Source organism: Rhodococcus sp. Q, from assembly GCF_005503035.1.
Taxonomy (GTDB): Bacteria; Actinomycetota; Actinomycetes; order Mycobacteriales; family Mycobacteriaceae; genus Rhodococcus_G.
In genome coordinates, this window is the sequence record NZ_SCOY01000032.1 from 1 (window position 1) to 55,641 (window position 55,641).

42 protein-coding genes are annotated in these 55,641 nt (G+C 68.6%); 25 read left to right on the forward strand and 17 right to left on the reverse strand.

Translation table 11 applies throughout. The features are described from left to right. Nucleotides 1–31 precede the first annotated feature (31 nt). The 7 genes from FFS72_RS21660 to FFS72_RS21690 form a co-directional block, all read right to left on the reverse strand. Entirely contained in the window at nt 32–601 is a 570-nt protein-coding gene (locus tag FFS72_RS21660; RefSeq protein WP_137875876.1) for a DUF6630 family protein, read from the reverse strand. A gap of 143 nt (nt 602–744) precedes the next feature. Further along, nucleotides 745–1,371, reverse strand: coding sequence for a TetR/AcrR family transcriptional regulator (locus FFS72_RS21665; protein WP_137875877.1), 627 nt, complete (start codon nt 1,369–1,371; stop codon nt 745–747). Nucleotides 1,372–1,441: 70 nt separating this feature from the next. Then, nucleotides 1,442–2,236, reverse strand: a complete 795-nt coding sequence (locus FFS72_RS21670) for an ESX secretion-associated protein EspG (protein ID WP_171018779.1) — start codon at nt 2,234–2,236, stop codon at nt 1,442–1,444. Further along, nucleotides 2,233–3,402 carry a PPE domain-containing protein gene (locus FFS72_RS21675; RefSeq protein WP_137875879.1) on the reverse strand — a complete coding sequence of 390 codons (1,170 nt, stop codon included), beginning with the start codon at nt 3,400–3,402 and terminating at the stop codon, nt 2,233–2,235. Before FFS72_RS21675 ends, FFS72_RS21670 begins: the two co-directional genes overlap by 4 nt. Nucleotides 3,403–3,432: 30 nt before the next feature. Beyond that, a complete protein-coding gene (locus FFS72_RS21680) occupies nt 3,433–3,741 on the reverse strand; it encodes a PE domain-containing protein (protein WP_137875880.1) in 309 nt (102 codons plus the stop codon). A 102-nt stretch (nt 3,742–3,843) separates the two neighbouring features. Next, a complete protein-coding gene (locus tag FFS72_RS21685) occupies nt 3,844–4,194 on the reverse strand; it encodes a metallopeptidase family protein (RefSeq protein WP_050067268.1) in 351 nt (116 codons plus the stop codon). Further along, entirely contained in the window at nt 4,194–5,438 is a 1,245-nt protein-coding gene (locus tag FFS72_RS21690) for a septum formation family protein (RefSeq protein WP_249353446.1), read from the reverse strand. The genes FFS72_RS21685 and FFS72_RS21690 overlap by 1 nt, the downstream gene beginning before the upstream one ends. A gap of 24 nt (nt 5,439–5,462) precedes the next feature. Between FFS72_RS21690 and serS the strand changes: the two genes are divergently transcribed. Further along, complete coding sequence (gene serS / locus FFS72_RS21695) at nt 5,463–6,722, forward strand: serine--tRNA ligase (protein ID WP_137875881.1); 1,260 nt, start codon at nt 5,463–5,465, stop codon at nt 6,720–6,722. Nucleotides 6,723–6,809: 87 nt separating this feature from the next. Here the strand turns inward: serS and FFS72_RS21700 are convergent, their stop codons facing one another. Both FFS72_RS21700 and FFS72_RS21705 read right to left on the reverse strand, forming a co-directional pair. Beyond that, nucleotides 6,810–7,250, reverse strand: a complete 441-nt coding sequence (locus tag FFS72_RS21700) for a DUF6841 family protein (RefSeq protein WP_137875882.1) — start codon at nt 7,248–7,250, stop codon at nt 6,810–6,812. Nucleotides 7,251–7,365: 115 nt separating this feature from the next. Next, the gene (locus FFS72_RS21705; protein ID WP_137875883.1) at nt 7,366–8,913 is read right to left on the reverse strand and encodes a Rieske 2Fe-2S domain-containing protein; all 1,548 of its coding nucleotides are present in this window, start codon (nt 8,911–8,913) and stop codon (nt 7,366–7,368) included. Between the two features lie 153 nt (nt 8,914–9,066). On the opposite strand from FFS72_RS21705, the gene FFS72_RS21710 reads away from it, so the two are divergent. The 4 genes from FFS72_RS21710 (at nt 9,067) to FFS72_RS21725 (ending at nt 12,903) form a co-directional block, all read left to right on the forward strand. Further along, nucleotides 9,067–9,819: a lysophospholipid acyltransferase family protein gene (locus FFS72_RS21710; RefSeq protein ID WP_137875884.1), complete on the forward strand. Its 753-nt coding sequence runs from the start codon at nt 9,067–9,069 to the stop codon at nt 9,817–9,819. 1 nt (nt 9,820) lies between these two features. Continuing rightward, entirely contained in the window at nt 9,821–10,489 is a 669-nt protein-coding gene (locus FFS72_RS21715) for a SanA/YdcF family protein (protein ID WP_171018780.1), read from the forward strand. Between the two features lie 50 nt (nt 10,490–10,539). Further along, nucleotides 10,540–11,373 carry an HAD family hydrolase gene (locus tag FFS72_RS21720; protein WP_249353447.1) on the forward strand — a complete coding sequence of 278 codons (834 nt, stop codon included), beginning with the start codon at nt 10,540–10,542 and terminating at the stop codon, nt 11,371–11,373. Between the two features lie 132 nt (nt 11,374–11,505). After that, entirely contained in the window at nt 11,506–12,903 is a 1,398-nt protein-coding gene (locus tag FFS72_RS21725; RefSeq protein ID WP_137875887.1) for a cytochrome P450, read from the forward strand. Between the two features lie 60 nt (nt 12,904–12,963). Here the strand turns inward: FFS72_RS21725 and FFS72_RS21730 are convergent, their stop codons facing one another. After that, on the reverse strand, nt 12,964–15,129 hold the full coding sequence (locus tag FFS72_RS21730; protein ID WP_137875888.1) for an N-acetylmuramoyl-L-alanine amidase: 2,166 nt from the start codon (nt 15,127–15,129) through the stop codon (nt 12,964–12,966). 202 nt (nt 15,130–15,331) lie between these two features. Here FFS72_RS21730 and FFS72_RS21735 point away from each other — a divergent pair, with 202 nt between their 5' ends. From FFS72_RS21735 to FFS72_RS21750, 4 genes are all read left to right on the forward strand, one after another. After that, the gene (locus FFS72_RS21735) at nt 15,332–16,855 is read left to right on the forward strand and encodes a SpoIID/LytB domain-containing protein (RefSeq protein WP_137875889.1); all 1,524 of its coding nucleotides are present in this window, start codon (nt 15,332–15,334) and stop codon (nt 16,853–16,855) included. Between the two features lie 68 nt (nt 16,856–16,923). Further along, a complete protein-coding gene (locus tag FFS72_RS21740) occupies nt 16,924–17,907 on the forward strand; it encodes an AraC family transcriptional regulator (RefSeq protein WP_137875890.1) in 984 nt (327 codons plus the stop codon). A 147-nt stretch (nt 17,908–18,054) separates the two neighbouring features. Beyond that, nucleotides 18,055–19,251 (forward strand): methyl acetate hydrolase AcmB, encoded by a 1,197-nt coding sequence (gene acmB, locus FFS72_RS21745; protein ID WP_137875891.1) that lies wholly within the window; start codon nt 18,055–18,057, stop codon nt 19,249–19,251. A gap of 32 nt (nt 19,252–19,283) precedes the next feature. Beyond that, complete coding sequence (locus tag FFS72_RS21750) at nt 19,284–19,928, forward strand: TetR/AcrR family transcriptional regulator (protein WP_137875892.1); 645 nt, start codon at nt 19,284–19,286, stop codon at nt 19,926–19,928. Between the two features lie 10 nt (nt 19,929–19,938). Here the strand turns inward: FFS72_RS21750 and FFS72_RS21755 are convergent, their stop codons facing one another. After that, nucleotides 19,939–21,333, reverse strand: a complete 1,395-nt coding sequence (locus FFS72_RS21755; protein WP_502704142.1) for a lipase family protein — start codon at nt 21,331–21,333, stop codon at nt 19,939–19,941. Nucleotides 21,334–21,466: 133 nt separating this feature from the next. Between FFS72_RS21755 and FFS72_RS21760 the strand changes: the two genes are divergently transcribed. Beyond that, the gene (locus tag FFS72_RS21760; RefSeq protein ID WP_137875893.1) at nt 21,467–22,702 is read left to right on the forward strand and encodes a cytochrome P450; all 1,236 of its coding nucleotides are present in this window, start codon (nt 21,467–21,469) and stop codon (nt 22,700–22,702) included. Next, nucleotides 22,699–23,280, forward strand: a complete 582-nt coding sequence (locus FFS72_RS21765; RefSeq protein ID WP_137875894.1) for a TetR/AcrR family transcriptional regulator — start codon at nt 22,699–22,701, stop codon at nt 23,278–23,280. The genes FFS72_RS21760 and FFS72_RS21765 overlap by 4 nt, the downstream gene beginning before the upstream one ends. On the opposite strand, the gene FFS72_RS21770 is transcribed toward FFS72_RS21765, so the two are convergent. Both FFS72_RS21770 and FFS72_RS21775 read right to left on the reverse strand, forming a co-directional pair. Further along, a complete protein-coding gene (locus FFS72_RS21770; protein ID WP_137875895.1) occupies nt 23,256–23,990 on the reverse strand; it encodes a VIT1/CCC1 transporter family protein in 735 nt (244 codons plus the stop codon). The genes FFS72_RS21765 and FFS72_RS21770 overlap by 25 nt on opposite strands. A 57-nt stretch (nt 23,991–24,047) precedes the next feature. Further along, entirely contained in the window at nt 24,048–24,860 is an 813-nt protein-coding gene (locus tag FFS72_RS21775) for an arylamine N-acetyltransferase family protein (protein ID WP_137875896.1), read from the reverse strand. Between the two features lie 119 nt (nt 24,861–24,979). Here FFS72_RS21775 and FFS72_RS21780 point away from each other — a divergent pair, with 119 nt between their 5' ends. The 7 genes from FFS72_RS21780 to FFS72_RS21810 all read left to right on the forward strand — a co-directional run bounded on the left by FFS72_RS21780 (nt 24,980) and on the right by FFS72_RS21810 (nt 33,590). Beyond that, complete coding sequence (locus FFS72_RS21780) at nt 24,980–25,762, forward strand: MerR family transcriptional regulator (RefSeq protein ID WP_137875897.1); 783 nt, start codon at nt 24,980–24,982, stop codon at nt 25,760–25,762. A gap of 112 nt (nt 25,763–25,874) precedes the next feature. Next, nucleotides 25,875–27,095 (forward strand): UDP-galactopyranose mutase, encoded by a 1,221-nt coding sequence (gene glf / locus FFS72_RS21785; protein WP_137875898.1) that lies wholly within the window; start codon nt 25,875–25,877, stop codon nt 27,093–27,095. Next, a complete protein-coding gene (locus tag FFS72_RS21790) occupies nt 27,092–29,011 on the forward strand; it encodes a glycosyltransferase (RefSeq protein ID WP_137875899.1) in 1,920 nt (639 codons plus the stop codon). The genes glf and FFS72_RS21790 overlap by 4 nt, the downstream gene beginning before the upstream one ends. Then, complete coding sequence (locus FFS72_RS21795) at nt 28,995–29,510, forward strand: phosphatase PAP2 family protein (protein WP_050067287.1); 516 nt, start codon at nt 28,995–28,997, stop codon at nt 29,508–29,510. Before FFS72_RS21790 ends, FFS72_RS21795 begins: the two co-directional genes overlap by 17 nt. Further along, nucleotides 29,507–30,412, forward strand: coding sequence for a decaprenyl-phosphate phosphoribosyltransferase (locus tag FFS72_RS21800; RefSeq protein ID WP_137875900.1), 906 nt, complete (start codon nt 29,507–29,509; stop codon nt 30,410–30,412). The genes FFS72_RS21795 and FFS72_RS21800 overlap by 4 nt, the downstream gene beginning before the upstream one ends. Then, on the forward strand, nt 30,390–32,306 hold the full coding sequence (locus tag FFS72_RS21805) for an arabinofuranosyltransferase AftB family protein (protein WP_283235444.1): 1,917 nt from the start codon (nt 30,390–30,392) through the stop codon (nt 32,304–32,306). The genes FFS72_RS21800 and FFS72_RS21805 overlap by 23 nt, the downstream gene beginning before the upstream one ends. A gap of 288 nt (nt 32,307–32,594) precedes the next feature. Further along, complete coding sequence (locus FFS72_RS21810; protein WP_137875901.1) at nt 32,595–33,590, forward strand: alpha/beta hydrolase; 996 nt, start codon at nt 32,595–32,597, stop codon at nt 33,588–33,590. Nucleotides 33,591–33,879: 289 nt separating this feature from the next. On the opposite strand, the gene FFS72_RS26845 is transcribed toward FFS72_RS21810, so the two are convergent. Continuing rightward, nucleotides 33,880–34,212 (reverse strand): hypothetical protein, encoded by a 333-nt coding sequence (locus FFS72_RS26845; RefSeq protein WP_137875902.1) that lies wholly within the window; start codon nt 34,210–34,212, stop codon nt 33,880–33,882. Here FFS72_RS26845 and FFS72_RS21820 point away from each other — a divergent pair. The 7 genes from FFS72_RS21820 (at nt 34,130) to FFS72_RS21850 (ending at nt 47,337) form a co-directional block, all read left to right on the forward strand. Continuing rightward, complete coding sequence (locus FFS72_RS21820; RefSeq protein ID WP_502704143.1) at nt 34,130–35,953, forward strand: alpha/beta hydrolase-fold protein; 1,824 nt, start codon at nt 34,130–34,132, stop codon at nt 35,951–35,953. The two genes, FFS72_RS26845 and FFS72_RS21820, sit on opposite strands and share 83 nt — an antisense overlap. A gap of 125 nt (nt 35,954–36,078) precedes the next feature. Beyond that, nucleotides 36,079–36,624 (forward strand): DUF732 domain-containing protein, encoded by a 546-nt coding sequence (locus FFS72_RS21825; protein ID WP_137875903.1) that lies wholly within the window; start codon nt 36,079–36,081, stop codon nt 36,622–36,624. Nucleotides 36,625–36,627: 3 nt separating this feature from the next. Further along, complete coding sequence (locus tag FFS72_RS21830; RefSeq protein WP_137875904.1) at nt 36,628–37,593, forward strand: cutinase family protein; 966 nt, start codon at nt 36,628–36,630, stop codon at nt 37,591–37,593. A gap of 101 nt (nt 37,594–37,694) precedes the next feature. Continuing rightward, complete coding sequence (locus FFS72_RS21835) at nt 37,695–38,687, forward strand: LLM class F420-dependent oxidoreductase (RefSeq protein WP_137875905.1); 993 nt, start codon at nt 37,695–37,697, stop codon at nt 38,685–38,687. Between the two features lie 171 nt (nt 38,688–38,858). Beyond that, nucleotides 38,859–40,742, forward strand: coding sequence for a long-chain-fatty-acid--AMP ligase FadD32 (gene fadD32, locus FFS72_RS21840; protein WP_137875906.1), 1,884 nt, complete (start codon nt 38,859–38,861; stop codon nt 40,740–40,742). A 67-nt stretch (nt 40,743–40,809) separates the two neighbouring features. Further along, a complete protein-coding gene (gene pks13, locus FFS72_RS21845; protein ID WP_137875913.1) occupies nt 40,810–45,792 on the forward strand; it encodes a polyketide synthase Pks13 in 4,983 nt (1,660 codons plus the stop codon). Next, nucleotides 45,793–47,337, forward strand: coding sequence for an acyl-CoA carboxylase subunit beta (locus FFS72_RS21850; RefSeq protein ID WP_137875907.1), 1,545 nt, complete (start codon nt 45,793–45,795; stop codon nt 47,335–47,337). Nucleotides 47,338–47,424: 87 nt separating this feature from the next. On the opposite strand, the gene FFS72_RS21855 is transcribed toward FFS72_RS21850, so the two are convergent. The 3 genes from FFS72_RS21855 to FFS72_RS21865 all read right to left on the reverse strand — a co-directional run bounded on the left by FFS72_RS21855 (nt 47,425) and on the right by FFS72_RS21865 (nt 55,285). After that, a complete protein-coding gene (locus FFS72_RS21855; RefSeq protein WP_137875914.1) occupies nt 47,425–48,405 on the reverse strand; it encodes a hypothetical protein in 981 nt (326 codons plus the stop codon). A 198-nt stretch (nt 48,406–48,603) separates the two neighbouring features. Then, nucleotides 48,604–51,888 (reverse strand): arabinosyltransferase domain-containing protein, encoded by a 3,285-nt coding sequence (locus tag FFS72_RS21860; RefSeq protein WP_137875908.1) that lies wholly within the window; start codon nt 51,886–51,888, stop codon nt 48,604–48,606. A 121-nt stretch (nt 51,889–52,009) separates the two neighbouring features. Further along, nucleotides 52,010–55,285 (reverse strand): arabinosyltransferase domain-containing protein, encoded by a 3,276-nt coding sequence (locus FFS72_RS21865; RefSeq protein WP_137875915.1) that lies wholly within the window; start codon nt 55,283–55,285, stop codon nt 52,010–52,012. Nucleotides 55,286–55,641: the final 356 nt, after the last annotated feature.

Here is a 55,641-nt window from a genome sequence, read left to right on the forward strand (position 1 = left end):
CAGGGGTCGGGGTGGGCGGCGCACAACACAGCTACCCGGCGTCCTCCTCGACCATGGACACGATCGGGTTACCCGCAGGATCGAACAGGTTCAGACCACACGAGTCACACTCGCCGTCAACAGGCTTCGCTTCCGTCTTGGGTAGCTGCCACACGTTCATGTCTCCACACGGACAGACAATGGTGTAAAGCGACTCGGGAGAAGGCCGATCCAGACCCCACGCCCGACTCGACGCCTTTGTGCGACGCATGACGCCGACACGGTACGTGTCGTCTCCGGAACGCAGTTCGCCGAGCGCCAATCCCGCACTCGCCAAGGCGTCGTCCACTGCGCGCAGGATCGCCGGCACGTGCTCGCCGCGCTCCACGTCCGCCCCGGCTGCTTCCCTGGCCGCGGACTCGACCGCAGCGACGACCGCGTGGTCCTTCCCGAAGGCCGCCACCCGACCCGCCACGAACTGCGCTATCTGCCCGGGCCGGTCCTCGCCGGACCAGTCGACCGGCAAGAGCACACCCTCCCGGATCAAGGAATCCACCACGTCGTCCGCATCGAGCACGAACCCCCGCTCGGCCGCCGCAAGGAAGAACGTCATATCGTTCATGCCGCCAGCCTACGAACGAGCCGCGCCCGGAGCAGGTCGTCGCTGCGATCGCTGGGATGGTCGACGCGCCTGGCACGAGCGGTCGGCGCCACGAACGGCAAAGGTGATCGCGAGGCCCTCGGCGACATTGGCAGTGTCGAACCTTATTTCACGCCAACGATTTTCATCGCTATCGCGACGTACTTGGCCGCGACCTCCTGTGGTGACAGGGTGCCCTCCGCGTGATACCACCGCGGAATCGACTGGCACATACCGAGAATGGCGCGAGTGATCTCGGCGGGATCGTCGACGTCGAACGTACCGCTCTCGGCGCCTGCCTCGACGATCTGCAGCACCACTTCCTCGATGCCCTTGCGGACCGCGCGGTACCGCTGACGGTTCTCCGCGCTCAGATAGCGGACCTCGCCCTCGAGCGACGCCAGCCGCGGCCGCGTCGTCATCCGCAGCACGATCGCCTCGACGACGTTCGCGAGCCGGCGCACCGGATCGTCGCCGCCCTCCTCGTCCGCCGCGTGCGCCCGGGCCAGGACGTCGGCCGTCGACAACTCGAGCAGCGCGATCAGCAGCCCCTCTTTGTTCTCGTGGTGGTAGTACAGGGCGGGCACCGTCACACCGACCCGACGTGCCACCTCACGAACCGTCGTCCCGTGATAGCCGAGCTCGTAGAACGCGTCGAGGGACGCCGACAGGATCGGCGTCAGCTGGACCTCCTCGAGCTGCCGCCAGTCGATGTGCGACTCGTCCTGTGCCGGTCCGACCGGTTCACCCATTGCCCTACCCACGCGTTCTCGATCGCCCGATTGTCACTGGAAGGGTACCGGTCGCCGAACGGTGCCCCCGTCAGGCCGATTCGATTCCCCGCGGGGAGGCGGCCCATTTGAGCAGGTCACGGATCGCCTGACGGACTCGCGTATCGCCACCGGGACCCAGCGTCGACCACACGACACCGTCCGGAGCGATGCTCGACGTGCCCACGACGCGGCCGTGATCGGTGTCGTACACCGACACGGGGGCGCTCGTCCACCGGCGGCCGTCGCTGTGCACGAGAGCGACGATCTCGGCGTGCGCGTGGCAGGCCGACAGGGCCGACGCCAGCCGCTCGGTGTCCCGCGCGCCCAGTTCGGCGAGCCTGCGGACCACGGCAGGAGGGTCGGCGAGGTCGCCGAGCGCGAGCGCCAGACGGTCGGTGGGCGCACTGATCGAGTCGACGTCCAGCGCCGCACCGCGCCCGATCACGTCGAGAACCAGGTCCGGTTCCGCGGCCGCGACCTCGGTCAGGACGTAGGAGTCCGGCCCCCGCAACGCCAGGACGGTCAACGGTCCCGCCTGCGCCAGACACATTCGGAACACCGCGCCGCCGCGGTACCAGCGGACGGCGAGTTCGATGTCGGGGCGGGCGAGGATCGCGAGCCGGTCCACGAGATCGGGGTGCGGATGCCCACCGGGCAGCAGCCCGCGTTTCGCCAGCGACCCGCTCGACGTGGCGAACGCTGCGTCGCGCGCGACCGCGGTGTCGAACCGCGACCTCACGTCCAGTACAACCGGCAGTTCGTCGACACCCGCGAGGTGAGTGAGCAGGTCCAGTTCGTCGACGTCGAGCGTGACGGACTGGAGGCGATGACCGGTCGGGGTCACCGATCGCCCCCGATAACGGACGGAATGACGACGCGGCCGTCGTCGAAATGTTCGAAGTTCTTCAGATAGCCGGGGGTCTGACGCTCCTCCTCGTCGGATGCCTGCCCCTGGCCGGATGTCAGCGGGGCACCGAGGCCTCCCGCCCGGACCGACGCCGCGGACTCGACACGCGCCGACTCGACGACCGGGGTCGTTGTTGCGGCCGTGGCCGTGCCTCGGCTCGCGCTCGACTCGGCGGCGCCGCCCCACCCCTCGGGAAGCGTCACACGCGACGACCCGGCCGACATACCCGGAACACCCGACATGCGAGGGCCTCCGCCCGCCCGCGCCGCATGAACCTCCGCGCCGGACGATCCGCGAGTGCTCGGGCCCGGCTGAGTGATGCCCGCGCCACCGATCGCCGACACCGCCGACGGCGCGAGGGACGCGGTTGCCTGGGCGATCGAGCTCAGCCCCGTGCCGACGACACTGCCCGCCTGCGACGCCGCGCTCACGACCGCGGGACTCTGAACTTGCGCAAGCGCCCCACCGACGGCGTTCTGCACTGCCTGCGCCGGGTTCACGAGGAAGTCGGAGACGACAGTGGGCACCGGCGCCTGCGGTGCAACGGCAGGCCCACCGGAGGAGGCGTTCGACAGCGGGGGCGGCGACGCGAAGCCCGCCGGTGTCGCGGCGATGCTCGACGCCGACTCGTACGCCTCCATCACCAACGCCGCGCGCAGGTCCATCGCCCGATCCGCGGCTTCGGCGGCGGCACCGGCACCGGCGAGCGAGCCACCGACCGTGTGCGCGGCGACCTTCGCGGCCTGGACGGCGGCGATCTCCACCAGGCTCGGCATGGTCGCGCGCGCCACCGTGTGCGCCGTCGCGAGTGCCGCGGCCTTCGTCGCGGTCGCGCCTGCCAGTACCGACGACTGATCGGTCCAGGCGTGAAACGGTGCCAGCTTCGCCAGCGCCGCGTCCGCAGCGATGCCACCCCATCCGACACACAGGTCGGCCATCACTTTCGTGAGGGTCAGTGTCGCGTCGGCGTAGCTCGATGCCAGCGACGCCCACGCGCTGCTCGCCGCAGACAGGGGTGCCGGACCGATGCCGCCGTTGAGGGTGGTCGAGTTGACGGTCGCGCCGCGCGGATACCAGACGACACCGGTGAATCCCAAGGTCATGGCAGTTCTCCTACTGTCGAAGGGTCGCGGTCACATGCCCGCGGCGAGCGCGGTGCCGAACGAGTGGTCCTGGCCCTCGTACTCGGCGGCCTGCTTCCGCAGCGTCGCCGCGGCACCGAGCAGTTCCGCGATGCCGGTCGCGGCCGACGGCAGGAAACTGTCGGCGATCGAATTGAAATGGGACGCGGTCAGGATCGACACCTCCTCCGTGCCCGCGGGAGGCAGGTGGAGGGCGGGCGCGGACGCGTCGAGGGTCGCCTGCATCCGCTGCGCCAGGGCCTCGAGCTGGGCGGCCGCGGCGAGCAGGGCGTCGGGTGAGACGAAGACGTGTCCGGACAAGGGTCGGCCCTCCTGGCTGGATCGAAATGTGATCTGTCAGGAGGTTGGACGCAGCGGCGGCGGGAATGGTTCCCCGGCCCCGTCCGGCGGGTTCCGGTGGGGTCAGCCCCAGCCGAGCTCGTGCAGGCGGTCCTCTTCGATGCCGAAGTAGTGGGCGATCTCGTGGATGACGGTGACCGCGACCTCCTCGACGACCTGCTCCTCGGTGTCGCACATCTCCAGGATCGCGTCCCGGTAGATGGTGATCGTGTCGGGCAGGGAGCCGCCGTAGTGGCTGTCCCGCTCGGTGAGCGCGATGCCGTGGTACAGCCCGAGCAGGCCGGGGTCGTCGGCGTCACGGGCGTCGACGAGGACGACCACGTTGTCGATCGCGGCGGCCAGGCGGGGAGGAATGAGGTCGAGTGCTTCGGAGACCAGGTCGTCGAACCGGGCCTCGGACATGACTACCGCCATCAGTTCTCCAGCGGCGCGGCGCCGGGCAGCGGTACCGGGATGGATCGGCCTTCGGGCAGCGGCGGTGGCGCGACCGGAGGGACACCGTTGATCAGGATGTCGCCCTTGGCGCTGCCGACGATCGGGGCAAAGCCGCCGCCGTCGACCTCCTTGCCGACGGAGCAGTTGACCTTGCGGCTACCCGCGAGCCAGCTGCTCAGCTCGAGGTTGTCCCAGAACAGCGTGAGGGTCTTGTTGCGCAGCGCGTCCGGCGAACCTAGGTATTCGTTCGCCGCCTGGGTGCACGTCTCCTCCAGGTAGGCATCCTGATCGGCGACAGAGGGGAAGCCGCCCGGGAACTTCGCGGCGAGGTCCACCACGGAGATGGCCTCGAACGCGTGCGCCTGCGAGCAGTCCAGTGGATCGCTCGGCACGTTCTGGTTGATGCCGATGCAGGTGCCGGTGTCCCAGACCTTCGACTGGTCCTGACCGGCCACGGAATTCGTCACCGCCAGGATCGTCCCCGTGGTGCTGGACCGCTGCAGGCCGCAGCGGATGGTCCGTTCACCCGCTGCCCAGCCGGCCTCGCCGGGGTTGATCAGACCGACGCTGAACTTGCCGTGCGGGTCGAAGTGCGCACCCAGGTACTCGTTGACGGCAGGGGTGCAGTGCTCGTCGCGGAGCTGGGAGAACCGCAGGACGCTCGGAAACCGCGAACCGGGGCCGAACTCGGCGCCCGGGAACACGCTGAGGTCGATGTCGGATGCCACCTCGAACAGGTGCTCACCGGAACAGTCGACCTTCTCGAGGTCACTGGCGTCGGCTTCGTTCCAGGTCAGACAGTCTCCGGTGGTGGCGGTGGCGAACGCCTCACCCGCAACGGCGCCGGTCGCGCGGGGTCCGGCGCTGCCCGCGTTCGTCGTCAGTTCCTCGCCGCCCTTGAACCCGCCGGAGATCACGATGGTCGCGAGTGCCGCGATGACGGCGCCGAGGGCGACCGCGATCAGAGCTCGCCGGGTGGTCTTCGCGGACAACTGCGTGCCGCCCGTCCAGCGCGAAACCCCGGACCAGGCGTCCCCGGCGGCAGCATCTGACCGACCGGCTGCCGGGGTGTCGCCGCCGTCGGGTGTCGGGTTGTCGCCTGGGGTGTTGTGTTCGTCGGACATCGCTTCCATCATGCCTGCCGAGCGCGTCCCGATCGCCGACACACCGAAACCGGAACGAGCGGTCGGCCAGCTCGACCACTCCACAAGCGTCGCCGTCACGACCGACCAAGTAGGGTTTCATGCGTGATTGACCTGAAGTTCCTGCGGGAAAACCCGGATGTCGTCCGCAAGTCGCAGCGCACGCGGGGTGAAGATCCTGCGCTGGTCGACGCACTCCTCGCGGCAGACGAGTCCCGCCGTGCGGCCGTGCTCGCCGGCGACAACCTGCGGGCCGAGCAGAAGGCGCTCGGCAAGAAGGTCGGGCAGGCGTCCCCGGAGGAACGGCCCGCGTTGCTCGCCGGGGCGAAGGAACTTGCACAGCAGGTCAAGGATGCCGAGGCCACGCAGCACGAAGCGGATGCCGCGCTCGACGCCGCTCAGCGGGCCATCTCGAACATCGTCCAGGACGGCGCTCCCGCGGGCGGCGAGGACGACTTCATCACCCTCGACACCGTCGGTGAGCTGCCGACCTTCGACTTCGAGCCGAAGGATCACCTCGAACTCGGCGAGTCGCTCGGCCTTCTGGACATGGAACGCGGAGCGAAGGTGTCCGGCGCCCGCTTCTACTTCCTCACCGGCTACGGCGCGCTGCTCCAACTCGGTCTGCTGCAGCTCGCTGCGCAGAAGGCCACCGCCAACGGATTCACGATGATGATCCCGCCTGTCCTCGTGCGCCCGGAGATCATGCAGGGCACCGGCTTCCTCGGGCAGCACTCCGAGGAGGTGTACCACCTCGAGCAGGACGACCTGTACCTCGTCGGCACCTCGGAGGTTCCGCTCGCCGGCTACCACTCGGGGGAGATCGTCGACCTGAGTACCGGTCCGAAGCGGTACGCGGGCTGGTCGTCGTGCTTCCGCCGCGAAGCGGGCAGCTACGGCAAGGACACCCGCGGCATCATCCGCGTCCACCAGTTCGACAAGGTGGAGATGTTCACCTACTGCAAGCCCGAAGACGCCGATGCGGAGCACCAGCGACTGCTCGGCTGGGAGCGGGAGATGCTCGCTGCGATCGAGGTCCCGTATCGGGTCATCGACGTCGCAGGTGGCGACCTCGGGTCCTCGGCGGCCCGCAAGTTCGACTGCGAGGCCTGGGTGCCGACGCAGCAGCGCTACCGCGAGCTGTCGTCGACGTCGAACTGCACCACCTTCCAGGCCCGCCGCCTCGGCGTGCGCTACCGCGACGACAACGGCAAGCCGCAGACCGCCGCGACCCTCAACGGCACCCTCGCAACCACCCGCTGGATGGTCGCGATCCTCGAGAACCACCAGCAGGCCGACGGGTCCGTCAAGGTTCCCGCCGCGCTGCAGCCGTTCGTCGGGACGGACGTGCTGCGCGCGCCCTAGCTTCTGCCCCCGATTCCACCGAACGGGCGGTTACCACCCATCACGCGAGAAGATGGAACGGTAACCGCCCGTTCGGCTTCGGTGGCCTCAGCGATCGGGGATGTCGACTCCACGTCGTGCGGCGAGCTCACGCAGCTTCGCGTCGGCGTCGATGTCGACCGCCACGTACACGTGCAGTCCGTCCGGGTCCTCGCGCAGTACGTATTCGTAGTCGCTGTCTGTGAGGAGGTCTCCGGCGTCGTCGGTGAAGTGCCAGCGCACCCGGACCCGGACCACCACGTCCGTCAGTGGAGCGAACTCGAGCAGAGTGTGGCCGATGCCGCCGAGTCCGAGCTGCCGGTACAGCGGATAGCCCTGCGCCAGCCCGGCTGCCATCTCGTCGCGGCTCGACAGCGACCCCGTGAAGACGTCGGTGACCATCGTCCCCGGCATCCCCCACATCGCCGCCGTCGCGGCGGCGTCGTAGGCGACGAGGGTGTCGCCGTAGGCGGCGAAGAACTCGTCCACAGCATCGCGCGTCGGTGCCATGACCCCACCGTAGTCGCGGGGTCAGGCCGGTGAACGCCCCGGACGGGTAGCGCAGCGTCACATCGTGCGCGTCAGACGCACACGATGTGACACTGCGCCCTCAAGGGGAGGGACGTCAGAGCTTCGCGGTGCGGAGCTCGTGACCCTTCGACGTCTTGCAGCGGCCGGACTCGAGGTCCCACTGCCAGCCGTGCAGGTTGCAGGTGAGGGTGGTGCCGTCGACGACGCCGAACTTCGACAGGTCTGCCTTCAGGTGCGGGCAGCGGCGCTGGATCTCGTAGCCCTCCACCTCGATCGACGCGGAGTCGTCGTGCGCCTCCGCGAACCAGCCGTCCGCGTACGCGATTCGTTCGTCGGTGAGGCATTTGAAGAAGGTGTAGAGGAACTCGTTGTAGCCGCCGACGCGCCACGCCTCGAAGCGGGTGGACAGGAAGATGGTGTTCACCCAGTCCGGCTCGTCGTCGCGGAGGACGGTGCGGACCAGTTCGGGTGCGATGCGGAAACCGTAGCGGTACTTGCCTTCTCCCTCGATCGGCTCGCGAACGATGCGCTTCGGGAAGTCGAGGACGACGGTTTCGTCACCCATGACGAGGCCGATGGGGTAGCCGATGCCGTCACAGATCAGATCCGACTGCGCCATGATCGGCTCGAACTTCGCCTTCAGCGGCCCGAGCAGTGGCTCGCCCTCCGCCGGAGCCCACGACGCCTTCTCCGCGGCGATGACGGGCGCCATGCGCTGCGCCATGTCCTCGATGTAGGCGGCCTTGTCCGAGAAGATCTTGTCGACCTCGGCGTCGGGGATCGGGTGCGACAGGGTCGCGTCGGAGCCGTGGATGTCGACGACGGAACCGGGGATCATGAGCAGTCCGCCGTCGTTGCCGTGGATGCGCATCTGCTCGAGGAACACGATCTGGTCGGGGAAGATGTTGCCCTCGTCGCCGTGGTCGTCGTTGAGGTCGCGGAGCGCATCGTCGAGGAACACCGGCGGGCCTGCGGACGGCACGACCCACGTCGCGTCGACCTGCTCGATGTAGCTGCGACACCGGTCCATGCCGCGCTGCCGCTTCTGCTTGCCGAAGTTGCGCTTCGTCCCGGACGGGATGTCGTAGACCATCGGGTACCAGATGGCGCCCGAGTACTGCAGCAGGTGGATGTCGATCTTGCCGAACGCCTCGTGCAGGACGTCCATGTCCACGGGTCGGGCGTCGTTCATGTTGAAGCAGGTGGTCTCGCCGTCCGAGACGACGAGCCCGGAGTCGCCGATCGGGCCGTCCGCGGGGGCGCGCAGGGCGATGATCATGACCTCGAGGTCGCCCTTCGGCCCGCTCACCGTGTGCTTGACGGAGTCCTGCGTCTCGAAGAACTTCGTGAAGCCGAGCTTCTCCAGTTCGCGGCGCAGGTCCGGCACCGGGTAGTCCGGCAGCAGAACCGTCGCGTCCTTGTTGACGTGGTCGATCAGCGTCTGCGGATCGAAGTGGTCCTTGTGCAGGTGTGAGACGTACAGGTAGTCGACGTCGCCGAGCGTGTCCCAGTCGAGGCCCGTGTTGTCCGGGAAGGGGAACCACGACGCGAAGTAGGCCGGGTTCACCCACGGGTCGCAGAGTATCGACCCCGCCTCGGTCTGAATGTGGAATCCGGCGTGTCCGACGCTCGTGACCTGCACTTCAACTGCCTCCTACGGATGTGCGACGTCTACCAGGGTAGGCGGTGAGGCAAACCGTCCCCGGTCGACGCGTCGCGCTGTCCGGTTCGGGCCGAACGTCCCGAGCGTGCCGGCGCGGGGCACTGTGCGGGCGCGCACACTAGGCTGGCCCGCGTGGAACCCTTCTACAGATCGATCATCGGAGTCGCCCGCACGCTGTTCTTCGCGGAGGGGCTCAAGTTCACCATCAGTGGTGCCGAGCACATCCCCGCGTCGGGTGGTGCGGTGATCGCGATCAACCACACCGGCTACATGGACTTCACCTACGCGGGCATCCCCGCGCGCGAAACGAAGCGGTACGTCCGCTTCATGGCGAAGAAGGAAGTCTTCGACAACAAGATCTCCGGACCGATGATGCGGACGATGCGGCACATCCCCGTCGATCGTTCGGCAGGCGCCGACTCGTACCGCGCCGCCGTCGACGCGCTGCGCGGAGGCGAACTGATCGGGGTGTTCCCCGAGGCGACGATCAGCCGCAGTTTCGAGATCAAGGAATTCAAGTCCGGCGCGGCCCGTATGGCGATCGAGGCCGGGGTGCCGATCATCCCGCTGGTGATCTGGGGATCGCAGCGGGTGTGGACGAAGGGGCACCCGAAGCGGTTGGGACGCACCAACACTCCGATCTCGATGGCCGTCGGCGAGCCGATCGCACCCATCGAACCGGCGGAGGCGCTGTCGGCGAACCTGCACGCGACGATGGAGACGATGCTGCACACGCTGCAGGAGGGTTACGACCATCCGGCCGGGCAGTACTGGGTTCCGGCGCGGCTCGGCGGAAGTGCGCCGACGCTCGAGGAGGCCGACCGGATGGACGCCGAGGAGGCGCAGGCGAAGGCAGCGCGCCGGGCAGCGGGCGGCGGCGCTTGACGTGCCGATGAGGCGGGGGGTGCGCCGGCTGCTGATCGCAGGCGGCGTCGTCGGGGCGGCAGGTGTACTCGTCGCGGTCGGGTCGATGGTCGTGGTCGCCACCGCGGCGACAGGCCGGGTGCACGACGTCGCCGATGCGCCCGAGGCGCCGGTGGTGATCGTGCTCGGCGCCAAGGTGAAGGACGGCGCCCCGATGTCGATGCTCGCCGGACGCCTCGACGTGGGCGCGGAACTGGTCAAGACCGGGAAGGCTCGTGCGGTCCTCGTCTCCGGCGACGCGAACGGGACGTCCGGCAACGAGATCGCGGCGATGACGGAGTACCTCGTCGAGCGGGGCGTCGACCGCGAGGTGATCGTCGGAGACGACTTCGGCCTCGACACGTACGACACCTGCGTGCGGGCCGCGCAGACGTTCGGTGTGACACGCGCGTTGATCGTCAGCCAGGAACCTCACGTGTCGCGGGCCGTCGCGCTCTGCGGGCACGCGGGCGTCGACGCCGACGGAGTCCGCGGTGAGTGCCGCGACTGCCGCTCGATCACGATGGCGCGCAACACCGCTCGCGAATGGCTGGCACGCCCGAAGGCGGTGTTCGACATGTTCTCCGACCGCGCGCCCAAGGTCGTGACGCCGCCGACGGACGCCCTCGACCGCGTGCTCGCGCGCGGCTGACACGGCCGACCGGTCGGCGTCGCCGACACGCGTGCGGCAATATGGATGCAGTGCAGGACAACAGTCACACGAAGCCCCAACTGATCGCCAGCGACGTCGACGGCACCCTGATCGACGACGACGAGCGGATCAGCGACCGCACGCGCGCGGCCGTCCACGCCGTGGTCGCCGACGGTGCCAGGTTCGTGCTGGCCACCGGCCGTCCGCCGCGGTGGATCGAACCGGTCGTCGACGGACTCGACTACGCCCCGCTCGCGGTGTGCGCGAACGGAGCCGTTCTCTACGACAGCGCCGAGGACCGCGTCATCAGCGCCCGGACCCTCGACGCCGACACACTCACCTGGGTGGCGCAGCTGGCGGTGGCGGCGTTGCCCGGCTGCGGACTGGCCGCCGAACGCGTCGGGGTCAGCGCCCACGACGCCGCGACCCCGCAGTTCGTCAGCTCACCCGACTACCAGCACGCCTGGCTCAACCCGGACAACACCGAGGTGTCGACGGAGGAGGTGCTGGCGCATCCGGCGGTGAAGCTGCTCGTCCGGATGCCCGGCATCGCGAGTTCGTACATGATCGACCGGCTGGCCCCGCTCGTCGGTGACAGCGTCGACCTGACGTACTCGACGAACAACGGCCTGATCGAAGTGTCGGCGCCGGGTGTGACGAAGGCGTCGGGCCTGGCCGCGCTCGCCGAGTACCTCGGCATGCCCGACTCGGCGATCCTCGCGTTCGGGGACATGCCGAACGACGTCCCGATGCTGAGGATGGCGCGGCACGGCGTGGCGGTCGCCAACGCCCACGACGACGCCATCGCGGCGGCCGACGAGGTCACGGCATCGAACTCCAATCACGGCGTTGCTCGGGTGCTCGAACGCTGGTGGGCGAACTGACCGCTGAGCACGGCCGATTGGAGTAGGCGACTACTCGTTCCCTTGTCGGTGGCCGCGGCGCACACTGGATGCGGATGCGGACGAGAGGTGCCGCACGACACCGTCTCGCCGCTCCGGACAGGAGCGCACGTCATGACCGCGACGAACACGGCCACCACCAAGCTCCCTCACCCAGCGCACCGGATGCCGCTGATCGGGGACCTGCTCGCCCTGGACGCTCGCCGGCCCGCCCAGAGATTTGCGGAGCATGCGCACCGCCTCGGGCCGGTATACAGCGTCAAGGTGTTCGACCGGGATCTGATCGTGGTCGCCGGGCCGGGGGAGTACGCCGAGGTCTGTGACGAGAAGCGGTTCGGCAAGCACGTCGGCTTCGGGTTCGCGGCGGCTCGCGAGAACTTCGGTGACGCCCTGCCGACTGCATATACCACCGAACCCAACTGGTCGAAGGCGCACAACATCCTGGCGCCTGCCTTCTCGCTGGCGGCGATGAAGGACTACCACGAGACGATCCTCGACACCGCACGCGAACTCGTCGACCACTGGGATGCCTCGGTCGGGCAGGGCCTTGTGGACGTACACACCGACACCAGCAACCTGACGCTCGAGATCATCGCGCGCATCGGATTCGGCTACCGGTTCCGGTCGTTCGGCGGGGGCGAGCCCGATCCCTATGCCGCGGCGGTGGCGCGGGGGTTCGCGTTCGTCGGCCGCGCCGGTTACAACATCCCCGTGCACTGGATCGACGGCATCGTCCGGCATCGGGCCATCAAGCAGCACAACGAGGACGTCGCTTATGTCCGAGGTGTTGTCGACGACGTCATCACGGCGCGACGCCTCGACCCGGACCCACCCACCGATGATCTGCTGGCGCTGATGCTCACTACCGCCGATCCCGAGTCCGGCGAACACCTGGACGACGAGAACATTCGCAACCAGGTGATCGCCTTCCTCAATGCGGGACACGAAACAACTTCGGGCACACTGTCGTTCGCGCTGCATCTGCTCGCGACCCACCCTGAAGTCGCGAAGCAGGCACGTGAGGAGATCTACCGGCTGTGGCCGCCCGGTACCGATCCTGACCCTGCGTTCGGTGACATCCACAAACTCAAGTACCTGCGTCGGGTCATCGACGAGACACTCCGGTTGTGGCCGATCGCCCCCGGCTTCTTCCGGGAACCCGTGCAGGACACCACCATCGGCGGTCATCCGGTTGCCACAGGGCAGGCGATGGTCGCGCTCACGTTCGCGGTGCATCGGGATCCGGTGTGGGGACCGAATCCCGATGCCTTCGACCCCGATCGGTTCCTGCCCGAACGGGCGCGGACCCGGCCACCGGGGATCTACAAGCCGTTCGGTACCGGCGTTCGGGGCTGCATCGGACGTCAACTGGCCCTGCACGAATCGGTGCTCACGCTGGCCCTGATCCTGCACCGCTACGACCTCGCCCCCGAGCCCGGCTACGAACTACAGGTCGTCGAGGAGTTCACCCTCAAGCCGGCCGGGCTGCGGCTCGGGCTGCGTCGGCGGTGACCAACGACGACAGTGCCCCGTACGGAAAATCCGTACGGGGCACCGTCGTCTCGAGTCGGGTCAGCCGGCCGGCGCCGGTGCCGGTGCCTCGGCGGGGGCGGGCGCAACCGGAGCGGACGCGTCCGCCGGTGCGGTGAGGGTCTGCGCGTAGGTGTCGTTGTATGCCTTGAGCACGGTCGTGACGATGCCGGTGACCTCGTTGAAGATCAGCGATCCCTGTTCGAAGTCGGTGCGCATGCCGTCCGGTACCCGGTACTCGTCACTGACCGGCAAGCCGAGCGTGCCCGCGTCGAGCCCGCTGGACCGCCACGCCTCGTAGATCTTCCCGAGCACCGTCCACACCCCACCGTTCGGTGACGTGGAGATCGCGCCGTTGGCGAACTTGACCAGCAGGTTCCCTGCCTTGACGGGAAGTTCACCGGTCAGTGCCGCGCCGAGCCTGCCCGTGTCGCCGCCCTCCGCGATCCACTTCTGTGCGATCGGGGACTGGTCGGTGATCGCGAGGATCTTCGTGACGAGCGAGGTGACCGAGTCCACCGACCCGGTGTCGAGTCCGGTACCCGCACCGGTGCCGGTGCCGGGTGTCGGGACGTTGTCCGCGACCGGGTTCGCCGGAGCCGCCGCCAGCACACCCGATCCCGCCGAACCACCGTCCGGGTTCGCCTTCGCGATCCCGCGGATCTGGTCCATCAGCGAGTACGCCGCGTCACCGGGGCAACTCGTCAGGCCGACGTCGCGGTGCGCGAAGATGATCGGCAGATCGACGGCCTCGCCCTGCGCGTACGGCGTGAAATCGGTTCCCTCCGACCACATCGTGGTGCGTCCTGTCGGATCGAGGCCCGCCTTCGCGAGACGCCAGCCGAGGAACCGGCCGACCGAGTCGATCGTCGCCTGCGGCGGGGCGACCGTCGAGAAGTCGCCCATCATCGCGATGCCGAAGGTGTTCTCGTTGAACCCGCCCGCGTGGGCGCCCTGGACGTTGCGGTCCAATCCGCCTGCACGGCCTTCGAAGATCTGCCCGTAGCGGTCGACCAGGACGTTGTATCCGACGTCGCACCAGCCGAGGGTCTGCGCGTGGTACGCGTAGATCGAGCGGACGATTTCCGCGGACTCGGCACGGGTGTAGTCGTTGCTGCCCGCGGTGTGGTGCACCGTCGCGCCGCCGAGGGTGTCGTCGTAGACCGGTTCCTGGCAGCGCTTCGACTCGTCGGCACCCCACTGGGCGCGGGTGATCACCCGCGGACCGTTGCCGCCGAGCGACGTCGCGATGTCGGCGAGCGAGTTGTCGGATTTCCCGGAACCGGGCTGGATCAGCACGGCGGTCACGGCGTCGGCGAGTTCGGCCGCCTGGTCCTGAGCGCGCAGCGGAGTGCTGACCGCGGCAGGCGCGAATGCGATCGGGGCGCCGCCCGGCTCGGTCGGGGTGAGCACGTTCGGCAGGGCGGGCGCGGAATCGGAGGACCCGGTCGAGGGCACGCCGACGGCTTCGGCAGCCTTGGTGACCAGAACCTGCACCGCTGTCGTCGCACCGACGAAGATCGGCTCGGTGCCGTTCTTGCCGGACGGTCCGGTCAGGTCGGACCGGTTCGTCTCGAGCTGTTCGGTCGCGTACCACGGGCCCCAGGACCCGTCGGCGAGCCGTGCCCGGATCTGCGCCGCGGTGGTGCCGAGCTCGGAGGTCAGGGCGACCATGCTGAACGGGGTGTCGCGGGTGATCTCCTTGACCGCGGCTCCGAGCTGTTCGGTCGGGTCCGTGACGTCGGGTGCGGCGTCGGCTCCCGACCGCGGGGCGATGGGCTGGGCCGCGTCGCTCGGCGCGATGGCCGTCGACGGCGCGGCGGCATCGGTCGAGGGCGGGGTGTTGTCGGCGGGCGGCGACGGGATCAGCTCGGTCGGGATCTTGATCGTCTCCGGGAGGGTGACTCCCTCGGGGAGCGGAAGGCCCTGCGGAACAAGAATTTCCGACGGGATCGGCAGCTTCTTGAGATCGGACAGCCGGAAGTTCGGTAGGCCGAGTCCGACCAGGTCGCCGAGTGGGATGACGATGTCGGGCACCTGCATGAGGGCGACTTCGTCGATCTGGGTGGGAATGGCGACCGGTGCCGAGTCGGCGGTCGAGCGGACGCCGGACGTACTGGTGACGCCCCAGACAGCGAAGGGGGTTGCGATGGCAACGGCCGCGACCGTCCCCAGGACGATCGACGACTTCGGTCGACGGTGCGGCAAGTCGGCTCCCTAGTTGGTGGAACGGAGGGCGTTACTGCTGTTACTCGTGTGACTGGTGTGACAGATGTTGCCAATGTCAAGCACTCTTGCAACACTAGCCACACAATACCTAAGCCTCAACCTTAGATTGAGACTTGAGTCGAGTTCGATGTCACGATGACGTCTCGACCTGCGAAATCCGCAGCCGACGAGGAGGCCGCACATGGCGAAGGTCCGCCGCACGACCACTCTGCGAGGTCGTATCGACCGTGGAGGACGCACCTCATCGGTCAGGAGGGTGCTCGCGCTCGGTCCCGTCCCGGCACTGCTCGTCGCGGGTGTCGTCGGCGTGGCCGCCGTCGATCGCACCGATCCCGGCGTGGCACCTGCTGTCGCCGCAGACACCCCGTTCACGATCGCCGGCCGAGGTCACGGTCACGGCCGCGGGATGGGGCAGTGGGGCGCGTACGGGTACGCCAAGAACGACGGCTGGTCCGCCGAACGGATCGTCGGTCACTACTACGGCGGCACCGAGCTCGGCGACGTCACCGACCTCCGACTCGGGGTCCGGCTCGCGGGACTCGACGGCAAGACCCTGGCCGCGTACTCCGACGCCGGTGCGCGCGTCGCGGGCCGCGATGTCGCGCCCGGTGAGGGAGTGCACCTGACCCCGACGCCCGGAGGGGGTGCGGGTGTCGTCGTGACGCGTGGCTGCGACGGTGAAGTGTTGTGGCAGACCACAACCGACCATCCGTGGGTGGACCCGATCGATCCCGGCGTCGATCGTCCCGCGAACGAACACCTGACGATCTGCGGCGGCCCCGCCTACCGGGGATCCCTCGGTGTCGCGCTCGACGGTGCGGAGTCGCGCGTCCTCAACCACGTCGACATCGAGGACTACCTCCTCGGTGTCGTTCCGGTGGAGGCGCGAGCCGACTGGGCCGACACCGGCGGCGCCGAAGCGCTTCGGGCGCAGGCCATTGCCGCGCGGTCGTACGCCGCCGCCGAGCACCGCTACCCCTATGCCGAAACCTGTGACACCCAGGACTGCCAGGTGTACGGGGGATCCGCGAAGGAGGACCCCCGCACCACGGAGGCCGTCCGGACCACCACGGGCAAGGTCATCACCCGTGATGGCCGGCCCGTCGCAGCCGAATTCTCGGCATCCACAGGTGGATACACCGCCGGCGGCGAGTTCGATGCCGTCGAGGACCTCGGCGACGCCGGCTCGCCCAATCACAATTGGACGCAGACGTTCACCGCAGGCGAGATCGGGAAAGCGTTCGAGGTCGGCGAATTGCGCAGTGTGTCCGTGGTCGAACGCAACAACCTCGGCGCAGACGGCGGACGTGTCAAGGAGCTGGAGGTCGTCGGCTCCGACGGCACCGCGCGCGTGTCCGGCAAGGACGCCCGCACCAAGCTCGGCCTCAAATCCGACTGGTTCACCGTCACGGAGGGCCTCGTCCCCGCCGCGCCGACGCCGGCTCCCGGGCCCGAGGTGCTCGCCGAGCCGGGCGGCCCCGACGCGGCCGTCGAGCCGACCGAGATCGAGAAGAAATACGCCGAGATCGGCGGCCCGGCAGGGCCGCTCGGCAAGCCGATCGGCCCCGAGATGTCGATGCCCGATGAATCGGGGAGGTTCCGCATGTTCGAAGGCGGTGCCATCGTCTGGACCGAGACGCTCGGCGTGCAGGTCGTCGACGCCAGCATCGTGATCTCGGAACTCCCGACGGGAAGCGACGGCTGACTCGCGCGCCGACAGAGCCGGTACGGCCGAGGGTTTCCCCGCGCGTTCGGTCCCGCTAGCCTCAGGACATGTTGTCGGGACTCGACCCCCGCACCGCGGCGGAACGTGCCGTGGCCCCCATCGGTGACTGGGACGAGATCCGCGAGTTCACCGACGCCGCGTACATGCCCTTCACGGTCCGGCCAACCGGGCGGGCGACGCCCTCGGCGCTGACGTACTCGGCGCAGGTGGGGGACATCACCCTCACCCACTTCAGCTACGGCGTCCCCGTGGATCTCGGGAACTTCGCCCCCGAGGCGGGCCGCATCCTCGTTCTGACCACGTTGCGCGGAGGCACACGGCACTGGGTGGACCGACGCAGCGCGGTGGAAATCGGTGCGGGGCAGTCGTTCGTCGCGGACTGCAGTCGCACCCGGTATCGGCTCGAGGCCGATGACGACCATCTGCAACTGAACCTCACCATTCCGCACGATCTGGTCGCCGACTTCGTGGTCCGCTGGTCGGGCCGGCCCGCCGACGATCGGTTGTGGACCCACAAGTGCGAGATCGGCGGCCCGGCAAGTCCGTGGCCCATGCTCATGCGGTACATGGTGTCGACTCTCTCGTCCGCGCCGACTCCGGTGCCGACCGGTCCGCTGGCGAAGAACCTGCAGGAGCTGATCGTGACCCAGCTCGTTGCCGACTGGGCCGGCAGCGCACAGGTCTCACTCGGCGATGCCGCGCGGTGCGGTCCAGGCTACGTGCGGCGTGCCGCGGCGTACATCGACGCGAACGCGCAATCGCTTCCGACGGTGGCCGACGTCGCGCGCGCGGCGGGCGTCGGCGTGCGCACCCTGTCCGGCGGATTCCGCGAGTATCTCGGCACCACACCGCGGGAGATGCTCCGAGACCGCCGCCTCGATGGGGTGCGCCGGGAACTGCTCGCCGACACGACGGCGACCGTGGTGTCGGCAGCCGGCGCGTGGGGCTACGTGAACATGGGCGTGTTCGCCGCCGCCTATCGGCACCGGTTCGGCGAGAACCCGTCGGACACCCTGCGCCGAGCTCACTGAGCCGGGTGCGCCAGTCGGGCCGGGAGGATTCCGCCGCTCGCAGACGGATGCTGCCGGTCGCAGACGTGACCGCGGGCACAGCGTTTCTAGCGTGAGCCGGACATCACAGTCACGTCCGGACGAGGACGTTCCGACGAAGGGACAGACATGCTCACGTGCGATTCGCTCGACACCGCCCTGCCACCCATCCTGGACGCTGTCACCAGTGCCGACACTCCCGGCCGTGTACCGGGAGTCGTTGCCGCGGTCACCGATCGGGAGTCGACGCGGTTCGCCTCCGCCGCCGGAGTGCAGTCGTTGTCCACCGGTACCCCGATGACGACGGACACGGTGCTCGCGATGTTCTCGACCACGAAGGCGGTGGCGGGTACCAGTGTGCTCCAGTGCGTCGAGGAGGATCTCGTCGATCTCGACGCCCCCGCGTCCACGTACGTGCCGGAACTCGGCGCGGTCGCGGTGATCGATGGCTTCGACCCGGCGGGGCAGCCCGTCCTGAGGGCGCCGAAACGCCCGATCACAACTCGAATGCTGTTGCTGCACACCGCCGGATTCGGCTACCCGTTCTTCGACGAGACCTACCACCGGCTGGCCGCCGAACACGGCCTGGTCAGTCCGATCGCCGCGACTCGCGCCGCGCTGCAGACCCCGTTGCTGTTCGATCCGGGCGACGGCTGGAGCTACGGAATCAACATCGACTGGGCCGGCAGGGTGGTCGAAGCGGTACGCGGCAAGCGACTCGGTGAGGTGATGGCCGAGCGGATCTTCGCCCCACTCGGAATGCACGACACAGCATTCACCATGACCGCGGAGATGGCCGGGCGGCGTGCCTCGATCCACCAGCGGGGCTCGGATGGCGCACTCGAGCCGCTCGACGACATGGTGCTCCCGCAGGATCCGGAGCAGCACATGGGCGGACACGGCCTGTACTCGACGGTGGGCGACTACGCGAAGTTCCTGCGCATGTGGCTGAACGACGGCGACGGGCCCGGCGGCCGGGTGCTTCGGCCGGAGACGGTGCAGGCAGCAGTCCTGGACGGTCTGGGCGGTCGGAAGATCACCGCGTTCCGTGCGGTCGAGCCGGAGTACACCAATCCTTCAGAATTCTTTCCGGGACAGTCGAAGTCGTGGGCGTACACCTTCATGGTCAACGACGAGCAGGCGCCCACCGGGCGTCCCGCGGGTGCCCTCGGTTGGGCCGGGCTGGCCAATCTGTACTACTGGATCGATCGGACCAACGGTGTGGCCGGGATCTGGGGGACCCAGATCCTGCCGTTCGCCGACGCGGTGTCGTTCGGTGGGTACCTGGACTTCGAGACGGCGGTCTACCGCACGTTGGTCGGGTGAACGTTCCGTCCGAGACGGTTTAGGCTCGCTGGGTGTCAGCTGCGCAGTCGAGTCGGAGTTACGGCGGCCGGTCGGTTGCCGAGCGGCGAGCCGAGCGGCGTGCCCGATTCCTCGACGCGGCGCTGACGGTGTTCGCGGACCAGTCGTATGCGAAGAGCACGATCAGCGCGATCTGCGCGGAGGCGGGGTTGTCCCGCCGCCAGTTCTACGAGGAGTTCGGCGGCCGCGAAGAGGTGCTGGTCGCGCTCTACGACCAGATCCACGGGGAGGCCGGCGCGGCCGTCGCCGCCGCGTACGACGCGGAGGAGACCGACCTGTGGCGCGCTGCCGCAACGGTCATGACGGCCTACGTGACCGCCGTCGGGACCGATGCGCGCCGCGCGAAGATCGCGTTCGTCGAGATCGTCGGGGTCAGTGACGCCGTCGAACGACACCGGCTCGCGCGGCGGCAGGCGTGGACCACCGTGTTCGAGACGTTGATCTCCGCGCTCGTCGGTCCCGACGTCACCCCGCCCGGGGGCTACGAGATGTCCGCGACGGCGTTCATCGGTGCCGTCAACGGTCTGGCGCACCAATGGACGATCACCGATCCGCGGCCGCCCCTCACGGATCTGGTCGAGGTGCTCAGCACGATCCTGGTCGCCCTGGTCAGCGAGCGCCCCCCTGCCGCTCGCTGACCGGTGGCGATCAGCGTCCGGCGCCGAGCGGCCTGCCGAACAACCCCGCGACGACCTCGCCGACGGTGTCGGTGAAGGCGGGCCAGGCGGCCTGGTCGAGAGCTATCGAGCCGACGTCCGTTGTGCGGCAACCGGGTTCGACGGGGACACCGTCCAGGCGATCCCGCATCCACAGCAGCGCGGTCGGCGCGGCCGTCACCTCCAGTGTCAGGTGCTCGCTGAAGTGGTCGCGGGTGTACTGCACGCGCGCGGACGGGTCCTGGCAGTAGGTGTCGACCAGCGTGTTCACCTGTCCCACCGGCACGATCCAGTCGGGATTGGACTGGTAGACGAACATCGGGGCAGTGGGAACCGACTTGCCCATGCGCGTGCGATCGATGACCGATCGCACGACCGGAACGTCGAGCGGATCGCCCGGAACGTCAAGCAGCTCTTTGTTGTTCGCGAACGGAATCAGGGCCGCGTGGTAGGCGACGCACAGCGGGCTCTTGACGGTCGTCAGCGCACGACCGAGGGGGTTCATCCGCTCGTCGAGGAACTGCTGGAAATCGGGGTACTCCCGCCCGAGGCCGAGGACCGCGCCCAGCACCAGGCCCGCCGGGGCCGCGTTGTTCGCGTTGTTCAGCAACGCCGACAGGTCCGCGGGAACGCCACCCTCGACGACGCCGACGACGTTCAGTTCGGGTGCGTACGACGGGTGCAGTTCGGCGGCGTGGCCGGTCGCGATGGCTCCGCCGGAGTAGCCCCACAGCCCGACCCGGGTGTCGTCGCCGGGGAGCTCGAGCGGATCGAATCGTTCTGCGGCGCGGACGCCATCGAGGGTGAGGCGGGCGCCGAGCGGGCCGGCGGCGTACGCCGAGTTCGGCCCCTGGTAGTCGGGGACCGACACCGTCCAGCCCTGTGCGAGCGCGGCCTGCACGGCGAGGAACTCCGCCGGAATCACCGCGGAGCCGGTGACGAGCGCCGGGATCGACCCCTGCTGCAGGGCGTAGGACGGGGCGCAGTACTGAGCCGTGGAGTCCTCGGCCATCTGGAACGAGACCAGCTTGTCGCCGCCGGGTCCGCGTGGCTTCAGGACGGTCGTGACGGCGGCGACGGGCCCCCCGCGCGTGTCGGTCGAGCGGTACGACAGCTGCCAGGCGTCGACGTTGACGGGGATCAGGCTGAGGTTGGCGACGGTGACGGGTCGCGACGTGATGACGTCGCCGGGTGCGAGATCCGCGTACGAGGCCAGGGGTGGCGCGTAGAACCCCTGGTCGAGCTCGGGCGGCACGGGGAGCCCGGCGAACGGCATCGGAGCCGCAGGCTGCGCGAGCACTGTTCCGACTCCGATCGAGGCGGTCAGAGTGACGGCGGCGACCACCGCCGTCGCCCGGCCGAGCCGAGTCCACAGTCCCTGTTTCACGTCGAACCCCCAGATCCGTCAAATGTGAGACGAGTCAGTCTCAGTTGTTTCGAGAGATTACTGGTGCGTCGAGAAACACACAATGCCCGATTCATCCGTTGACATAGTTCCGAATCTGTCTCATTCTCAAGACATGACGACGACAATGTCTGGGCAGGCTGCCTACGTGCCGCCGACCGGAGAGACCTGGCGCGACCCTTTCGGGATGTACGCGGCGCTCCGCGACCACGACCCCGTCCACCACGTCGTCCCCGAGAGCGCGCCGCAGGACGACTACTGGGTGCTCACCCGGCACGCCGACGTGTTCGCCGCCGCCCGCGACCACGAGACCTTTTCGTCCGCCGACGGGCTGACCACCAGCTACGGCGAACTCGACAAGATCGGTCTGCGCGACAACCCGCCGCTGGTCATGCAGGATCCGCCGCGGCACACCGACTTCCGCAAACTCGTCGCCCGCGGCTTCACGCCCCGGCAGGTCGAGGCCGTCGAACCCGCGGTGCGGGCCTTCGTCGTCGAACGCATCGAGAGGCTGCGAGAGGCGGGGGAGGGCGACATCGTCACCGAACTCTTCAAGCCACTGCCGAGCATGGTGGTCGCGCACTATCTCGGTGTGCCGGAAGAAGACAGGGGACGCTTCGACGCGTGGACCGACTCGATCGTCGCGGCCACCGCGATCGGTGACCCGCTCGAGGCGGCCACCGCGGTCGGGGAGCTGATGGGCTACTTCGGTGAACTGATCGCCCGCAGGCATGTCGACGCCGCGACCGGTGATCTCGGCGACGACACGATCTCGCACCTCGTCGCGGCGGGAATGGGCGCCGATGGCGACATCGCGGGCATGCTGTCGATCCTCGGATTCGCGTTCACCATGGTCACCGGCGGCAACGACACCACGACGGGGATGCTCGGCGGCTCGTCCGCACTGCTGACCCTGCGCCGCGACCAGCGCGCGCTGCTGCTCGAGGATCCGTCCCGGATCCCCGATGCCGTCGACGAACTGCTCCGACTGACCTCGCCCGTGCAGGGCCTCGCCCGGACCACGACGCGCGATGTCACACTCCATGACGTCACCATCCCGGCAGGCCGAAAGGCGTTGCTGGTCTACGGGTCCGCCAACGTCGACCCCCGCATGTACGGGCCCGATGCCGCCGAGCTGGACGTCCTGCGCGCGCCGCGTCAGATCATGACGTTCAGCCACGGAGGTCACCACTGCCTCGGTGCCGCCGCCGCGCGCATGCAGGCGCGTGTCGCCCTCGAGGAACTGCTCGCGCGGTGCCCCGACTTCGAAGTTGATGTCGACGGAATTATCTACGCTCCAGGCAATTACGTTCGCAGGCCCACGCACGTTCCGTTCCGGGTGCGTCCGTGACCTGGTTGCGTGACGAGAAGTCCGAGGCCGCCGCGGAGAAGATCCTCGACGCGGCAGCCGAGCTCTTCGTCGAGCGCGGAGTCGCGACCACCGGCATGGGCGACATCGCCAAAGCCGCCGGCTGTTCCCGTGCCACCCTGTACCGCTACTTCGACGGTCGCGTCGCATTGCACCGTGCGTTCGTGCACCGCGAGGCGCGCCGGCTGGGAGAGCAGGTGGCGGCCGAGGTCGCGGACATTGCCGACCCCGCCGAGCGGATCACCGACGCGATCCTCGCGGCGATTCGCTCGGTTCGGGAAACACCTGCTCTCGCAGCCTGGTTCGCGGTCGGGGATGCCGGAATCGCATCCGGACTCGCCAGTACCTCCGAGGTGATCGAAGTGCTCGGAGTGACGTTCCTCGCCGGCGCGGCGGCCGGCGACCCCGCCGAACTTCCGCGGCAGGCGCGGTGGGTGGTTCGCGTCATCGTCTCGCTGCTCACCGTTCCCGGTGTCGACGCCGCCGACGAACGGGCCATGGTCGAACAGTTCGTGGTGCCGGCGCTCGTACCCGGTCAGGCGATCGTGCCGAACGCCTGACCGATCACATAGGTCACCACCATCGCGACGGCGCCGCCGATCACCACCCGCGCCACCGCCCGGCCGCGGCGCGCGCCGCCGAGGCGGGCACTGATGCTGCCGGTCAACGCCAACGCGACCAGCACCGCGACGAACGTGACCGGAATCCGCAGGTGCGGCGGCGTCGACAGGATCGCGATCAGCGGCAGCAGTGCACCGATCGTGAACGAGATCGCCGACGACACCGCCGCCTGCCACGGATTGGTGAGGTCGTCGGGGTCGATACCCAGTTCGACATCGGCGTGCGCGGCGAACGCATCGTGCTCCGTCAACTCCTCCGCGACCAGGCGGGCCGTCGCCGGGGACAGGCCCTTCGCCTCGTACAGGTCGACCAGTTCCTCCAGCTCCTGCTCCGGCAGCTCCCGCAGCTCGGCGCGTTCCTTCATGAGCAGTGCCCGCTCGGTGTCCCGCTGCGTGCTGACCGACACGTACTCGCCGAGTGCCATAGACACCGCACCCGCGGCGAGCCCCGCGATCCCCGCCGTGAGGATCGGTCCGCGGTCCACCGTCGCCGCCGCGACACCGACCACCAGACCCGCGGTCGAGACGATGCCGTCGTTCGCGCCCAGCACGCCCGCCCGTAGCCAGTTCAGCTTCGCGTTCAGGCCCTGCCCCGGCGATTCCGGCTCCCGAGGTTCGTCCTCGGTACGTTGTCGCTCAACCGAATCCATACCGTCGACGCTAGCGACGCGCCACGTCCGTCACCAGCAAAGGAAGGCTTGCCGAAGTCATCGGTCGAGCTTGGCGAATGCCTCGTCCAGCCCTGGCAGGGCCGATGTGTCGATGCGGAAGTCCCGTTCGAGGACCACTCGCAGCTCGTCGCCGTCGGCGAGCTCGTGCCGCTCGGTCCGTCCGTCCAGGTGGTGGACCGTCAGCCGGCGACCTGCCAGCGCGTAGCGGCGGTCCGCGGTCGCGCGTGCCGCCATCAGCGTCGTGACGAACTTCGACTGCGGCCACGTGCACAGGTACCAGTTCGTCGGCTCGTAGTCGACGGCGTGCTGGGGATGAAGGTCGAAGCGGTAGGTGGTGCGCCACCGGCCGCCGACGAGGGCCTGCATCGCCCAGTCGCCGTCCAGGTCCACCAACCGGAACGGTTCGAGCGGCGTCGGCTGCTCGGTGTCGTGTTCGAGACGGAGCGTCCCGGTCAGCGTCATGCCGCCGAAACCGGTGTCGATGACGCGGCGCTCGTCGCCGAGGTCGACGAGCAGCAGCATGTGGGTTCGCGCGGTGAGCGCGTCGAGGTCCGCGGAGCCCCACAGGACGCGGGCCGCGAGCCCGGTGACGCTGAACCCGATCTCCCGCAACGCCGCTCGTAGCAGGAGTCCGTGCTCGAAGCAGTAGCCGCCGCGCCCGCCGCGGACCAGCTTCGCCTGCAGCGACTCCAGGTCGAGTCGGTTCGTCACCCCGCGGAACGGGTCGAGATTCTCGAACGGAATCGCGGCGGTGTGGTGCGCCGCGATGGCGTCCAGCGTCGCGCGGGTCGGCGCCAGATCTCCGGCGAAACCGATCCGGTTCAGGTACGCGTCGAGGTCGAGGCTCACGTCGCCAGGCTAGGCGGCTCCGCCGCCGGCGTCCTTGTGGTCTCGTGGGAGACCCAAAGGGGATTCACGGGCCCGGAGGCCTTGACATTGACGTTGCGTCAAGATGCACGCTGGTTGTCATGCAGGAATGGTCGATACAGGACCTGGCCAAGGCGGCCGGGGTCACCAGTCGCACGCTGCGGCACTACGGCGATCGGGGACTGCTCGCGCCGAGCAGGATCGGATCCAACGGATACCGCTACTACGACGAGGACGCGCTGCTGCGGTTGCAACGGATCCTGCTGCTCCGCGACCTCGGGCTCGGGCTGACCGCGATCGCCGGTGTCCTCGCCGGCAGGCAGGACGCCGCCTCGGCTCTGGAAACCCACCTCGACCTGCTCGAACGCGAACGCGAACGGCTCGGACGGCAGATCGACGCCGTCCGCACCACCCTGCACCGAACCGAGAAGGGAGAACCGCTCATGGCGGAGGAAATGTTCGACGGGTTCGACCACACCCAGTACAAGGACGAGGTCGAGCAGCGCTGGGGACCGAAGGCGTACGCCGACAGCAACCGCTGGTGGACGTCGATGGACGACGCGCAGCGCCGCGACTGGAAAGCCGACACGGCGCGCCTTTCGCAGGACTGGATCGCGGCCGCCGAGTCCGGGGTCGCGTCCGACAGTGCGCACGCGCAGGACCTGGCCCGCAGGCACGTCGAGTGGCTGTCGTCGGTGCCGGGCACACCCGCCTGGTCGGGTCGTTCCACACGCTCCACTCCCGGACACGGCACGGCCCCGGTCCGCGAGTACGTGCTCGGCCTGGCCGACATGTACGTCGACGACGAGCGGTTCGCCGCCAACTACGGCGGACGGGCGGGTGCCGAGTTCGTCCGCGACGCGCTGCGCACGTACATGAAGTAGGCGCTTCGCGCTCGCGTGCGATTCGGGGTCTCCGGACCCGGAAACCGGGCACGAGCGGCGGAGCCGCCATGCACATGAGCGGCACCGTCGCGGTCCGATACCCTGGTTGCCCGTGACCTCTGTATCGCGAGACTCCGTGACCTCCGGCCAGTACGACCTGATCATCGTCGGGTCAGGATTCTTCGGACTGACGATCGCCGAGCGGGCCGCGACGCAGCTCGGTAAGCGGGTCCTCGTCCTCGACCGCAGGCACCACATCGGTGGCAATGCCTACTCCGAGGCGGAGCCCGAGACGGGTATCGAGGTCCACAAGTACGGGGCGCACCTGTTCCACACCTCCAACAAGCGGGTCTGGGACTACGTCACCCAGTTCACCGAGTTCACCGGCTACCAGCACCGAGTCTTCGCGATGCATGGCGGCCAGGCCTACCAGTTCCCGATGGGCCTGGGCCTGGTCGCGCAGTTCTTCGGGAAGTACTTCACGCCGGACGAGGCCCGGGCGCTGATCGCGGAGCAGGCTGCGGAGTTCGACACCAAGGACGCGGCCAACCTGGAGGAGAAGGCGATCTCCCTGATCGGTCGCCCCCTCTACGAGGCGTTCGTCCGCGACTACACCGCCAAGCAGTGGCAGACGGACCCGAAGAACCTGCCCGCCGGCAACATCACCCGCCTGCCGGTCCGGTACAACTTCGACAACCGCTACTTCAACGACACCTACGAGGGTCTGCCCGTCGACGGCTACACCGCGTGGCTGGAGAACATGGCGAAGGACGACAACATCGAGGTCCGGCTGAACACGGACTGGTTCGACGTCCGCGACGAGCTGCGCGCCGCGAGCCCCGACGCCCCCGTCGTCTACACCGGACCGCTGGACCGCTACTTCGACTACGCGGATGGCGAGCTGGGCTGGCGCACCCTCGACTTCGAGACCGAGGTGCTGCCGACCGGCGACTTCCAGGGCACCCCGGTGATGAACTACAACGACGCGGACGTGCCGTTCACCCGCATCCACGAGTTCCGGCACTTCCACCCCGAACGCACCTACCCGTCCGACAAGACGGTCGTCATGCGCGAGTTCTCGCGGTTCGCGGAGTCCACCGACGAGCCGTACTACCCGATCAACACGCCCGACGACCGGACGAAGCTCGAGGCGTACCGGGCGCGGGCGAAGGCCGAGACCGAGAACGCGAAGGTCCTGTTCGGCGGCCGGCTCGGCACCTACCAGTACCTGGACATGCACATGGCGATCGCGAGCGCGCTGAGCATGTTCGACAACACCCTGCGCCCGCACCTCGAGTCCGGCGCCCCTCTCGGCGGCGGAGTCGAGGCATGACCCCGAAGCACCTGCTGGAGCAGGACACCTTGTTCGACGATCAGGAACTGCTCGGGAAGGCCCTGCTGCAGCGGGTCATCCTGCCGCGACCGGGTGAGCCGCTCGACGTGCGCACCCTGTACCTGGAGGAGTCGCCGACCAATTCGCGTCGCGCGCACTCCCTCTCCCGCACCTCCCTCTCGCTCGTCGCCGAGTCCGAGGTGTCGATGGCGAGCTACTTCAACGCCTTCCCGGCCAGCTACTGGCGGCGCTGGACGATCCTGAAGACGGTCGTGCTGCGGCTGGAGCTGGTCGGGCACGGCCGCGTCGACGTGTACCGCTCGAAGGCGGATTCCTCGCGGATTCACGTGCAGGGCAAGGAGTTCCGCGGCGAGGGCAGGTCTGCGGTGGTGGAGTTCGAGGTCGAGCTCGCGCCGTTCGAGGACGGCGGCTGGATCTGGTTCGACATCACCACCGACACCGACGTCGAACTGGTCGCCGCGGGGTGGTACGCCCCGATCGAGGCGCCCGGCTCGGGTCGCGTCGCTCTCGGCATCCCGACGTTCAACCGACCCACCGACTGCGTCAAGGCGCTGACGGCGCTCGGTACCGACCCGCTGGTGCTGGACGTGATCGACGCCGTCATCATCCCGGACCAGGGCACCCGCAAGGTCCGCGACGAACCCGGTTTCGCCGAAGCCGCCGCCGTGCTCGGCGACCGCCTCGCGATCCACGACCAGGCGAACCTCGGCGGTTCGGGCGGCTACAGCCGCGTCATGTACGAGGCGCTGAAGACGACCTCCGCCGAGCACATCCTGTTCATGGACGACGACATCGAGATCGAGCCCGACTCGATCCTGCGTGCGCTGGCCTTGTCCCGCTTCGCGAAGTCCCCGATGCTCGTCGGTGGCCAGATGCTCAACCTGCAGGAACGCAGCCACCTGCACACGATGGGTGAGGCGATCAACCGCGGCATCTTCATGTGGTCGGCCGCACCGAACGTCGAGTACGACCACGACTTCTCCCGCTTCCCGCTCAGCGACCGCGAGAACTCGAAACTGCTGCACCGACGCATCGACGTCGACTTCAACGGCTGGTGGATGTGCATGATTCCGCGCGTCGTCGCGGAGGAGATCGGGCAGCCGCTGCCGCTGTTCATCAAGTGGGACGACGTCGAGTACGGACTGCGGGCCCGCGCCGCCGGCTACCCGACGGTGACGATGCCCGGCGCCGCGATCTGGCACATGGCCTGGTCCGATAAGGACGACGCCATCGACTGGCAGGCCTACTTCCACCTGCGCAACCGTCTCGTCGTCGCGTCGCTGCACATGCCGGGCAACGGCCGCGGGCTCGTCGTCAACACGGTGAAGGCCACCCTCAAGCACCTGCTGTGCCTCGAGTACTCGACCGTCGCGATCCAGAACCAGGCCATCCGCGACTTCCTCGGCGGCCCCGAGCACATCTTCGACCTGCTGCCGACCGCGCTCGGCCAGGTGCACGCGATGCGCAAGGAGTACCCGGACGCCGTCGTGCTGCCGTCGTCGACGGAGCTGCCGCTGCCGTCCGGCGCCGGTGTCGGCGCCGTCGGTGACCCCGGCAACCCGCTCGCCAAGCTGGTTCGCCTCGGGAAGGGACTCGTCCACAACGCGAAGCCCGCGCACGAGGAACACCATGAGCGCCCGCAGCTGAACGTGCCGACCATCGACGCCCGCTGGTTCCTGCTCTCGCAGGTCGACGGCGTCACCGTCACCACCGCCGACGGGCGCGGTGTCGTCTACCGCAAGCGCGACCCGCGCCAGGCATGGGGACTGCTCAAGGAGGCGATGCGCCTGCGCCGTGAACTGGCCCAGCGCTTCCCCGCACTCAAGGACGAGTACGCGGCCGCCGTGCCTGCGCTGACCAGCAAGGAGAGGTGGGAGAGTGTCTTCGGCATCTGAGGTCAGGATCCTGAACCGGGTGCAGTCGACGATCGGCGCCGAACCCGCAGTGATCAAGGCCGCGCGCGGCATGTCCCATTTCGGTGAACACGCACTCGGTTGGATCGCGGTCGCCGGCGTCGGTGCCGTACTCGACAAGCCTCGCCGCAGGCAGTGGGCCGGAGTCGCGGTGGGCGCAGTCGGCGCCCATGCCGCGTCCATCGTGATCAAGCGCGTCGTCCGCCGTCCCCGGCCGAACGATCCGTCGGTGCAGGTCAACGTGTCGACGCCGAGCAAGCTGAGCTTCCCGTCGTCGCATGCGACGTCCACCACGGCTGCCGCGGTGCTGCTCGGGCGGCTCACCGGGCTACCCTTGCCCGCGGTGCTGGTGCCTCCGATGCTGCTGTCGCGGCTCGTGCTCGGCGTCCACTACCCGACCGACGTGCTCGCGGGGTCCGCCCTCGGAGCTGCCTCGGCCGCAGTGGTTCTGCGTGCCGAACAGAAGTTTGGAGAGAGATGAGCGAGCACCCGACCGAGGTCGCCGGACCGCCGAAGTCCCTGGCGTCCGGCATCGTCAAGGCGCTCCGCCCGCGTCAGTGGGTGAAGAACGTCCTGGTGCTCGCTGCGCCGCTGGCCGCCGGTTCCGTCACCGAGACCGACGTCCTGCTGCCGGTCGCGCTCGCCTTCGTGGTGTTCTGCATGGCGGCGTCCGGCATCTATCTCGTCAACGACGCGATGGACGTCGAGGCGGACCGCCAGCACCCGACCAAGCGGTTCCGCCCGATCGCCGCAGGCGTTCTGCCCGTGAACCTGGCGTACATGATGGCGGTCGCCCTGCTCGGCGGGTCGATCGCCCTGTCGTTCCTCGCGAACTGGCAACTGGCGCTCGTCATGGCCGTCTACATCGCGATCCAGCTCGCATACTGCTTCGGCCTCAAGCACCAGGCCGTCCTCGACATCTGCATCGTGTCGTCGGGATTCCTGCTCCGGGCCATCGCCGGTGGCGTCGCCGCCGAAATCCCGCTCTCGCAGTGGTTCCTGCTGATCATGGCGTTTGGCTCGCTGTTCATGGCGGCGGGCAAGCGCTACGCGGAACTGTCGCTCGCCGAATCGACCGGCGCGAAGATCCGTAAGTCGCTCGAGTACTACACCGCCACCTACCTGCGTTTCGTGTGGACGCTGGCCGCGACCGCCGTGGTGATCTGCTACGGCCTGTGGGCCTTCGAACGTGACCAGGCGACGGGCTCCAACTGGTTCGCCGTCTCCATGATCCCGTTCACCATCGCGATCCTGCGGTACGCCGTGGACATCGACGGCGGAGAAGCGGGCGAACCTGAAGAGATCGCCTTCCGGGACCGGGTGCTCCAAGTCCTCGCGATCGCGTGGATCGGAGTGGTGGGTGTCGCTGTCTACATCGCCTGACACGACGCGGGCCGACGACGTCGCGATCCCTGATCGCGGCACGTCGGAGTCCGTGTCGTCGACCGTTGCCCGGTTCGTCTACGTCGCGGGGATCGCGATCACCGGCGCCCTGTTCTTCTGGGGTGCCTGGGAGCGTCGCTGGATCGCCGACGACGGACTGATCGTGCTGCGGACCGTCCGCAACCTGCTCGCCGGAAACGGTCCGGTGTTCAACGCAGGTGAGCGGGTCGAGGCGAACACCAGCACCCTGTGGACCTACCTCGTCTACGCGTTCGGATGGATCACGCAGATCCGCCTGGAGTACGTGGTCCTCACCCTCGCGCTGGTCCTGTCCGTCGCCGCCATCGTGCTGGCGATGGTCGGGACCGGTTCCCTCTGGCGCGCCGGCGCCGGTGGCAGGACCGGTGCCGGACTGCTGCTTCTCCCGGCGGGCGCCCTCGTCTACATCGCGGTGCCCCCGGCGCGCGACTTCGCGACGTCCGGCCTCGAGAGCTGCCTCGTCATCTTCTGGATCGGCCTGCTGTGGCTGCTGATGGTTCAGTGGGCACAGCGTGAGCCGTCCACCACGCGTGTCCTGATCCTGGCGTTCATCGCCGGTCTCGGTCCGCTGGTGCGTCCCGAGATGGTGATGCTCGCGGGGCTCGTCCTCCTTATGATCTTTCTCACACCGGGGTCGTGGCGGCGCCGGGTGGCGATCGTCGCGGTCGCGGGTGCGGTGCCGGTCGGCTACCAGATCTGGCGGATGGGCTACTACGGCCTGCCCTACCCGAACACCGCCGTGTCGAAGGATGCGGGCGGCGCCAAGTGGTCGCAGGGCATGACCTACCTGTGGAACCTCGTCGGTCCGTACTGGCTGTGGCTTCCGCTCGCCGTTCTCGCTGGTTATCTGGGGTGGTTGGCGTACCGGCGTTACGGACTCGGGCGTCCCGGTGACGGCTCCGGCGTCACCGGACTCGCGCGCCTGCACACACCCGCGGCGGTGATCGCGCTGTTCGTCGGCACCGGCATCCTGCTCGGGATCTATTCGGTGCGGGTCGGTGGTGACTTCATGCACGGCCGCGTCCTGCTGCCGGTGCTGTTCTGCCTGATCCTCCCGATCGCCGTGCTGCCGGTGCGCGTGCCGCGGCGCGACCAGTGGGGTTCGACCCCGGCCACTGCCGTGTTCGCCGCGGGATCGCTGGCCTGGGTCGCCGTCGTGGTGTGGGCGATCGTCGCCTCGACCGCGCAGGGCATGCCGAACGGCACGTTCGTCGGTAAGTCCGGCATCGTCGACGAGCGGAACTTCTACATGCTCGGGACCGGAAACGACCATCCGATCCGGGCCGAGGACTACCTCGACTATCCGCGAATGCGGGCGATGGTCGAGACGATCAACAACAGCCCCGACGGGGGTCTGCTGCTACCCGCGGCGTACTACACCTACTGGGATCTGGTGCCGCCGCCGTTGCCGATTCCGGAGGGCGGGGCAGGTCACACGGTGTACTTCCTGAATCTGGGCATGACGAGCATGAATGTCGGTCTGGACGTGAAGGTCATCGACCAGATGGGTCTCGCCTACCCGCTCGCGGCCCACACCGAGCGCCTCGGCGACGGACGCATCGGTCACGACAAGGCCCTGTATCCGGACTGGGTGGTCGCCGACACGGGCATGGTCGACCAGCATCCGTGGATGCCCTGGTATCTCGACGAGAACTGGGTGGCTCAGGCACAGGTCGCGCTGACGTGTCCGGACACTCAGGAGTTGCTGGCGTCGTCGCGGGGAGAGTTGACCCGTCAGCTGTTCATCCGCAACTTCAAACGGGCGTTCCACTACGCGGGGTATCGCATCGACCGGGTGCCCGCATACGAGATCCAGCGCTGTGGTTTGGAGATGCCCCCCGAGCGTCCCCGCTAGGGAAATCACGAAACTGTATCCCAAATCACGTTTACGTAACGGTCGTAACCGTAACGCGATGTACAGATACAAGAAGTCCCTTGCAACTCGTCCGGCGCGGCGGGTTTCAGGGGGAAGAACCGCGGTTGTCACGCCACACCCGTTCGCATACGCTCCTGCGAGCGCAGTGTGACCTTGATCCGTTCCACTGCCGGACGCGCATGTGTGCGTACGGCAGAGCCGTGGCCTAGTGCCAGACTTCCGGGCCAGCTCAGGCGGGTACCGCAGGAGAGAAAGAGAGCAGTATTCATGCGTATTGGCAGACCGAGGTTCCAGAACCTCAAGCGACGCCTCCTCGGCCTTTCGGCCGCAGCGCTCGTGCTGCCCGTCACTGCCGGTATCGCGGGGACCGCCGTCGCCGGCGCCGCACCGGTCACGCACCGGGCGCCGTCCGGTGGTTACGAAGAGGTCTCGGTGCCCTCCTCCATGGGCCCGATCAAGGTGCAGATCCAGTGGGCCAAGCGTGGCGGTGGAGCTGCCCTCTACCTCCTCGACGGACTCCGCGCACGCGACGACAGGAACGCGTGGTCGTTCGAGACCAACGCTCTCGACCAGTTCGCGAACGACAACCTGACCCTGGTCATGCCGGTGGGTGGCGAGTCGTCGTTCTACAGCGACTGGATTGCGTCGTCGAACTTCAACGGCCAGGACACCACCTACAAGTGGGAGACCTTCCTGACCCAGGAGCTCCCCGACTACCTGGAGACCCGTGGTGTCTCTCGCACCAACAACGGTGTGCTCGGCCTGTCGATGGGCGGCTCGGCTGCCCTGACGCTGGCGGCCTACCACCGCGACCAGTTCAAGTTCGCGTCTTCGCTGTCGGGCTACCTGAACATCTCGGCGCCCGGTATGCGTGAGGCGATCCGCGTGGCGATGCTCGATGCCGGCCGGTTCAACGTCGACGCGATGTGGGGCCCGCCGTGGAGCAAGGCATGGCTGCGCAACGACCCGTTCGTGTTCGCGCCGAAGCTCGAGGGCCTGTCCCTGTACATCTCGGCGGCCAGTGGTCTGCCCGGTGAGTTCGACAAGCCGCAGAAGCCGATCGACTACTACAACACCGCCAACGGCATGGGCCTCGAGGCCATCTCGCTGGTCAACACCCGGGCCTTCCAGGCTCGCATGGCCGCCCTCAAGATTCCTGCCACGTACAGCTTCCCGTCCAACGGCACCCACTCGTGGCCGTACTGGTCGGGCGAGCTGTTCAAGGCCCGCACCCAGATTCTGGACACCCTGAACGCCTGGTGACCGGATAACCATGATCGCGACGATGCCGCCCTGCACACCCCTCCGGGGGTGAGCAGGGCGGCATCTGCCGTTTCCTGCACATAACAAAACCTCGTAGATGCCGCGCGTCACACGCGTCACTCCTGTCCGCCGTGTACAAAGGGGACACGCGAGTGTCCAGGCGTAACAGCAGCGTGACGCGCGGGTCGGGTCAGTCAACCGACGGTGCCGGGTAGTAGACCGGCCGACAGAAGAAAGAGGAGTCACCTCACATGCGACCAGGATCAACAAGATCGGGCGCCCGATCGCATCACCGCAAGGGGCGTGCGTTCGCACTGTTGGCCGCTGCGCTTGTTCTGCCGACCGCGGCTGGGCTGACGACCGCCGGTGTCGCCGCCGCACAACCGGCGACGAGCACGTCGATCACCGCGACGCAGACCTCGACCCCCGCGAAGAAGTCCCCCGAGGACGTCCAGGAAACCGTCGCGCCGAAGTCCAGCGCCGCGAAGACCACGACGACGGCCGCGACATCCACCGCGGCCGCGACGACCACCACCGCGGTGACGCCCACGACGACCGCCGCGCCGACCACCACGGTCGCCCCGACGACGACCGTCGCGGCGCCCGCGCCCGCGCCGGTCATCTCGGCGCGATCCGCAGCCGCACCCGGTCGGTCGATGCCGGGTGTGTCGAAGGTGCAGTGGATCACCGACCGCCGCGTCGCGCTGTGGGTCGACTCCCCGTCCATGGGCGCGCCGTTCCAGGTGCAGATCCTGCTGGCACGTGACTGGAACTCCCGGCCCGACGCCACGTTCCCCGCCCTCTACATGCTCGACGGTCTGCGCGCCCGCGACGACGAGAGTGGCTGGACCATCGAGACCGACGCGGCGAGCTTCTACGCCGACAAGAACGTCAACGTGATCCTCCCGGTCGGCGGCGAGTCCAGCTTCTACACTGACTGGCTCGAAGGCGACAACGGCAAGTTCTACCAACTGGAGACGTTCCTGACGAAGGAACTGCCACCGGTGCTCGAGAACAGCATGCGCACCACCAGCACGCGCGGTGTGATCGGCCTGTCGATGGGCGGCACGTCCGCGATGTTCCTCGCGGCCCGCAATCCCGGCTTCTTCAAGTTCGCCGGCTCGTTCTCCGGTTACCTCAGCACCACGTCGCTCGGTATGCCGCAGGCCCTGCAGTACGCGATGCAGGACGCGGGCGGATACAACGTCACCAAGATGTGGGGCCAGCCGAGCAATCCGCAGTGGGCCGCGCACGACCCGTACATCCAGGCGGAGAACCTCAAGGGCACGAGCCTGTACATCTCCAGCGGCAGCGGTATGACCGGTCCGTACGACCAGCCGTCCGGCATCCCCGGCGTGTCCACCAACTACGCGGGCATGGGTCTGGAGATCCTCTCGCGTCTGACCTCGCAGTCGTTCGCGACGAAGCTGAACAAGCTCGGCATCGCCGCGCAGGTGAACTACCGGCCGTCGGGCACCCACTCGTGGCCGTACTGGCAGTTCGAGATGCACCAGGCGTGGCCGCAGGTCGCCAACGCCCTCGGCGTCGAGGTCTCGGCACCCGGGTGCGGCCTGAACGGCGACATCGGCGCGATGGCGAACGCGAACCCGTGGCTCGGCGGCTGCGTCACCGGTGAATACGGTGTCGCGGGCGGGCTCGCCCAGGACTTCCGCAACGGCCGCATCTTCTGGTCCGGTGGCACCGGCGCACAGGTCGTCACCGGCATGATCGGCGGCGAGTACCAGGCGATGGGCGGCCCGTCCGGACCCCTCGGCCTGCCGGCCACCAGCGAGTTCGGCACCCCCGACGGCCGTGGCCGCGGCAACCACTTCCAGGCCGGTTCGATCTACTGGACCCCGCAGACCGGGGCCCATGCGGTCCGCGGCGCGATCCGCGACCTGTGGTCCTCGCAGGGCTGGGAGACCGGTCCGCTCGGCTACCCCGTCGGCGACGAGATCAACACCCCGTCCAAGGACGGCGCCGTGCAGGGCTTCGAGATCGGAGCCATCTACTGGAGCCCCACCACCGGGGCGAACGGTGTTCAGGGCCTGATCATGCGCAAGTACGGCGAGATGGGCTACGAGAACAGCTGGCTCGGTTTCCCGCGGTCCAGCGAGCGTGGCCCGATCCGGGACAACGGCCGCTTCAACGAGTTCGAGGGCGGCAACATCTACTGGAGCCCGGCGAGCGGTGCCTGGTCGATCAAGCACGGCGCGATCTTCGAGGAATGGGGACGCCAGGGTTACGAGGGCGGCCGCCTCGGCTACCCGATCAGTGACGAATATGCCTTCGAGGGTGGCGTCCGCCAGAACTTCCAGTTCGGCACCATCACCGTCAAGGGCGGGAACATCCAGGTCGCCTGAGTGATCGACGTGGCGGGCCGGGTTCGCGGCGCGAACCCGGCCCGACGCACGTCGGTACCCTCGACACCGATGACCCCAGTCGCGGCGGGACGTCCCGCCGATGACCGAAGAGGACTGTGAAATTGATGCGCGTATCTTCCCGTACCCCGATTACCCGTGTGCTCGCCGTCGGCGCGCTCGCGCTCGTCTCGGCAGGCGTCCTCGCCGGATGCGGCAGTGACGACTCGACGGCGTCGAACACGCCGACGCTGACGACGGCAGCAGGATCGGGTTCGCCGACCGCGCCGCCGCTCGCGACCGGCATCGAGGTACCGGAGTACACGACCCCGTCGGTGGCGGCGACTGCGCCGCCGGAGACGCCGCAGTCGGTGCCGAGCGGATTCCCCGGTCCGACGGAGGCGCCCCCGATCGACGCCCGTGGACAGGCCTACCTGGACGCGTTGAAGAAGGGCGGCGTCACGCCCGCCGCCAACGGTGACATCGCGATCTCCACCGCCAACTACATCTGCTCGGCCAAGGAGAGCGGCGTCGCGAGCGAGGAGATCCTCGCCTACGTGACGGGTATGGCCGGTGTCGAGGCCGGGTTGGCAGGCGGAACACCGTCCGAGGCGGACGCGGCCCGGATGGCGCAGGTGTACATCGACGCCGCGACCTCGACCTACTGCTCGTAGCCGATGGGAGCCCGGAAGAGTCGGGGACGCCGCCTGCTGCGGACGTTGCTGGTCCTGATCGTCCTACTCGTCGTCGCGCTGGTCGCGTTGCTGGCGTGGTTCCTGCTTGCAGGGCGGGTGCCGAAGCCGCCGGTGACGCCGCCGGGGCCGGAGCGGCCGTCCGCGCAGCCGGCCAGCTGCCCGGACGTCCAGGTGGTCGCGATCCCGGGTACCTGGGAGTCGAGCGCCGCTGACGACCCGTTCGATCCGACCGCGAATCCGGCGTCGCTGATGCTCAACGTCACGAGGCCGCTGCAGGCGCAGTTCGCGCCGGAGCGGGCGCAGGTGTACACGGTGCCGTACGTGGCGCAGTTCTCGAATCCGGTCGCGCTTCCGCCGGACGGTCAGGTGTCGTACAACGTCAGCCGAGGCGAGGGCACCGCGAAGGCGACCGAGGTGATGTCGGCGATGCACACCGAGTGCCCGTTGACGAGTTACGTGCTCACCGGGTTCTCGCAGGGCGCCGTCATTGCCGGTGATCTCGCCGCGAGCATCGGAGCGGGCAACGGGCCCGTCCCTGCCGACCTCCTGTTGGGGGCCGGGCTCATCGCGGACGGTCGTCGGAATCCGGGGACGGCCGAGGACGTCGGTCCGCCCGTCGCGGGTGTCGGCGCCGAGGTCGCGTTGGCCGGTGTCAAGCTGCCGGGCATCACGATGACCGGTGCCAGGCCGGGCGGCTTCGGGTCGGTCGGCGACCGGGTCGTGCAGATCTGTGCGCCCACGGACGGCATCTGCGACGCTCCGGACGGTGCCTTCAAACCTGGCAATTGGCTGGGGAGTGCGTCGCGTCTGCTCGAGTACGTCAACAACCCTGTGCATGCGATGTACAACAGCTTCAGTGTTGATGGAAACGGCACCACTGCCACGCAGTGGATGACAAACTGGGCCGCTGAGAAGGTGCGCTCCGCGCCCGCCCCCGCCCATGAGTGATCGAGTCCTGACAGGAATAGGGGGGACCGTGTCCAGCAGTTAGAGTGGACAACCGGTTACCTGCACTTTTCACCACTGCCCGCCACCAGGAGAATTGATAGATGAGTTCCGCCGACGCGCCCGCGCCGCGCAAGTTCCGGTTTGCAGCCGGTGGCGAGGGCAACGCCGAGGAGGGCGGGGCCAGGCGCTTCGTCAAGCTGGCCCAGAAGGCCGAGGAGCTCGGGTACGACAGCTTCATGATCCCCGACCACGTCGGAAACCAGGTCGGCCCGATCGCCGCACTCGGTGCGCTCGCTGTGGCGACGGACAAGATCCGTATCGGAACTGCGGTGCTGGCCAACGGTTTTCGCCATCCGGCGATCCTCGCGAAGGACGCCACCACCATCGACGTGCTCTCCGGTGGTCGGCTCGAGCTCGGTATCGGTGCCGGCTGGATGAAGGACGAGTTCGACCAGGCGGGCATCGCGTACGAGCGTCCTGGTGCTCGCATCGCGAAGCTCGAGGAGTCGCTGCAGATCCTGGACACGCTGCTGCGTGGCCAGGAGTGCAACTTCGAGGGCGAGTACTACCGGATCTCGGGACTCAAGGGCAGCCCGCGGCCGCGTCAGGGTCCGCGTCCGCCGATCGCCGTCGGCGGTGGGGGACCGAAGATGCTCGCGCTCGCGGCGAAGTACGCCGACATCGTGTCCATCGCGCCTCCGTCGACCAAGGAGGGCAAGATGCTGCTCTCCGGGATCACGATGGAGGCGACCGCGGCCCGTGTCGACGGAATCCGTGCGGCTGCGGGTGACCGATTCAAGGACATCGAGCTGAACTGGACGATCACCGCGGTCATGCCGACCGAGGACCGCGAGGCGATGGCCGAGATGGCACTCGGGGCCATCTCCAACGGGTACCCGCCGAACATTGAGGCGGACGTCACGCTGACCGTCCAGGACATCCTCGACTCGCCCTATCTGGCGATCGGCACGTACGACGAAATCGCTGATCAGATAAGAAGGGTTCGGGATCGGACGTCGATGTCGTATGTCGGCATCTTCCCGACCCAGATGGAGGCCTTCGCCCCCGTCATCGACCTGCTCAAGGGTGAATGACGAGGCGGGCTTCTGTAACATCCTGTTGGTTTGGGATGCGAAGCGGTTCGTTACCGTAACGAGATCTGCATGTTGCCGCTAGACATTGATTGCATGATTCCCGCGGGAGCAGGGAGTTGAAGCCCACCGGTGCAGAAACAGGCGTCGAGGGCTTGCCTTGGAGGAGAAGGTATGAAGAACTTCGATGACTACATCGACGAGACCGGGCATATCAAGTTGCAGCCCGGGAACACACTCGTCGACTACGTCGAGCAGCATTCCCGAGAGAATGCCGACGATCTGGCATACCGCTACATCGACTACTCCACCGCACGCGACGGTGAGGCGCAGGAGCTCACCTGGGAACAGTTCGGTGTCCGGCTGCGCGCCGTGGCGGCCCGACTGCAGCAGGTGACCAAGCCCGGCGACCGCGTCGCCGTGCTCGCGCCCCAGGGCCTCGACTACGTCATCTCGTTCTTCGCCGCGATCCACGCGGGCACCATCGCGGTGCCGCTGTTCGACCCGGACGAGCCCGGTCACACCGATCGGCTGCACGCGGTGCTCGGCGACTGCGAACCTGCCGCGATCCTCACCGCCACGGAGTCCGCGGCCGGTGTCCGTCAGCTGTTCCGCTCGCTGCCCGCCGCGCAGCGTCCCCGCATCATCGCCGTCGACGCGATCCCCGACACCGTCGGCGAGACGTGGGTGAACCCGGAGCCGAAGCTCGAGGACATCGCGTACCTGCAGTACACGTCCGGTTCGACCCGCACTCCCGCAGGCGTCGAGATCACCCACCTCGCGGTCGGCACCAACGCGGTGCAGATGGCCGACGCTATCGGGCTGAGCACCGAGTCGCGCGGTGTCACCTGGCTGCCGCTGTTCCACGACATGGGCCTGCTCACGGTGATCCTGCCCGCGCTGGGCGGCAAGTACATCACCATCATGAGCCCCCGTGCGTTCGTCGCCCGGCCGTCCCGCTGGATCAACGAACTCGCCGCCGTCTCCGACGGTGCGGGCACCTTCGCCGCCGCGCCGAACTTCGCGTTCGAGCATGCCGCGGCCCGCGGACTGCCCAAGAACGGTGAGACGCTCGACCTCTCCAACGTCATCGGGCTCATCAACGGGTCCGAGCCCGTCACCACCTCGTCGATGCGCAAGTTCAACGAGGCGTTCGCGCCGTACGGGCTGCCCAAGACCGCCATCAAGCCGTCCTACGGCATGGCGGAGGCGACCCTCTTCGTCTCCACCACCGACCAGGCCGACGAGGCCCGTGTCATCTACGTCGACCGCGACCAGCTCAACCAGGGCCGGATGGTCAAGGTTTCCCCCGACGCGCCCGGAGCCATCTCCCAGGTGTCCTGCGGGCACGTCGCACGCAGCCAGTGGGCCGCGATCGTCGACCCCGAGACCGGCGCCGAGCTGCCCGACGAGCACGTCGGGGAGATCTGGCTGCACGGCAACAACATGGGCCAGGGTTACTGGGGTCGCGAGGACGAGACCGCGCAGACCTTCCACAACCGGATCACGTCGCGGCAGGCGGACGGCAGCAAGACCGACGGCGCGCCCGACGACGCGAACTGGATGCGCACCGGCGACTACGGCGTCTACGTCGACAGCGAGCTGTACATCACCGGTCGCGTCAAGGACCTGGTGATCGTCGACGGACGCAACCACTACCCGCAGGACCTCGAGTACTCCGCGCAGGAGGCGTCCACCGCGCTGCGTCCCGGCTTCGTGGCCGCGTTCGCCGTGCCCGCGAACCAGCTGCCCAAGGAAGTGTTCGAGTTCGGGTCGGGACTGAACTACGACCCCGACGACGGCTCCGAGCAGCTCGTGGTGGTCGCGGAACGCGCACCCGGTGCGGGCAAGGCCGAACCGGGGCCGATCGCCGACGCGGTCCGCGCCGCGATCTCGGCGCGACACGGCGTGACGGCGCGCGACGTACTGCTCGTGCCCGCCGGGTCGATCCCGCGTACCTCCAGCGGCAAGATCGCCCGCCGCGCCTGCAAGGCCGCGTACATCGAGGGCACCCTGCGCGGCGGGTACCAGCAGACAGCGTTCCCGGACAGCGTCTGAGATCGACTACGTCCCCGACGAGACCTCCGACGACGAGTAGCGTGGTGCACTGATGGCTGAAACTGAGATGACGGTCGCGCAGCTGCGCGAATGGCTACGCAACTGGGTTGCCGGGGTGACCGGGCAGCCGGTGGAGCAGATCTCCGACGACCGCCCGATGGAGGAGTTCGGTCTGTCGTCCCGCGACGCAGTGGCCTTGTCTGGCGAGGTCGAGGACCTGCTCGGCATCACGCTGAACGCGACGATCGCCTACCAGCATCCGACCATCGCGTCCCTCGCGACGCGGATCATCGAGGGTGAGCCGGAGCTGCCCGCGGGGTCGGACGACGCGTACTACGCGGTCCGGGACACCTCGCAGTCCCACGACATCGCGATCGTCGGTCTGGCATCGCGCTTCCCCGGCTCCGGGCACACGCCCGACGAGATGTGGCGACTGCTGATCGAGGGCCGTGACGCCGTCACCGATCTGCCCGACGGACGGTGGGCGGAGTTCGCGGCCGACCCGCAGATCGCCGCCGCCATCGAGAAGGCCAACACCAAGGGCGGCTACCTCGACGACGTCAAGGGCTTCGACGCCGAGTTCTTCGCGATGTCGCCGCTCGAGGTCAAGAACGTCGACCCGCAGCAGCGTCTCGCACTCGAATTGGCCTGGGAGGCGCTCGAACACGCCCACATCCCGGCGAACGAGCTCAAGGGTCAGCAGGTCGGTGTGTTCATCGGCACCTCCGCCAACGACTACCAGCTCCTCGCCGTCAGCGACCCGGTCCAGGCGCACCCCTACGCGATCACCGGCACCTCGACATCCGTCGTCGCGAACCGGGTGTCGTACTACTTCGACTTCCGCGGGCCGTCGATCGCACTGGACACCGCGTGCTCGTCGTCGCTGGTCGCCGTGCACCAGGCGGTGCGGTCGCTGCGATCCGGCGAGTCCGACATCGCGCTCGCCGGTGGCGTCAACATGCTCGTCGCGCCCGCCGCGACCCTCGGCTTCGACGAGACCGGTGTGCTCACCGACGACGGCAAGATCAAGGCGTTCTCGTCGGATGCGAACGGCATCGTGCGCGCCGAGGGCGGCGGACTCGTCGCGCTCAAGCGACTCGAGGACGCCGAACGGGACGGCGACGCCATCCTCGCGGTGATCGCCGGTTCCGCCGTCAACCAGGACGGCCGGTCCAACGGCATCGTCGCCCCGAACCCCGACGCGCAGGCCGACGTCCTGCGCGCCGCCTACCGTGACGCGGGCATCGTGCCGTCCGGCGTCGACTACATCGAGGCCCACGGCACCGGCACCATCCTCGGCGATCCCATCGAGGCCGACGCTCTCGGTCGCGTCGTCGGGCGTGGCCGTGACGCCGACAAGCCCGCGCTGCTCGGCTCCGCGAAGACCAACTTCGGGCACCTGGAGTCCGCGGCCGGCGCGGCAGGCCTGATCAAGGTCGTGCTCGCGATGCAGGAGGACAAGCTCCCGCCGTCGCTGAACTACGCAGGCCCGAACCCGTACATCGACTTCGACGGCACCCACCTGCGTGTCATCCCCGAAGTCACCGACTGGCCGCGCTACACGGGCCGCGCCGTCGCAGGCATCTCCGGATTCGGCTTCGGCGGCACCAACGCGCACGTCGTCGTGCGCGAGTACACCGGCGCCGTCGCACCCGAGGACAACGGCGCGGTCGCGCCCGAGGCGTCCGCGAGCGAATCGCTGTCGGAGGCGACGGAGTCCCTCGACGCCGAGCACGTCGACGTCGAGGCCGAGGCGGAGGCCGTGCTGGCCGACGCGGCCGAGTCGATGGGCGTCGAACCGCTCGTAACGCCGCAGCGCGAGGAACCGCTGCCGGTGCTGCTGCCGGTGTCCGCGTCGATGCCGTCGCGCCGCCGCCGCGCCGCGGCGGACCTCGCCGACTGGCTCGAGACCGAGGCCGGCAGCACCACTGCGCTGGCGGACCTGGCCCGGACGCTCGCGGGACGCAACCACGGCCGCTCCCGCGCCGTCGTGCTCGCCCGGACCCACGCCGAGGCCATCACCGGGCTGCGCGCGGTCGCCGCGGGCAAGCCCGGGCAGGGCGTCTTCTCCGCCGACTCGCCCGCAGGCAAGGGCCCCGTCTGGGTGTTCTCCGGCTTCGGGTCGCAGCACCGCAAGATGGCCAAGCAGCTCTACACGAACAACGCGGTCTTCCGCGCCGCGATCGACCAGGTCGACGAGCTGATCGAGTTCGAATCCGGCTACAAGATGGCCGAGAAGTTCCTCGACGACTCCCTCGACTACGACGTCGAGACCTCGCAGGTCGGCATCTTCGCCATCCAGATCGGTCTCGCGGCACTGCTGCGTCACCACGGCGCCGAGCCGGAAGCCGCGGTCGGTCACTCGATGGGCGAGGCAGCCGCCGCGTACGTCACCGGTGGACTGTCCCTCGAGGACGCCGTCCGCGTCATCACCGCCCGCTCGCGCCTGATGGGTGAGGCCGAGGCGACGCTGTCAGGCGACGACATCCGCCTGATGGCGCTCGTCGAGTACACCGCGGCGGAAATCGAAGCCGTCCTCGGCGACTTCCCGCACCTCGAGGTCTGCGTCTACGCCGCGCCGACCCACACCGTCATCGGCGGTCCCCAGCCCGAGGTCGAGGCGATCGTCGCCCGGGCCGAGGCCGAGGAGAAGATGGGCCGGATCCTGCAGACCAAGGGTGCCAGCCACACCTCGCAGGTCGACCCGATCCTCGGCGAACTCGCCGCCGAGCTCGCGGGCATCGAACCGCACACCCTGACCGTCGGACTGTTCTCGTCCGTCGACAAGGAGACGTACTACCGCGCCGGACACGCCCCGATCCACCCGGTCGACTACTGGACCAAGGGCATGCGGCACAGCGTCTACTTCACCAACGCCGTGCGCATGGCCGTCGACGCAGGCCACACCACCTTCGTCGAGCTCGCACCGAACCCGGCGACGCTGATGTCGGTGGCCGCCACCGCATTCGACGCCGGACTGCACGACGCCCAGCTGATCCCGACGCTCAAGCGCAAGGAGGACGAGGAGGTCGGCGTCCTCACCGCGCTCGCCCAGCTGTACGTGCACGGGCAGCCCGTGAACCTGGCGTCGCTGCTGCCTGTCGGCGAGTACGCGAACGCCCCGCGCACCGCGTTCCAGCGCAAGGAGTTCTGGCTCGACGTCCAGGTCAGCGCATCCGGATCGGGTCGCGCGCCCGGGTCGCACGTGTCGCTTCCCGACGGTCGGCACGTGTGGGAGGTTGCCGCCTCTGCCGTTTCCGATCTGAACGACCTCGTGACTTCCGCTGCGGCGCAGGTGCTCTCGGGCGTGACGCTGACCGCTGCCGTCCCGCGCGGCGACGTGCCTGCATCGGGAACGCTGACCACCACCCTGAGCCCCCATCCCGGCGGCGGTTCGTTGCAGGTGCACGCGAAGTCGAACGGTGCCTTCGCGCTGCTGCTGGATGCGGTCGTCAGCTCCGGTGAGGCACTGCCCGAACTGGTCGTCGCCGTGCCGGAACCCCGGTCGAGCTCGCCGATGGAGGAACTGCCCGAGATCGTCGAATCCTTCGGCGACAAGTGGGATCCCAACGGCACCCAGGCCCTCGAGGACCGGCTCGCCCTGATCGTCGCGGAGTCGATGGGCTACGCCGTCGAGGACCTGCCCGGCGAGATCCCGCTGATCGAGCTGGGGCTCGATTCGCTGATGGCGGTGCGGATCAAGAACCGTGTCGAGTACGAGTTCGACATCCCGCAGCTGCAGCTGCAGGCCGTCAAGGACGCGAACCTGCGCGAGGTCGAGAAGTACCTGCGCTACGCCGTCGAGAACCGCGAAGAGGTCGAGGCGCTCGCGGCGCAGCAGCAGGCCGAGAAGGACGCCCCCGCACTCGATTCCGTGCTCGACGAGGAGACCACGAGTCCAGTCGCCGAGGCCGAGCAGATCGTCGCCGACGCCGCACCGACCGTCGGCGATGCGTCCGACGAGGAGGTCAACGTCCCGCCGCGTGACGCCGCCGAACGTCTGACGTTCGCGACGTGGGCGGTCGTGACGGGCAAGTCCGCGAAGGGCATCTTCAACATCCTGCCCGTCCTCGACGACGGCACCGCCGAGAAGCTGGCCGCCCGGTTGACCGAACGCGCAGGCGGCGAGGTGAGCTTCGACGACGTACTCGACAGCGAGACCGTCGAGCAGCTCGCGGAGAAGGTTCGCCCGCACCTCGAGGACGAGGGCAAGATCGAAGGCCTCGTGCGCGTCCTGCGTGCCCGGCCCGAAGGGTCCACTGCCGTACCCGTTTTCGTGTTCCATCCGGCAGGTGGGTCGACCGTCGCCTACGAGCCGCTGCTCAAGCGGTTGCCCGCCGACACCCCGATGTACGGCTTCGAACGGACCGAGGGTCCGCTCGACGTGCGTGCCCGCGAGTACCTGCCGCTCATCACGGAGATCCAGGGCGACGGGCCGTACGTGCTGTACGGCTGGTCCCTCGGCGGCGCACTGTCCTACGCAGTGGCGACGCTCCTGCGTGAACAGGGCAAGGACGTCCGTATCGTCGGCCTCATCGACACCGTGATGGCGGGCGAGGAAATCGAGGACACGCCCGACGAGATCAAGAAGCGTTGGCAGCGGTACGCGGCGTTCGCGAAGAAGACCTACAACGTCGACGCGCCGTTGCCGTTCGACATGCTCGCCGCCGCCGAGACCGACGAAGAGCAGATCGAGATCCTGATGAACCTGCTCAAGGTGAGCGGCGCGAAGATCCCCGGCGGCATCATCGAGCACCAGCGCACGTCGTGGCTGGACAACCGAGCACTGCAGACCGTCAAGCCCGGCAAGTACGACGGCCCCGTGGTGCTCTACATGGCGGACAAGTACCACGACGACGCCATCGCGCTCGAGCCCGCATTCGGGACCCGCACGCCCGACGGCGGCTGGGCGAAGGTCGCGTCGGACCTCGAAATCGTGCACATCGGTGGCGACCACATCCAGATCGTCGACGAACCGTACATCGGGAAGGTGGGGGCCGACCTGACCAAGAAACTGGCCGCCATCGAGGCCGAGAAGCGGAGTAACTGAGTGAGCACCACCACCGCCGAAAAGCTTGCCGAGCTTCGGGAGAAGCTCGAGATCTCGAAGGCCCCGGGCAACGCCCGTGCCATCGAGCGGCGCAAGGAGAAGGGCCTGCCGACCCCGCGCGAGCGGATCGACATGTTGCTCGACCCGGGCACCTTCGTCGAATTGGGTCAGCTCGCCCGCCAGCCCGGCGACCCGTCGAACCCGTACGGCGACGGCGTCGTCACCGGCCACGGGCTCGTCGACGGCCGTCCTGTCGCGGTCTTCGCGCACGACCAGACCGTGTTCGGTGGTGCAGCAGGCGAGATCTTCGGCCGAAAGGTCGCCGCCGTCAACGACTTCGCCATCAAGATCGGCTGCCCCGTCGTCGGCATCAACGAGTCCGCGGGCGCCCGAATCCAGGACGCCGTCACGTCGCTGGCGTGGTACGCCGAGATGGGACGACGCCAGGAACCGCTGTCGGGCATGTGCCCGCAGATCTCCGTCATCCTCGGCAAGAACGCGGGCGGCGCGGTGTACGCGCCCATCAACACCGACGTCGTGGTCGCGACCGAGGACTCGTACATGTTCGTCACCGGTCCCGACGTGATCAAGTCGGTCACCGGCGAGGAAGTCAGCCTCGACGAACTCGGCGGTGCCCGAAACCAGGTGGAATACGGCAACATTCACCACGTCGCGCCTGACGAGAAGGCCGCGTTCGAATGGGTCCGCAAGTACCTGAGCTACATGCCGTCGAGCTGTACCGAACAGCCGCCGATCATCAACCCCGGACTCGAACCCGAGATCACCGAGGACGACCTCGCACTCGACTCGTTCATGCCCGACGCCGACAACGCCGGCTACGACATGCACGACATCCTGATGCGGATCTTCGACGACGGCGACTTCCACGAGATCCGCTCCCAGATGGCGCAGAACGTCATTACCGGATTCGCCCGCGTCGACGGCCGCCCCGTCGGAGTCGTCGCGAACCAGCCGATGTACCTCTCCGGAGCACTCGACGCCCAGGCAGGCGACAAGGCAGCGCATTTCGTGCGCGTCTGCAACGCCTACAACATTCCGCTCGTCTTCGTCGTCGACACCCCCGGCTTCCTCGTCGGCGTCGAACAGGAGAAGATCGGCGTCATCAAGCGTGGTGGTCGGTTCCTGTTCGCCTATGTCGAGGCGTCCGTCCCGAAGGTCACCGTCGTCGTGCGCAAGTCGTACGGCGGCGGCTACGCCGTGATGGGCTCCAAGCAGCTCGGTGCCGACGTCAACTTCGCCTGGCCCACCGCCCGCATCGCGGTCATGGGAGCCGAAGGGGCCGTCAACATCATCGGCCGCAAGCAGATCGAATCCGCAGGCGAGAACGCACCCGCCGTGCGTCAGCAGCTGATCAACTTCTACAACGAGCACGTCGCGACGCCCTACATCGCGGCCGAGCGCGGCTACGTCGACGCCGTCATCGACCCGTCGGCCACCCGCCTCGAGATCCGCAAGGCACTGACCCTGCTGCGCGACAAGACGGTCTACAAGAACCCCCGCAAGCATCACCTGCTGCCGTTCTGACCTTTCTGCCCCGCCGCCTTTCTTCCTGAATGGCCCATTCATTCAGCTCAGCTGAATGAATGGGCCATTCAGGAACAAGTGCCGCTCTCAGGAAGCGGGCCGGCGCGTGGACTGTGCATCGCGGAGCCGCACGCTCGGCCTGGCTCGGGAGCGGGCAAGTTCGTAGCTCGAGCGCAGCTCACGGATCACCTGATCCGGTTTGTCGCGAATGGTGCGCGGCAAGTGCGTGACGACAATGATTCCGAAGCTCTGCATGCGCTCGCGGCGTTCCACGGTCGCCTCGTGGTCCGGGACGTTGAAATGATGGTCGAGCGAGTCGATTTCCCAGGCCATCGCGACGTCGTCGATCCAGCCGTCGGGGACTGCTATGAATTCGCCCCTGTGAGTTTTGATCTCACGGTTGTGCACAATCGTCGGCAGTCCGCTGCGTCGATACAGGCGTTGGGCGTGAACCTCCTCGACGGAGTGCGCACCGCCTCCGAGTTCGCGTAGAACCGACCGCGGCAATGCCGTGCCGTGCGTCGTGCCCTCGGCCAGTTCCATCGCCAATTCCTCGATCGAGGTGTCCCCGCGCTGAATGACAGTGGCGAGCAGGGCGCGACACGCATCCCGTGACCGCATCCGGCGGGCCGCGTCGAGGACTGCCCGCGTGACGGGTGCGCAGCGGAGCGTCCCACAAAGGACTGGTTCAGGTGGCCGCCAGGTTCGTTCCACGGTGACGAAGTGCGTCGAAGCCCGCTTCCGGGACGCAGGGACGAGCACGAGCACGTCATTCATCGACGCGGATCGGCGGTAGCCGTGCGCAGCGAGAGCTGCGTGCCCGGTGAGCATGCTGTCATCCCCGCCATACATCAGAGCCGCGCCGGCTCGCTCGAGCTGCGTGGCGGAACCGTTGTGCAGCAGTACGTATCCCGGCAGTATGCGTTGCCATGGTCCACCCGGCAGGCATCGTGCGGCGATGGTGGCCGGCGCCAGCCCCATCTCGCCGAGAACTGCCGAGCGAATCACGCCATTGTGGGCGTGCGCACGGATCATGTCGAGATCGTCGGCCCACCTGCCTCGTCGCATGAGGCAAGGATGGGGCATTGCATCCGGCCGAAGGCCGTTCCGGGCGTCGAATCGGGCCAGATGTGGACAACCCTGTCGGTTGTGGACAAACCCGCGCCGCGAATGGGTTGTCACCCCGCCACCTTTTCCTGAATGGCCCATTCATTCAGTCCAAGTGAATGAATGGGCCATTCAGGAAACCCCAAGGGGAGTGGAGGGTTAGGGGTAGACCCGCATCATGCCGGGACTCCAGAAGCCGGAGCGGGTCACCTCGTCGGTGTCGATGGTGGCCGCGGTGGCGTCGGGGAAGTGGCGGGTGTACCGCTCGAGGGCACCCCAGTCACGGCCCCAGTCGTCCCGCAGGTAGGTCGGGACGGTGGACGCTTCCGCGATCATCTCGGTCCAGCCGAGGGGGCCGCCGTTCTCTCCGGCCTGCCAGGTGTCGGTGGAGCTGACGGCGAGGGGTCGGTCGGGGAGGATGCGGTAGCCGGGGACCTCGGCGACGCCGTAGTGGTGGTCGAAGGGACGCTGGCAGGGGAACTGCAGGCCGACGGCCCAGTCGAGCAGCACCGGCTGCTCGGAGCCGATGTAGTCGTTCAGCGACTGCAGTTGCGGCACCCTGGGCGGGGTGAACGCGAGCCACTGGTCGCCGGTGAGGTTGGGGTCGTTGGCGACGACGCGGACGGTGTCGGTGTCGGCGGGCAGTTCGTCGAGGGGGATGCGCAGGTTGCGCCACGACGGTGCGGGTCCGGTGTCCTTGGGCAGGTAGTTGCCGAGGACGGTGACGGTGCCGTCGGCTTCGCGTCGGCCGTATTCGAGGCGGAGTGACTGCCCGTAGGTGACCTCGCCGTCCTTGCTCTCGGACCAGATGCGTCCGGCTGCGGACACGACGACCAGCGGGGCGTCGTCGCTGCGCTCGGGCAGCGCGTACCAACTCGACGTCAGGTATGCCGGTTCCTGGACGCCAGTCTGGTAGCTGCCGAGCACAGGGGTGGTGGCGGGGTCGAGCCCGAAGGGGAGTTTCACGGTCGAACCGTTGACGCCCTGCGCGCCGGTGCCGCCTTCGGTTCCGGCGCTGGCGCCGTTGACGAAGGCGGGGCCGACGGACTGGCCGTCGGTGTTGGCTTGTCCGGGTTTGACTTCGGTGTAGTCGGCGGACAGGTCGGACGGCACTCCGTCGGGGCCGAATCCGACGGGATCGTCGCCACCGAGCGGGTCGGCGGCCGAGCCGGGGAGGGGTTGCAGCCGCCCGGCGTTCGCGTCGGCTTCGGTGAGGACGTAGTCGGCGAGGCCGCACGGCGACCCGGTGACGGCGTCGATGTTGGAGCGCGCCAACGAGTACGCCGGGTACTGCGAGACCGCACCCTTGACCAGGGACAGCACTTCGAAGAGGACCATCAGGGCGGCGATGACGGTCAGCGGCATCGCCGCGAGCGCCTTGATCCGTCGGCCACGCGGGCCGGACGCCTTGACCTCCTTGCCGATGAAGTCCTCACGGAAGTACTGCCATCCGACGAGGACGACGGCCGCGAGGAAGAGGGCCAGCATGACGCTGTTGACCTGGATCCCGGCGAGCGAGATGGTCTTGTCGAACCACGGGATGCCGTAGGCGGAGACGTACCACCAGCCGTTGATGCCGGAGAACGAGAAGGCAAGCACCAGAAGCAGTCCCGCGGCGAACATGGTCCGGTTGCGCCGCGACCGAAGTGCCGTCGCAGACACCGCGACGGCGGTGAGCGCGGCGAGGGAGCCGGCGATGCCCGCGTACGCCCCGAAGTGGTGGGTCCACTTCGTGGGGTTGAACATCATGAAGAAGATGGTGCCGAACACGACGCCGAGCAGACGCCAGGACGGCCCGACGGCGGCGCCCGGTACCCGCTTGCGGCGCAGCAACACGAACAGCGTCGTGAACAGGCACAGGATCATCACCAGGAACGCGAAGCGGCGGGAGACGGAGCCGTCGACGGTCTGCACGAACAGGTAGTAGTAGCGCAGGAACTCCTGGTACCAGCTCATGTTGGGCCCGATGAGCGTCCGCACGCGAGTCGCTTCGCGGACACCGGCGAACGTCTGGTCGGCGAACACGGCGACAAGGACGACGGCGCCCGACGCGAGCAGGGGCGCGACGAGCGCCCACGTGCCGACGCTGCGGTGCCTGCGAACCAGGATCCGGACCATCGGCCGGGCGCCGGCGAGCAGTGCCGCGACGCACATCAGACCGGTGGGCGCGGCCCCGAGGGAGAACGCGGCGATCATGATCGCGACCGCGGCGGGCAGCAGGCGTCCGGTGGCGATGGATCGTTCGACGGAGCACCAGGTCAGGAGGGCGCCGAGCGCGACGATCGGCTCGGGGCGCAGTCCGTTGTTGTAGGGCAGCCAGAACGCGAGGAACACGAGGCCACCGGTCCACACCGCGGCCTGGTTGAGGCGCACCGCGCGGCCGAGGCGGGGGATCACCTCGCGGCTGATGACGAACCAGCAGAGGATGCCTGCGAGGAGCGCGGGCAGACGCATCCACGGGCTGGCGGTGGAGATCTTCGCCATCGCGGCGAGAACGTCGTAGTACCAGCCGAACGGGGCCTCGGGGACACCGAACCAGCGGAAGTAGTTCGCCATGTAGCCGGACTGCTCGGAGACCCGCGCCATCGTCAGCAGGTAGCCGTCGTCGGAGGTGTTCGCGCCGACGAAATGCCAGATCGCGAGGACACCGACGATGACGCCGTCGAGGGGACGCAGTCGCCACCAGTGGGTCGGGAAGAACCCTCGGGGCGTGCGTCCGTCGGTCCCGTCGAGGGTGTGCAGCGCGACGAGTGCGGTGATCGTGAGCAGCACCGCGAGCGCCACGGAGAGGAGCTTCAGGACGGTGGGCGTCGACGAGTAGCGGGAGTCGATGTTCGCGTTCAGGGACAGATCGGCCGTCGACGCGGTGTCGGGGAGGTCGGTGTACACGCCGACGACCTGCGGGCGGAGGTCTCCGGTGAGACTGCCGGTGACGGGGTTGCCGTCGACGGACATGCCCTCGAACGTGGCGGTGGTGCCCGCGATGTCGGAGGTGACGGTGATCGCGGAGCATTCGCCGCCCGCGACGGCGTCACGAGGAGCGGACGCGACGACGACGTTGCGGTCGAGGACGTCGACGCTCGACTCGGTGACACGGACGAGCAGCGCGTTCAGCGGTGCATCGGTGCCCTGCGGCGGCGCCGTCCCCAGCAGGAGCCCGCCGCTCGCGGGAAGGTCGTCGACGAGGCGACAGGGGATCGACACGGTCAGGTCGATCGGCACCTGCGCCATCAGCGGCGCGTCGACGCTGCCGACGGCACCCTGCGGCCAGTTCAACGCGGACGTCGTCTGCTTGACGGGCAGGAACGGGGTCGCCACGGCGAGCACGAATCCGAGCAGACCGGTGACGATCGCGATCAGTCGGGCGGTCCGATACTGCGTGCGCAGATCGGGAACCGGCGCAGGCGCAGGCGCGGGTGCGGTGGTTGTCAGGGCGTCGGGCACGAGTGTCGATGGTAGGCGAGCGACCTGAGAGGCCAGCACCACATCGACGATGCGATTTTCGGTCCCGCGGCGGGGCGCCCATCGGCGACGAGGTGTGTCACATCGCCGATGGGCGCACGTCCTACCTGGCGGCGATCGGGCCCGGCGACCACAGGCCGGACCGTGTCACCGTCTCGGTGTCGACGGTGGCCGCGGTCGCGGACGGGTCGATCGGCTCGTACCGCTCCAACGATCCCCAGTCCCTGGCCCAGTCGTCGTTCAGGTAGCTCGGCATCGTCTGCGCGACCAGCAGCAGGTCAACCCAGCCGAGGGGGCCGCCGCCGAACGCGTCCTGCCAGGCGTTGGTGGAGTCGGCGCCGACCCGGTCGGGCAGGATGCGGAACTCCGGTGCCTCGGCAACGCCGTAACGGTGGTCGAACGGGCGCTGGCAGGGGAACGACAGGCCGACGGACCAGTCGAGGAGCACCGGTGCCTGAGATCCGACGACGTCCTGCAGCGTCTGCGTCTGCGGCAGTCGCGGCGGGGTGACGGCGAGCCACTGCTTGGGGGTGAGGTCGGTGTCGTCGGCGACGATGCGGACGGCGTCGGCGTCGGCGGGAATCTGCTCCATCGGGATACGCAGGTTCCGCCACGACGGGGCCGGGCCGATGTCGATCGGAGCGACGGCGCCCCGGACCTCGACGTCGCCGCTCGGACGCCGGGAACCGTATTCGACGAGCAGCTTCTGACCGTCGGTGACGATGCCGTCCGGATCGACGTAGCGGATGCGTCCCGCCGCGGTCACCACGAGCAGCGGGGTGTCCTCGGAACGCTCGGGCAGCGCGTACCAGCCGCTGGTCACGTGGGCGGGCTCGTTGGCGCCGTAGCTGCCGAGGACCGGTGTCGTTGCGGGGTCGAGGCCGAACGGAAGCGCGACGGTGCTGCCGTTGACGCCTGCGTCGCCCGACCCGCCGCCGGTGCCTGCGGAGGTGGTTCCGGTGGTCTCGTTCGATCCGGTGTCGACGGTGTTGGCGCCGCCCGCGGCCTTGAACTCCTCGTCGGCGGTGAGGTCACCCGCGACGCCGTTGGGGGTGAACCCGGTGTTCTCGCCCGCCCCGAGCGGGTCGGGTGTCGCGTCGACCGGCGTCAGCCTGCCCGCGTTCGCGTCGGGTTCGACGAGGACGTCGTTGGCCAGCGCGCAGGTGTCGCCGGTGAGGGTGTCGATGTTGGAGCGGGCCACCGAGTACGCCGGGTACTGACCGACCGCGCCCTTGGCGAGCGAGAGCACCTCGACGAGGACGATGAACGCCGCCGCCAGGGTGAGGGGTGACGCGACGAGGGTGCGCAGTCCGGGGCGGACGGGCTGTTCGGGTCCGCGGTACGGCTCGCGCAGGTGCTGCCAGCCCGCGTACAGCAGCGCGAGCACGGCGAGAACGAGGAACCCGGTGGAGAAAGGCTTGCCACTGATGGACGGCGGCTTGTCCCACCACGGGATCCCGTAGCTGGAGACGTACCACCAGCCGTTCGATCCGGTGAACGCCAACGCGAGCAGGAACAGCACGCCGGACGCGAACAGCGCCCGGTTGCGGCTCGAGCGGACGGTCGCGGCCGCGAGCCCGACCGCGGTGACGGCGGCGATCGATCCGGCGAGGCCTGCGTAGACGCCGAAGTGGTGCGTCCACTTCGTGGGTGTCGACATCATCAGCAGGAGCGACACGAAGACGATGCCGAGGATGCGTCGCGACGGGCCCGCTGCGGCGCCGGGGATCCGCCCGCGACCGCGCAGCAGCAGCATCGCGCACACGATCAGGCACAGGAACATCGCGAACACACCGAACCGGCGCGCGAGCGAGCCGTCGGGCGAGATGTTCAGCAGCGCCTCGTAGCGCTGGTACTCGCCGAACCACTGCACGTTCGGGCCGATCGCGGTGCGCACCTTGATCGCCTCGAGGACGCCGCCGAGGGTCTGGTCGGCGAAGATCGCGATCAGCACGACGGCGCCCGCGGCAAGCACGGGCGCGAGCAGGGCCGCCACACCGACGACGCGGGCGCGCGCGACGACGAGGTTCACGAGCGGCCGCAGGCTCACGATCAGTGCGGCGACCGCGATGACGCCGGTCGGACCGGCGGCGAGGGAGAACGCGGCGATCAGCACACCGATCGCTGCCGGGAGGAGTCGGCCGGTGGCGATGGCCCGCTCGATGGAGCACCAGGTCAGGAGTGCGCCGAGCGCGATGATCGGTTCGGGGCGCAGCCCGTTGTTGTAGGGCAGCCAGAACGAGAGGAACACCAGTCCGGCGGTCCACACGGCGATCCGGTTGCGGCGAACGGCGCGGCCGAGGCGGGGGATCACCTCGCGGCTGATGACGAGCCAGCAGAGGATGCCCGCGATGAGGGAAGGCAGGCGCATCCAGGTGCTTGCGGTGGAGATCTTCGTCATCGCGGCGAGGACGTCGTAGTACCAGCCGAACGGGGCCTCCGACACCCCGAACCAGCGGTAGTAGTTGGCCATGTAGCCGGAGTGCTCGGAGGCGCGGGCCATGGTCAGCAGGTAGCCGTCGTCGGAGGTGTTGGCGCCGATGAAGTGCCACACGATCAGTGTGCCGATGACGACGGCGTCGACTCCGGTGAACCGCAGCCAGTGCCGCGGGAGGAAGCGGCGCGCGCGGCGGCCGTCGGTCAGGTCGAGGCGGTGCAGCGCGATGAGAGACAGCACGGTCGCGAGCACCCCGACGACCATCGCGAGCACCTTGAAGGCGGTGGGGGTCGACGTGAATCGGGAGTCGATGTCGGCGGTCACCTGGAGGCCTGCGGGCGCGCCGCCCTGCAGATCCGTGAAGAACCCGACCATCTGCGGGCGCTGGTCACCCTCGACCCGTGACTCCTTCTCGTCCGCCTGCGGGCCCGAAGGAGTCACAGGGGCGAAGGACGCGGTGGTGGCATCGGCGTCCGAACGGACGAGGAGGGCGGTGCATCCGCCGAGCTCGGCGAGCGGCGCCGACACCAGACGGGTTCCACGCAGGTCGACGGCGACGGTTCGCTCGGCGTCGGAGCCGACGGTGACGGAGAGTCCGACTTCGTCGGCGTCGGGGGCGTTCTTCGGGACGGTCGAGACGACGGTCCCGCCGTCGGGCAGGCCCGCGAACACGGAGCACGGGATGTGCATGTCGAGGGACAGCGGCTCGTATGTCACCAGGGGCGCGTCGACGCCCGTCAGTTCCCCGTTCTGCGGCCACGACACGCTCGCGGCCTGCTGTGACACCGGAAGCAACGGCGTCGCGATCGCCAGCAGGAATCCGACGAGACCCGCGACGACCGCGATCAGGCGCGCGATCCGCGGAGCCGAGCGGTCAGGGGCCGGCGGGGAGGTGGGGACGACGGTGGCGTCGGACTCGGCAGGCACAAGCGTCGATCGTATGGGATGCCGTGATGGGCTGCCGTCGGCGCGACGGGAGGGAGAAATACGCCCGCCGGCGGTGCGCGAGGGCTGCACCGCCGGCGGGCGACGACCGGCACGGCTCGTGTGCCGATACGAATTACACCCTGCGACCCGAGGTGGCCGAAAGGTGTGGGCACGAATATAGGGGACGATTCGGGGCCCGTGGGGGAAATTCGAATCCCCGGGGTGTAACCCGTTGGTCCGCCGTGTGTCGAACCCCTATGCCTACGGCGCCGGGGGCGGCACGTGCCTACGGCGCCGGGGGCGGCACGTGCCTACGGCGCCGGGGGCGGCACGTGCCTACGGCGCCGGGGGCGGCACGTGCCTACGGCGCC

Excerpts from the sequence above, each read along its gene's own strand:
- FFS72_RS21660 (WP_137875876.1), bottom strand. The coding sequence starts at position 601 with ATGAACGATATGACGTTCTTCCTTGCGGCGGCCGAGCGGGGGTTCGTG.
- FFS72_RS21665 (WP_137875877.1), bottom strand. The coding sequence starts at position 1,371 with ATGGGTGAACCGGTCGGACCGGCACAGGACGAGTCGCACATCGACTGG.
- FFS72_RS21675 (WP_137875879.1), bottom strand. The coding sequence starts at position 3,402 with ATGACCTTGGGATTCACCGGTGTCGTCTGGTATCCGCGCGGCGCGACC.
- FFS72_RS21685 (WP_050067268.1), bottom strand. The coding sequence starts at position 4,194 with ATGGCGGTAGTCATGTCCGAGGCCCGGTTCGACGACCTGGTCTCCGAA.
- FFS72_RS21700 (WP_137875882.1), bottom strand. The coding sequence starts at position 7,250 with ATGGCACCGACGCGCGATGCTGTGGACGAGTTCTTCGCCGCCTACGGC.
- FFS72_RS21725 (WP_137875887.1), top strand. The coding sequence starts at position 11,506 with ATGACCGCGACGAACACGGCCACCACCAAGCTCCCTCACCCAGCGCAC.
- FFS72_RS21735 (WP_137875889.1), top strand. The coding sequence starts at position 15,332 with ATGGCGAAGGTCCGCCGCACGACCACTCTGCGAGGTCGTATCGACCGT.
- FFS72_RS21740 (WP_137875890.1), top strand. The coding sequence starts at position 16,924 with ATGTTGTCGGGACTCGACCCCCGCACCGCGGCGGAACGTGCCGTGGCC.
- acmB (WP_137875891.1), top strand. The coding sequence starts at position 18,055 with ATGCTCACGTGCGATTCGCTCGACACCGCCCTGCCACCCATCCTGGAC.
- FFS72_RS21760 (WP_137875893.1), top strand. The coding sequence starts at position 21,467 with ATGACGACGACAATGTCTGGGCAGGCTGCCTACGTGCCGCCGACCGGA.
- FFS72_RS21770 (WP_137875895.1), bottom strand. The coding sequence starts at position 23,990 with ATGGATTCGGTTGAGCGACAACGTACCGAGGACGAACCTCGGGAGCCG.
- FFS72_RS21780 (WP_137875897.1), top strand. The coding sequence starts at position 24,980 with ATGCAGGAATGGTCGATACAGGACCTGGCCAAGGCGGCCGGGGTCACC.
- FFS72_RS21790 (WP_137875899.1), top strand. The coding sequence starts at position 27,092 with ATGACCCCGAAGCACCTGCTGGAGCAGGACACCTTGTTCGACGATCAG.
- FFS72_RS21800 (WP_137875900.1), top strand. The coding sequence starts at position 29,507 with ATGAGCGAGCACCCGACCGAGGTCGCCGGACCGCCGAAGTCCCTGGCG.
- FFS72_RS21810 (WP_137875901.1), top strand. The coding sequence starts at position 32,595 with ATGCGTATTGGCAGACCGAGGTTCCAGAACCTCAAGCGACGCCTCCTC.
- FFS72_RS26845 (WP_137875902.1), bottom strand. The coding sequence starts at position 34,212 with ATGACCGGCGCGGGCGCGGGCGCCGCGACGGTCGTCGTCGGGGCGACC.
- FFS72_RS21825 (WP_137875903.1), top strand. The coding sequence starts at position 36,079 with ATGCGCGTATCTTCCCGTACCCCGATTACCCGTGTGCTCGCCGTCGGC.
- FFS72_RS21830 (WP_137875904.1), top strand. The coding sequence starts at position 36,628 with ATGGGAGCCCGGAAGAGTCGGGGACGCCGCCTGCTGCGGACGTTGCTG.
- FFS72_RS21835 (WP_137875905.1), top strand. The coding sequence starts at position 37,695 with ATGAGTTCCGCCGACGCGCCCGCGCCGCGCAAGTTCCGGTTTGCAGCC.
- fadD32 (WP_137875906.1), top strand. The coding sequence starts at position 38,859 with ATGAAGAACTTCGATGACTACATCGACGAGACCGGGCATATCAAGTTG.
- pks13 (WP_137875913.1), top strand. The coding sequence starts at position 40,810 with ATGACGGTCGCGCAGCTGCGCGAATGGCTACGCAACTGGGTTGCCGGG.
- FFS72_RS21855 (WP_137875914.1), bottom strand. The coding sequence starts at position 48,405 with ATGCGACGAGGCAGGTGGGCCGACGATCTCGACATGATCCGTGCGCAC.